General features: G+C 32.6%; 34 protein-coding genes and 1 pseudogene (1 of these 35 running past the window's edge). 18 read left to right on the top strand and 17 right to left on the bottom strand.

What is annotated here, in order from left to right:
• The first annotated feature begins 232 nt into the window (after positions 1-232).
• From BOW57_RS20615 to BOW57_RS10120, 5 genes are all read left to right on the top strand, one after another.
• Positions 233-370, top strand: a complete 138-nt coding sequence (locus BOW57_RS20615; RefSeq protein ID WP_164973688.1) for a hypothetical protein — start codon at positions 233-235, stop codon at positions 368-370.
• Positions 371-564: 194 nt separating this feature from the next.
• Positions 565-774: a hypothetical protein gene (locus BOW57_RS10135; protein ID WP_129054023.1), complete on the top strand. Its 210-nt coding sequence runs from the start codon at positions 565-567 to the stop codon at positions 772-774.
• A gap of 1 nt (position 775) precedes the next feature.
• Positions 776-1,243 carry a hypothetical protein gene (locus BOW57_RS10130; RefSeq protein ID WP_129054022.1) on the top strand — a complete coding sequence of 156 codons (468 nt, stop codon included), beginning with the start codon at positions 776-778 and terminating at the stop codon, positions 1,241-1,243.
• Between the two features lie 28 nt (positions 1,244-1,271).
• On the top strand, positions 1,272-1,877 hold the full coding sequence (locus BOW57_RS10125) for an Abi-alpha family protein (protein WP_129054021.1): 606 nt from the start codon (positions 1,272-1,274) through the stop codon (positions 1,875-1,877).
• A 4-nt stretch (positions 1,878-1,881) separates the two neighbouring features.
• Positions 1,882-2,298 carry a hypothetical protein gene (locus tag BOW57_RS10120; RefSeq protein ID WP_129054020.1) on the top strand — a complete coding sequence of 139 codons (417 nt, stop codon included), beginning with the start codon at positions 1,882-1,884 and terminating at the stop codon, positions 2,296-2,298.
• 72 nt (positions 2,299-2,370) lie between these two features.
• Here BOW57_RS10120 and BOW57_RS10115 read toward each other — a convergent pair whose 3' ends face one another.
• Positions 2,371-2,988 (bottom strand): recombinase family protein, encoded by a 618-nt coding sequence (locus BOW57_RS10115; protein ID WP_129054019.1) that lies wholly within the window; start codon positions 2,986-2,988, stop codon positions 2,371-2,373.
• Positions 2,989-3,788: 800 nt separating this feature from the next.
• On the opposite strand from BOW57_RS10115, the gene BOW57_RS10110 reads away from it, so the two are divergent.
• Positions 3,789-4,058, top strand: a complete 270-nt coding sequence (locus tag BOW57_RS10110; protein ID WP_129054018.1) for a hypothetical protein — start codon at positions 3,789-3,791, stop codon at positions 4,056-4,058.
• Between the two features lie 171 nt (positions 4,059-4,229).
• Complete coding sequence (locus tag BOW57_RS10105) at positions 4,230-6,854, top strand: hypothetical protein (RefSeq protein ID WP_129054017.1); 2,625 nt, start codon at positions 4,230-4,232, stop codon at positions 6,852-6,854.
• 44 nt (positions 6,855-6,898) lie between these two features.
• Here the strand turns inward: BOW57_RS10105 and BOW57_RS10100 are convergent, their stop codons facing one another.
• The 5 genes and pseudogenes from BOW57_RS10100 to BOW57_RS10080 form a co-directional block, all read right to left on the bottom strand.
• Positions 6,899-7,087 (bottom strand): hypothetical protein, encoded by a 189-nt coding sequence (locus BOW57_RS10100; protein ID WP_129054016.1) that lies wholly within the window; start codon positions 7,085-7,087, stop codon positions 6,899-6,901.
• A gap of 12 nt (positions 7,088-7,099) precedes the next feature.
• Complete coding sequence (locus tag BOW57_RS10095) at positions 7,100-7,897, bottom strand: hypothetical protein (protein ID WP_129054015.1); 798 nt, start codon at positions 7,895-7,897, stop codon at positions 7,100-7,102.
• A gap of 38 nt (positions 7,898-7,935) precedes the next feature.
• Positions 7,936-8,532: a hypothetical protein gene (locus tag BOW57_RS10090; protein ID WP_129054014.1), complete on the bottom strand. Its 597-nt coding sequence runs from the start codon at positions 8,530-8,532 to the stop codon at positions 7,936-7,938.
• A 6-nt stretch (positions 8,533-8,538) separates the two neighbouring features.
• Entirely contained in the window at positions 8,539-9,978 is a 1,440-nt protein-coding gene (locus BOW57_RS10085) for a HEPN domain-containing protein (RefSeq protein ID WP_129054013.1), read from the bottom strand.
• Between the two features lie 171 nt (positions 9,979-10,149).
• A pseudogene (locus BOW57_RS10080) lies at positions 10,150-10,803 on the bottom strand (magnesium chelatase domain-containing protein); the annotation flags it as partial.
• 202 nt (positions 10,804-11,005) lie between these two features.
• On the opposite strand from BOW57_RS10080, the gene BOW57_RS10075 reads away from it, so the two are divergent.
• The 3 genes from BOW57_RS10075 to BOW57_RS10065 all read left to right on the top strand — a co-directional run bounded on the left by BOW57_RS10075 (position 11,006) and on the right by BOW57_RS10065 (position 17,008).
• A complete protein-coding gene (locus BOW57_RS10075) occupies positions 11,006-14,005 on the top strand; it encodes an amidohydrolase family protein (protein ID WP_129054012.1) in 3,000 nt (999 codons plus the stop codon).
• Positions 14,006-14,042: 37 nt separating this feature from the next.
• Complete coding sequence (locus tag BOW57_RS10070; RefSeq protein ID WP_089054603.1) at positions 14,043-15,350, top strand: amidohydrolase family protein; 1,308 nt, start codon at positions 14,043-14,045, stop codon at positions 15,348-15,350.
• 341 nt (positions 15,351-15,691) lie between these two features.
• Positions 15,692-17,008: an ammonium transporter gene (locus BOW57_RS10065; protein ID WP_129024766.1), complete on the top strand. Its 1,317-nt coding sequence runs from the start codon at positions 15,692-15,694 to the stop codon at positions 17,006-17,008.
• A gap of 140 nt (positions 17,009-17,148) precedes the next feature.
• Here BOW57_RS10065 and BOW57_RS10060 read toward each other — a convergent pair whose 3' ends face one another.
• The 3 genes from BOW57_RS10060 to BOW57_RS10050 all read right to left on the bottom strand — a co-directional run bounded on the left by BOW57_RS10060 (position 17,149) and on the right by BOW57_RS10050 (position 22,080).
• A complete protein-coding gene (locus BOW57_RS10060; protein ID WP_129054011.1) occupies positions 17,149-19,251 on the bottom strand; it encodes a cytochrome c biogenesis protein CcdA in 2,103 nt (700 codons plus the stop codon).
• Positions 19,251-20,561 carry a tRNA lysidine(34) synthetase TilS gene (tilS, locus tag BOW57_RS10055; RefSeq protein ID WP_129054010.1) on the bottom strand — a complete coding sequence of 437 codons (1,311 nt, stop codon included), beginning with the start codon at positions 20,559-20,561 and terminating at the stop codon, positions 19,251-19,253. Before tilS ends, BOW57_RS10060 begins: the two co-directional genes overlap by 1 nt.
• 232 nt (positions 20,562-20,793) lie before the next feature.
• Positions 20,794-22,080 (bottom strand): anthranilate synthase component I family protein, encoded by a 1,287-nt coding sequence (locus tag BOW57_RS10050; RefSeq protein WP_129054009.1) that lies wholly within the window; start codon positions 22,078-22,080, stop codon positions 20,794-20,796.
• Positions 22,081-22,345: 265 nt separating this feature from the next.
• On the opposite strand from BOW57_RS10050, the gene BOW57_RS10045 reads away from it, so the two are divergent.
• From BOW57_RS10045 to BOW57_RS10035, 3 genes are all read left to right on the top strand, one after another.
• Positions 22,346-23,239, top strand: coding sequence for a DUF4349 domain-containing protein (locus tag BOW57_RS10045; RefSeq protein ID WP_129054008.1), 894 nt, complete (start codon positions 22,346-22,348; stop codon positions 23,237-23,239).
• Between the two features lie 210 nt (positions 23,240-23,449).
• A complete protein-coding gene (locus BOW57_RS10040; RefSeq protein ID WP_089054599.1) occupies positions 23,450-23,824 on the top strand; it encodes a DoxX family membrane protein in 375 nt (124 codons plus the stop codon).
• A 561-nt stretch (positions 23,825-24,385) separates the two neighbouring features.
• Positions 24,386-25,039: a hypothetical protein gene (locus BOW57_RS10035; protein WP_129054007.1), complete on the top strand. Its 654-nt coding sequence runs from the start codon at positions 24,386-24,388 to the stop codon at positions 25,037-25,039.
• 53 nt (positions 25,040-25,092) lie between these two features.
• On the opposite strand, the gene lpdA is transcribed toward BOW57_RS10035, so the two are convergent.
• Positions 25,093-26,496: a dihydrolipoyl dehydrogenase gene (gene lpdA / locus BOW57_RS10030; RefSeq protein ID WP_089054597.1), complete on the bottom strand. Its 1,404-nt coding sequence runs from the start codon at positions 26,494-26,496 to the stop codon at positions 25,093-25,095.
• A gap of 385 nt (positions 26,497-26,881) precedes the next feature.
• Positions 26,882-27,340, bottom strand: a complete 459-nt coding sequence (locus tag BOW57_RS10025) for an Lrp/AsnC family transcriptional regulator (protein WP_089054591.1) — start codon at positions 27,338-27,340, stop codon at positions 26,882-26,884.
• A gap of 269 nt (positions 27,341-27,609) precedes the next feature.
• Here BOW57_RS10025 and BOW57_RS10020 point away from each other — a divergent pair, with 269 nt between their 5' ends.
• Positions 27,610-28,812 (top strand): aminotransferase class I/II-fold pyridoxal phosphate-dependent enzyme, encoded by a 1,203-nt coding sequence (locus BOW57_RS10020; RefSeq protein ID WP_129054006.1) that lies wholly within the window; start codon positions 27,610-27,612, stop codon positions 28,810-28,812.
• A 168-nt stretch (positions 28,813-28,980) separates the two neighbouring features.
• On the opposite strand, the gene BOW57_RS10015 is transcribed toward BOW57_RS10020, so the two are convergent.
• Both BOW57_RS10015 and BOW57_RS10010 read right to left on the bottom strand, forming a co-directional pair.
• Complete coding sequence (locus tag BOW57_RS10015; RefSeq protein WP_129054005.1) at positions 28,981-30,075, bottom strand: DUF695 domain-containing protein; 1,095 nt, start codon at positions 30,073-30,075, stop codon at positions 28,981-28,983.
• A gap of 149 nt (positions 30,076-30,224) precedes the next feature.
• Positions 30,225-32,156 carry an amino acid permease gene (locus tag BOW57_RS10010; protein WP_129054004.1) on the bottom strand — a complete coding sequence of 644 codons (1,932 nt, stop codon included), beginning with the start codon at positions 32,154-32,156 and terminating at the stop codon, positions 30,225-30,227.
• A gap of 474 nt (positions 32,157-32,630) precedes the next feature.
• On the opposite strand from BOW57_RS10010, the gene BOW57_RS10005 reads away from it, so the two are divergent.
• Positions 32,631-34,790 (top strand): DPP IV N-terminal domain-containing protein, encoded by a 2,160-nt coding sequence (locus BOW57_RS10005; RefSeq protein WP_129054003.1) that lies wholly within the window; start codon positions 32,631-32,633, stop codon positions 34,788-34,790.
• Positions 34,791-35,130: 340 nt separating this feature from the next.
• Here BOW57_RS10005 and BOW57_RS10000 read toward each other — a convergent pair whose 3' ends face one another.
• From BOW57_RS10000 to BOW57_RS09985, 4 genes are all read right to left on the bottom strand, one after another.
• Complete coding sequence (locus tag BOW57_RS10000; protein ID WP_129054002.1) at positions 35,131-38,037, bottom strand: FAD-binding and (Fe-S)-binding domain-containing protein; 2,907 nt, start codon at positions 38,035-38,037, stop codon at positions 35,131-35,133.
• A 316-nt stretch (positions 38,038-38,353) separates the two neighbouring features.
• Complete coding sequence (locus BOW57_RS09995) at positions 38,354-39,190, bottom strand: DUF3137 domain-containing protein (protein WP_241687430.1); 837 nt, start codon at positions 39,188-39,190, stop codon at positions 38,354-38,356.
• Between the two features lie 119 nt (positions 39,191-39,309).
• Positions 39,310-39,867 (bottom strand): LemA family protein, encoded by a 558-nt coding sequence (locus tag BOW57_RS09990; protein WP_129054000.1) that lies wholly within the window; start codon positions 39,865-39,867, stop codon positions 39,310-39,312.
• 176 nt (positions 39,868-40,043) lie between these two features.
• Positions 40,044-40,793 (bottom strand): DeoR/GlpR family DNA-binding transcription regulator, encoded by a 750-nt coding sequence (locus BOW57_RS09985; RefSeq protein WP_129053999.1) that lies wholly within the window; start codon positions 40,791-40,793, stop codon positions 40,044-40,046.
• A gap of 220 nt (positions 40,794-41,013) precedes the next feature.
• Here BOW57_RS09985 and BOW57_RS09980 point away from each other — a divergent pair, with 220 nt between their 5' ends.
• The 3 genes from BOW57_RS09980 to BOW57_RS09970 all read left to right on the top strand — a co-directional run.
• Positions 41,014-44,076 (top strand): SusC/RagA family TonB-linked outer membrane protein, encoded by a 3,063-nt coding sequence (locus BOW57_RS09980; protein WP_129053998.1) that lies wholly within the window; start codon positions 41,014-41,016, stop codon positions 44,074-44,076.
• A 15-nt stretch (positions 44,077-44,091) separates the two neighbouring features.
• Complete coding sequence (locus BOW57_RS09975) at positions 44,092-45,369, top strand: RagB/SusD family nutrient uptake outer membrane protein (protein ID WP_129053997.1); 1,278 nt, start codon at positions 44,092-44,094, stop codon at positions 45,367-45,369.
• 248 nt (positions 45,370-45,617) lie between these two features.
• A protein-coding gene (locus tag BOW57_RS09970) for a glycoside hydrolase family 10 protein (RefSeq protein WP_129053996.1) crosses the window boundary here: on the top strand, positions 45,618-45,621 show its start. 1,568 nt of this gene lie beyond the right edge of the window; the window shows 4 of its 1,572 coding nt (coding positions 1-4); the start codon lies at positions 45,618-45,620; the stop codon falls past the right edge of the window.

Here is a 45,621-nt window from a genome sequence, read left to right as displayed (position 1 = left end):
GGTGTTTATTATGAAGAGACATATAATTGGGATGATAAATATCCAATACCTGAATTATCAATTGACGATGCTGTTCCAATGATTAAGAATGAATTAAAATCAGGTAAATATAAGATTGGTAAAGGATTACATTTTAAAAAGCTTAGTGTATAATTTGGATTACATATTTTAATTCATTAACCTTTGCAAATAACAACAACATAATACAAATAACAAATTAAATAATAAAATTATGGCAAATGTAGAACTAACAGACAAAGAAGTAATAGCACAAAAAATTGCTGAAAGAAAAGTTGAAACTAGAAAGCAAAAAGCAAAAAAAATAATGTTGAAGATGAACTTAAAAACTACGAAAAGAGTTTCTACATAACAACAAGAAGAAAAGAAATAAAGGCTACAATTGATGCAAGATTAAAAACAGTTGAAGATAATTATGCCAAAGCTAAGAAAGAAGCTGAAGTTGCTAATAAACTTGATATAACTAACTTCTATACTGAATTTAATGTACCTTATGACCCATCAGTACTAAAACCAAGAATAACAGCAACACCAATAGAGCATAAATTGAATTTCGTATCAGGCTTGACAAACATCGATGGAACACCAAAGTATAAATTAAACGATGATGCAACAGCGGTTATTGGAGCAAAGGGTGAAGAACTTAAATCAACTATTGTCTTTAAATTTAATGGTAGGAAACAAACTCTTAATGCAAAGAATTTATTAGCTTACTTGAAAGGTTTGAAAGATAATGGTGAAGAAAGAAATTCTTAGTATGATAAATCAAGTTTGGTTAGATAGAAATTCCGATATTATAATTGTTGCTTTAATAGGAACTGTACTTGGTGGTATAATATTGAGTTTATTGAAACTTGCCATTAATAAAGAATCATCAATAAATACAATAAAGAAAATACCATCCTTTATTAATAAGATTCTAAATATGAAGCTTGTTGAGATTTTACTTTTCATTGCAACTTATATTATGCCTATAGTATTATTTGCATACTTACTAATAAATTACTTCAATGCAATTCCAACTGTTCCAATTGTATTGTTACTAATTGTGGTTTGTTGCTTGATTACATTTGTTTTTGTTTTAAAACTTGTAATAATTTTTGGTCAAAATAGCAGTGCGAGTGTTTTTAGAAATTTTCAACTTACAATTGAGCACATTGAATTGTTGGAGAAGAAGATTGAAGTACTTGAAGCAAAATTAAAAAACATAGAAAAGCTATCGTAATTGATAGCTTTTTTTTAAATTAGATAATATGGAAAATAAGAAATTTGATATAACATCAACAGCAATTGAAAAAGGAATTGACTTGATTGGTGGATTCATTGAAAAGCTTGCAGGTTCAACACTTGAAGAAGCTGGTTTAATGTTTGGTGATAAAGTTCGTATAAGAAGATTAAAGAATCAAATTGAAATCTTTTCCAAAGCAAAACAAATTGCTGAAGAAAACGACATTAGCATCAAACAAATTAATCTTAAAATACTTGTTCCATTATTAGAATTTTCATCACTTGAAGAAGATGAAACGCTCCAGCAAAAATGGGCAAACCTTATAGTAAATTTTAGTGATGAATCTCAAAATTATGAATCATCAATCTTTCCATTTATACTTAGTCAACTTAATAAAGGTGATGTTGAATCATTTGGTGCATTTAAAGTATACAATAATGAATATAATTTTCATGTTGGCGTTATTAATTCTAGGATTGTAAAAGATAATTTATTAAGATTAGGTTTGATTGAAGAACACAGAAGTGCAGGTAGTGGGTACAATGAAATACCATTTGGTCATAAGCATCGAAGAACAGAATTAGGAATACAATTCTATGAATGCTGTTCAAATAAAAAAACTAAAAACTAGAAATATGTTAGATGAAGTCGTAAAATGGAGTTCTCAAACTCCCAATAACATTGATACGCTTGTAATTGGCGTTGTAGTTGGTTTAATCATACTTAAGTTAGCATCAATAAAACTAGGAGTACCTACTTATGTTAAGAAATTCTTTGAGATGAAAGTTGGTGAAGTAATTGCATTCTTTTTAAATTATATTATAACACCAATTGCTATAATAGACTTAACTATGGAAAATTATAACAAGCCAGTCACATATAGAACTTTGTTCACATTAACCTTATTAATCACCACTTACGTTTTTAACATTTTAATGAGCCATATATTAACATTATATAAAATTACCGAAATACATCAAAACATGTTTAAAGTGAGTTCTTCTGCATTAGAAAAGCAGATTGAAGAAGAAGCAAAATTAATGAGTAAGTAAATGAAATTTATATAACATTTAGAGCACCAAATTATGCAAATAAAAAAGCTATCAATGAGATAGCTTTTTTTATTATATAGTTATTAGCGATTGTTTAACTAGTATTGCTTTTACTTTCTGAACTGTTGCAAGGCTAACATTGGAAATACTGGCAATTTTTCTAAGTGATAAGTCAGAATGATTATTAAGTGTTTTAACAACAACTTTATATTTATCTAGTACTTCATTATCACTAGCACCTGAACCTTTAACACGTCCTTTAAATTTGCCTTGTGCAACTGCAATTGCAATTCCTTGTGCTTGTCGTTCTTTTGAGTTGGTACGTTCCATTTCACTAACATTAGCTAATACATCACTAATTAGCTTAAACGTTGGATTAACTTTATTATTAACAAGGCTTTCTATTCCAAGGTTATCAACCTTAAGAGTAACTAACTTTGTATTAAAGTATTCAATAGTATTTTGAATGTTGTAGGTCGACCGTCCAAGCCTGTCAATTGCTTCACAACTTACATAAGATATTAAACCGTTTTCAATTGCTTTGATTAACTCTAAAGCTTGGGGTCTTTCAGCAAATGGAACAGCACCACTAATAACATCTATAAACACTTGTTCATCTGTATTTGCATTTACTGTTTGCCTAATGGTGTTTTGAGTTGCCGAACTTACTCTTATGTATCTTGCTTTCATTTTAACTTGTTTTATTGAACAAGTCAAAGGTAAATAATTAATATATTGTATGCAAATAAAGTATAGTTATAATTAATACAAAAATATTAAATAAAACGATGTTTAAGCTCATTCTTACCTGTATTTTTAAGCACACCCTAAATGCATACAATAGTAGTTATTAATCTAAATTAAAACTACTCAGTTAACATGCGAACACATCGATGTTAAACAACTATTTTAATATCATTACCCGACTTTTTTGTGATTGACCAGGAGAACAAATACTGGAGCATGTAGGTACATAAAGGAACAATATTAAGTACATGTCACTTTTTTTTGACAGCAAAATTCCAAAAATAATTAACGAGCATATCCGACTGTTAATATAGCACACCCCCCTATGTACACTTATTGGTTAGCGGGTAACTGGAGCAACCGAAATCTTAAATTATTAACCTAGGGGGGCGGGGGGCTGACCAAAAGCAAACGATAGCTGAGTTTTGTTACTTGCTCTTTTCCGTTACTGATGCTGTCCTGATAGATTTTCTATATACATATCTCACTAGGACGCTATCACTGTTTATTCATAAATCTAACAAATACAGTACTTTACGAAGTTTAAAGTATATATACGCTGAGGTCAAGAAAATGTATCGACCTCAAAGCTCTTAAAAAAACGCTGATTAGACCTCGTAACAAAATGTTATTATTGTAACAAAATACGTGTATTTTGTTAAATAACGTGAATTTAGTTGACTTTTGCTCCTTGCGGAAGTATAATTGTAATATAACGAAGGGAATAATACTTAACAACCAACATGAATGAACAAAGAAAGAAATGGGTTCTATGCGTAGAACCTACAAAACTAACATTACAAGAGCGAAAAGATGCAATGCTATTTTTAGCATTCCTAAACATCTATGATGACTACAACAATGCATTAAAAATGTACAAGGATTATTGGCTAGATACCGTACATGTTTTGCCAAGTACAAACAGCGCAAAATACAATGGCGTAAAGCAAACTAGATGTTTAGCGATGCGCAGAATTAGAAAGGTTTATTGTGACTATATCACTTTAAACTAAAAACAAAAAAGAGCGTAACTAGTTGTTACACTCTTTAAAATTGGGTTTGAGCGACCTAATAAAATAATGTTCATTTACTGATTTATAATCTTGTTAGTAATAGCTAACAACAATGAGCAAAAGACTTAATTACCTATTAACAAATATACTTCATTTTTATAAAAAGTCAAATTGTTAGTTAAGTCATCAATACCAAATATAAAGGTGTTAGAGAATGTTAAAACAATTAAATTTAATTCAAAATATGTAAGCGGAAAAGCTAAAGAGTTAATTACAAATTTCGAACGAAATACATACATAATAAAAGGTAGTACTGGTGTAGGTGGTACTACTGCATTACTTAACTACACAGAATCCAACTGTTTAATCATATCACCAAACGTGGGAATGATTAAAGGTAAAGAGGGCAAGCAATATACTAGTGAGAGACAAGTTTTCATCTATGCAAGTTCAAAGGATAAATGGAAAGACGTTAGCGATTATCTAGGCAATGAAGACAATAACAACTTAATCATTAACACAACACCCGACCAGATTTGTATAATAAGAAACACCAATAAAGAACTATATGACAAGTTACGAACTTTTAATATCTTTGTAGATGAGTTTCATGTTTATACAACCGATGCAACGTTTAGAGATAGTGTAGGCCAGTTGATGGAAATTATATTCAATGAATGGATAGCAAAATTTAAGTTAAGTACTGCAACACCAAACTATAGCTTATTTGATATACCAACAAATATCGATATTGACATTTATAAGATTGAACGTGCCGACCAACCAAAGAAACGGTTGGCTTACTCATATGACATTAACGATTTGAAACCGTTTGTTTATGGTGAAGTTGCTAAGGGGCGTATGGTGGTGCTATTTACAAACAATAGCCGTTATCATAAGTCATTTAAAGATTTAAAAGTACATAACTTAACGGGTGAAACACTACAGGTAAAATTAGCACCATTTGAACGTGGTCAAGATGGTATTAAGTTTTCAAGTGATACACAAGTACTGATAGTGAGTAGTTCTTACTATGCAGGTTTTGATATTGATGTAGATTGCAGTATGATATTTGTCAGCGAGGAACTAATGCCACAAAATAAGATTAGCATTAACAACCTAATGCAAGCGTATGGACGTGGACGTGCCAACATTCATAATGCATTATATATTAACGCTAGAGCATTCAAAAATCAACCTAACGTTGTAACTACACTTAGTGATGTAGACAGAGCAATAGCAGTAGCTGAAACGAATATTAACAAAGCGAATGAAGACTTAAACAAAAACATGAATTACAGTTTGCATCCTTTATACGTTAACCGTTCCCACTATAGAGCCGAAGCAATTCAAGTAGCAAACGACTACGTACAATACACACCATGTGTAATGATTAAAACACTTGAAAGCAATAATTTTGAGGTTGTTGAATATGACAATAGCTATGTTAATGATATAGTTGCACAAAGTACTACAACACTATTTCAAGATAGGATTAAGAACCTATTGCAAATAGATGAAAAGAATTTATTCTATAGTTATCTCACCATCAAAAAGAACTTAACTTACAAAGACAATCCAACGTTTACCACTAGTCTGGCACTAGAATACTTAACAAGTATCTTAATAAAAAAAAGCGATACTCACTTAGTCAGCATGTTAGATAATAGACGCTTAAAGGCAAATGACCTGTACAGTTCTTTCAACTTGTTCTTAAGAGTTAACTATCCCACTACATACTTATATGAACAACTAACGGACGTACAGCAACGAAAAGCAGAAAGCCTACATAAACAGGAAAAATACAATGAAAAGCTAAATGGGAGTTGGTTGTTAATCAAAGACTGGTATCTATTGTATGCAGTGCATAAAGCTAAGAAAGGAATATTGCCGACCAACATCGAACGTCAGATATTAATCTACAAGCATTTTTACGATGAGCAAGTATATAACGATAATTCTAGTGATACACATAACCGCATACGTACAACAAAAAATCATATCGTCAAACAGATTTTTGATGAAAAGATAGCACTTGTTGACAGTGAGATAAATTGGCTAAATGAAGTGATTAAGAATAGGTATAAAAGCATTGATAATGGTGAAACACTTAGCAATAGCAACTCTAGGGTGAATCTAGTAAAAAAGATGGTTAACGCTTTGTTGTTCCTTTGGTCAGGTGGCAAAAATGAAATCATCAAAGAGGTTAAAAATAGAGAGTATCATTCGATAACACAGCTACCAAGTGCATTTAGATGTATCAATCCAATTAAATACTTAAGCATTGATTTAACTAGCGCTAACCCGCAAATTGTAGATAGTATTTTAAGTACAGGGGTCGCAATGGATGTGTATAAGAACTTAATGAACAACCGAAGTATAACAAGGAATGAAGCAAAGAAAATGTATAATTCTTGCTTAAACAATCATAAGCTCACACAAGCTAAAGCATTTCAAATTTACTTAGATTGTGGGTATGGTGAAGCGAAGTCGAAGGAATTAAGCAAGCTAACTGCACAAGTTCCAAAAGGTTCTTTCTATGAGATTATGACGTTAAATGAGAAACGATTAATGGAAAACTATGCAAGTGTTTTGCCGATACAAAGTTATCGCTTTCATGATGCAATAATAGTCCAGTATGAAGATGTAATAAACAACAATCTAACACTACCAAACTTTGTGAATGATTATGTGTACCATGTTGATTTCTTTAATGATTCACGTGAATATAGTAACGTCACCGATGAAAAATTTTACAGTAAGAATGGTTTCATAAACAACTATAAGGTAGCATAGAAATCAACACTATTATAAAAGCCATTTAGAAATAAGTGGCTTTTCTAGTATATGATATTTTCTTTAAAAGCTTCTATTGCTTTTTCAATTTCAATCAACTTAGAATCCAATTCAAGATAGGATTCACTAGTTAATCTTTCATATTCTTCTAAGTTATTGTATAGCTTCATTTCTCTTTTAATAAGCTTCGACAATGCAAGCAAATCCGATAATGATAGTTCCGATAGTTTCATATCTACAATTAATTAGTCAGTAAATAAACTTTCAAGCTTTTTTATATAAATTTTTTCATTTTTAATAATCTTTCCTTTTCTATCTTTTTTAATTTTACTTGTAATCTTAATAAACATATATTTATCATTAAAATATAATAACTCCTGTTTTGTATTTGGAAACTTATGTGCAACATCTTTTTTGATGTTTTCGATATTGACAATATTAGTCGGTGTAATAAATAGATTATGAATACCTTTTGATATACAAGCTATAACAACAATGTATAAAATTAACAACAGAACGTTTGCACCTTTATAAAACTTTTTATATTTTTCTTTAGCAAAATAATAGGCTTTATCTAAAGTTCTATTAATAAGAAGAAGATATATGTATGTAAATGGAATTGTCCATTCTAAGTAATCATAATCTATTATATTCATTTTATTATGTAGATAAGTCCAAAGCATAAAACCATACAAAAAAACAAACCAAATAACGTGTTTTTTCAATTCAGCTTTTCTATATTTTTCGTATTCTTCAGCACTTACTGCTTCAGCATCCTGTGGACTACTCTTTTCGAAAAACAAGATATCAGCGAACCATCCGATAGCACTAAAAGAAAAAGAAAGTATAATAAGCATTATAATCAATAAACCATCAGGTACAATTTGCGATATTGAAAAGAATCTAATATACGTTATAGATATTGACATTAATTCAAGTGCCTGCCATAATCCACCAATAAATGCTGGAACAACAATTATGATATTAAGATTGTCTTTAAGAAAACCTACAATTTCTTTTGATTTAATACCTGTTTGAATCATGTATAAGATGTTATGTTTTAATATTAAAAATGAATTACTTATTCACCTAGAAGTTCACGAAATTTAATTTCTATTTGTTTCTTAATTGGATATAGCTTACCATTTAGTTCTTTAATAGATGACATGTTATTATCTTTAATATCATCAACATTATAAGTTGCAAAAATGATTAACGATTGCGAGAAAAATTCATCTAATAAGTTCTGATTTGGTTCATCAAAAAAAATTTTATTTTTATTAAAAAAATTTTGAAATTCATCATGTAAATTAGCGTAATCATTTTTTAAAATCTCAACAATTTCTGCATCTCTACTACCTTTTAATACATAGTCAATTGGACTTATGTATTTTTTTAATGATTCAGAAGTTTCATTAATGTATGTATAAGTTCTTTCTAATACTTCAAACCTTTTTTCGTGTAACTTGGTGAACTTGAAATTGTCTTTTGACTTCAAATGATTAAGTTCAATCTGAAATTGACTAATCTCTTTTGAATGTTCAGCTTTAACTTCTTCAAGCTTTTTATCTAGAGAATTTTTAACACTACCTTTAATACGTTCAGTTATATATAAAACAACTAAAGTTGGTATAACCGAATAAACAAATAGATTAGCGATAAAACTATATTTTTCCATATCTTTTTAATTAAAAACTCTTGATGACTTATTAATAAATAACTGATTTAACGCTTCTTTGTCAAAGCCAACCTCAATAAGAATAGCGCCAATTAAAAATCGTTGTAGCTTTATATATAGCTCTACTAAGTTATCACCTTCTAATGCATTTTCTTTTCCATCAGGGTCGAAATGCGTAAGGTAATTTCTAGTGTTTTTTACCTGTTTTATAAAAATGTCAGTATCACCAATAAAATTTAAAACTGTTGGTATTGAATATTGACTAATAAGCTCCCGTAATCTCATTTCTAAATTAAGCTTGTTATTAAGTTGCATATTTACCCACTTGTATAAATCATCATCATTTAATGAATCTTCTATTTTCTTTTGCTTCTTTTTAAATTCAGCTCTAGGTAATATCCTTGAATGTTTATTTTTTATATTTAATAAAAGATGAAAGCTCTCTGCCGCTTGTGCTAAATTCAAAAAGAAAACATCAATTATTTTTTCATTCGTATAAAAATGATAAAATACCAAATTAAAAGCTGGATTCAATTTCTCATATTTAGTGAACCAGTTAGTAATTATTGAAGGAAAAACTTCTTTTATGTCATCATATGTGAATAACATTTCAAAATGAGTTTTCGCTATTTTATTTGCAATCCTTTTTCGTTGACTATAATATAATTTAACTCTCTTATTAATTTGAATGTATTCTGTTTCACCTGTTCTAACACTATCAAAAACTTTATCACATATTAATTCAATATTTGAAGGATTAATATCTGTATATAATGAAGTAACTAAAAAATTTTGAAACTTAAATAGACTATTAATACAGTCAGTAAGTGATAAAGAATCTTTTGATAACAATGTTAAATACGTAGTTTGCTTTACTGAATATTCTTTTTGAAACTGGGATGTAGATGATTTGGTTACATTGAATCTAAATGCTCCATTTAAAGTATCATTAATTTCAAATTCTATAGGAGCTGGTTCATAATAACTGAAGTTAAGATTTAAACTGTCATCATTTTCAAAATTAATATCAATATTTGAAAAACCATCTACGCCTAGCCACTCATCTAAATTGAAAATTTCAGATAAAATCTCGTTAAATGATAGGTCATTGTCATTTTTAATATGTGCTCCTTCAATTATAAATTGTAGATGATAACTACTTGATTGTTGTCCACTCAAATTACGCATTCTTAATTTTTGTTCATGATTTTTCGGGACACCTCTTAAATTCCGAATGTAACATTTATGCAAAGTAATTTCAGTTCCATCAAGTGTTGTTCCTAAAATAAAATCAATATTATCAGTATTTTCAAATTCGTAAAAACTCCCAAATAGTTCAAGTAAACTATACTTCTCATGAGGTTTAAACGTTAAAACACCTTTGATTCTGTTATCTAAATTATCAGGTAAAAACCATTCACCTTTAAATACTATGTCTTCATCCATTAAATTAGCTTTTTGTAAATATACACACTTCACTAATTAATTGTTCTTTGGGTGATTACTAATTTTTAAAAAACAAGAATAATATTACTTTAGAATAAAATTCGTTCAAATAAAATATATACATCGCTTATTTTTAATGTATTACGTAATGGTATTTCTTTACTATATTTATATAATATTATGCCCTCCTGCCGCTGCAATTTCCATACAGCGTTTTATACTTTCTTGTCCACGAACATCAGAAAAATCATGTTCAGGAAAATCTAGTGTTTTGTAAAATTCTTCTCGGGTATCAATTACTGTTGGTTCAAGAGTGCCTTTTCCACCAAAAAAATCAATTATTTCTTGTAAATTAGAAACACCGTAAACATCTAAACCAGCAACAATAGCCGCTTCTTTTACATTTTGAATAGGCAGAAAAAAGCCTTTATATCCTTCTTCTTTTGCTTTTATAGCAATAGGCAAAGCGCCGCGAATAGGTTGTAAACTTCCGTCAAGAGAAAGTTCACCCATAATAATATACTGTTCAATTTCTGGCGCTTTTATCTGATCTGAACCAACCAAAATCCCCATTGCCAATGGTAAATCGTATGCAGAACCTTCTTTACGAAGATCGGCGGGCGCCATATTTATTGTGATTCTTTTTCCAGGTAAGCTTAATCCATTGTTTTTAAGCGCTGCTGCAATTCTAAAACTGCTTTCTTTAATTGCATTATCAGGAAGACCAACTAAATGATAACCAATTCCTTTATCCATATGCACTTCGATCGTAATCGTTGTTGCTTCCACTCCAAAAACAGCACTTCCGTAAACTTTTACCAGCATAATATCTTTAATGAAAAGTAAAAGTATTTAATTTAATTGAAAACCTTTATTTTTTTGTAAATATTTTATTACATAAATTTTAAACTTTTATTTCAACCGAGCCAGTTATTAATTTCTACCTAACAAAAAAACACTTTTTAAATTTTACACTTGCTTAAATAGTAATAATTGTTATTTTTATGAAAAATTAGCCTTATTATCCATGAAAAAAACCTTACTCCTACTCTTTTTGAGCATATTTTTAACAAAAATACATGCCCAAGATTATTTCCCTGTTAACGAAAGTGTACATAACAAAATTAAAAACTACACGGTATTCACAAATGCAACGATTTATGTAACTCCAACGCAAAAAATCGAAAAAGGAATCTTACTTATTCAAGACGGTAAAGTTGTTGCTGTTGGAAATACAATTTCGATTCCTAAAAACAGTATTACAATAGATCTTACAGGAAAAACAATTTATCCTTCGTTTATTGATATTTATACTTCTTTTGGAGTAGAAAAACCAAAATCTAACTTGACGCGAGGACGTGATCGCAGCCCTTTGTATGACACCAAAAAAACAGGCTATTACTGGAACGAAAGCATACTTCCAGAAGTAAACTCGTATGAAACTTTTAAATACGACCAGCCTAAAGCCGAAGAATTATTAAAAGCAGGTTTTGGAGTTGTTGGAACCCATATTCCAGATGGAGTTGCTCAAGGAACTGGCGCTTTGGTTGCTTTAAACAATACTGACAACAGCAAACAAATTATTGCAAATAAATTGACCAACCATTTTGCCTTTACCAGAAGTGCACTGACCAATCAAGCTTACCCAAGCTCGCTTATGGGTATGATGGCATTGTTACGCCAAATGTATTTAGATTTGGATTGGTACAAAAAAGGAAATTCTGAAACCAAAGATTTATCATTAGAAGCATTGGCAAACAATGAAAAACTAGTTCAAATTTTTGCTTCAGAAGACAAATTAAACAGCTTAAGAGCGGCAAAAATTGCCAAAGAATTTGGTTTAAACTATATTCTAAAAGGAAGCGGTAATGAATTTGAAAGAATAGAAGAAATTAAAAACACAAATGCTAAATTTATTATCCCAATAAGTTTTCCAGAAGCTTACGATGTCACAAATCCTTATTTATCCAATCAGATTGAACTGGCTGATATGCGTTTTTGGAATCAAGCTCCAACGAACTTAAAAGTGCTTTCGGACAACGGAATTGTTTTTGCTTTGACTACGGACAAGCTAAAAAAAATAGAAGATTTTAAACCTAATCTTTTAAAAGCCATTAAATATGGTTTTGATAAAACAAAAGCATTAGAAGCACTAACTACAATTCCTGCAGCAATTTTAGGAAAAAGCAATGAAGTTGGAAGTTTAAAAACAGGCAGTTATGCCAATTTCATTATTACTTCGGGAGAAGTTTTTGACGAAAAAACAATCTTATTTGAAAACTGGGTTCAAGGAAATAAATTTATAGTAACCGATATTAATGCAAAAGATATTCGCGGCAATTATGATTTAACTATTGGAAAGGAAAGCTACAAATGGAAAATTAACGGAACTGCTGATAGTCCGAAATCTGAAATAACAACGGTTGATGCCAAAAAACTGAAAACAACTTTTGCCGTTTCTAAAAATTGGATTTCTCTAGTTATTAAACCAGCCGATTCTACTAAATCTACTTTTACACGTTTAACAGGATTTATTGAAAAACCTGAAAGTTTGTCTGGAAAAGCGGTTTTATCTAATGGAGATGAATTAGTTTGGAATGCAGTAAAAACAAGTCCGTTTGTTGCTGTAAAAGATTCAGCTAAAGTAGAAAAACCAAATAGTGTTATACCTGTAACGTATCCTAATATTGCTTTTGGAGATGCTAAAAAACAAACTGCGCAAACTTTATTGTTTAAAAATGCTACTGTTTGGACAAATGAAAAAGATGGGATCTTAACGGAAACTGATGTTTTAATAAAAAACGGAAAAATCGCTGCTGTTGGTAAAAATATCTCTGACGCTTCTGCAACTATTATTGATGCAAAAGGCAAGCATATTACAAGCGGTATTATCGACGAGCACTCTCATATTGCCATTTCAAAAGGTGTGAATGAGAGCGGACATAATTCTACTGCGGAAGTTACCATTCAAGATGTTGTAAACTCTGAAGACATTAATATTTATAGAGATCTTGCAGGAGGTGTAACCATTTCGCAATTATTACATGGATCAGCAAACCCTATTGGAGGTCGTTCTGCAATTGTAAAATGGAAATGGGGTTCTTCTCCAGACGAAATGTTGTATAAAAATCAGCCTAAGTTTATCAAATTTGCCTTGGGAGAAAATGTAAAACAAGCCAATTGGGGAATTGATAATCCTACTCGTTTTCCACAAACCAGGATGGGAGTTGAACAAGTTTTTACCGATTATTTTCAGCTTGCAAAAGAATACGATGAAAACTGGAAAAAATTCAATACCGGTTCTAAAAAAGGAAAAGCACCAAGAGTTGACTTAGAATTACAGACCATTGCAGAGATTTTAAATAAAGAACGTTTTATTACGTGTCACTCTTACGTAGAATCTGAAATTTTAATGTTAATGAATGTTACCGAAAAATTTAATTTCAAGGTAAATACATTTACCCATATTCTTGAAGGTTACAAAGTAGCTGACAAAATGAAGGAACACGGTGTTGGTGCTTCGACTTTCTCTGACTGGTGGGCTTATAAATTTGAAGTAAATGATGCTATTCCGTTTAACGGACCAATTATGCACAATGAAGGATTGGTAGTTGCTTACAACTCAGATGATGCCGAAATGTCGCGCAGATTGAATCAAGAAGCTGCAAAAGCAGTTAAATACGGGAATATTTCTGAAGAAGAAGCTTGGAAGTTTGTAACTCTAAATCCTGCTAAATTATTACACATCGATGATAAAGTAGGAAGTTTAAAAGTGGGTAAAGATGCAGATGTCGTATTGTGGAGCGAAAATCCATTATCTATTTATGCGAAAGCAGAAAAAACAATCATTGAAGGAGTTGTCTATTTTGATCTTGAAAAAGATGCACAAAAGCAATTGGCAATTACAAAAGAAAGAAATGAATTGATTGGACAAATGCTGCAAGAAAAAAACAAAGGAAACAGCACACAGCAGCCAACACGAAAAGAAAAAAAAGAATATCACTGTGACACTTTAGAACAGTTATAAAACTTTTAAAAATTTCAAAATAATAAAAAAAGACAACATGATACATCAATATATTTATAAACTGCTGCCTGTTTTTTTTGCTTCTGTTTCAATATATGCACAGCAAATTCCGGCATCAAAACAAACTAAATCTGTTTTGATTTTAAATGCCACTGCACATTTAGGCAATGGTAACGTAATTCAAAATAGTGCTATTGGATTTAAAGACGGGAAAATTACCTTGGTGGCAGATGCAACAACGATCAGATTAGCTGCCAACGCTTATGATACGACTATCGATGCCAGCGGGAAACACGTTTACCCAGGATTTATAGCTGCCAACACCACCTTAGGATTAGTCGAAATTGATGCTGTAAAATCATCAGACGATCAAGAAGAAATTGGAAGTTTTAATCCGAATGTAAGAAGTATTATTGCTTATAATTCAGAATCTAAGGTTGTTGAAACCGTTCGTCCAAATGGTATTTTAATCGCACAGGTTACGCCAAGAGGCGGCAGGATTTCAGGAACATCTTCTATTGTTCAATTAGATGCTTGGAGCTGGCAGGATGCTATTGTAAAAGAGAATGACGGAATCCATCTTAATTTTCCATCTAGTTTTAAAAGATCTGGTTCATGGTTTGAACCCGGACTAATTGAAGCAAATAAAGATTATCCTAAACAAGCCGAAGAAATAAATGCATTTTTAATAAATGCTAAAGTCTACAATCAAGGTTCGAGTAAAGAAAGAAATATTGTTCTTGAAGCTACAAAAGGGCTTTTTGATGGAACACAAACACTTTATATTCATGCAGATGAAGAAAAACAAATTGTAGATGCTATTCAATTAGCAGTTGACAATCAAATTAAAAAGATTGTTATTGTTGGAGGATTTGAAGCTTACAAAGCAGCTGATGCATTGCAAAAATACAACGTAGGTGTTTTATTAAGACGTGTACATGACATGCCTACAAGCGATGATCAAGATGTAAACCTGCCTTATAAAATGGCTAAAATCTTAACAGACAAAGGTATCGTAGTAGGATTAGAAAACAGTGGAGATCATGAACGTATGAGTGTTAGAAACCTTCCATTTTTAGCAGGAACTTGCGCCGCTTTTGGTTTAGATAAAGAAAAAGCTGTACAGCTCATAACTTTAAATACAGCAAAGCTACTTGGCATTGATACTAGCTGCGGAACATTAGAAACGGGTAAAGATGCAACTTTATTTATCTCCGAAGGTGATGCACTGGATATGAGAACAAATAAATTAACGAGCGCTTTTATTCAAGGAAGAACCATTATTTTAGAAACTTTCCAAACGAAATTAAACGATAAATTTAAGGCAAAGTTCAATCAGAAATAAACCTTAAGTTATTTCCCAAAAAGGCATCATTTGAATAATTCATCTGATGCCTTTTTTATTTACAAATAAAACTACTTTTTCAATATTTTTCAATTATTTACGCATAGTTACTCTTAAAAACAAAACTATTCCTACGTTTTTTTGTTAACAAAACCCACAAACAGTATAAATCACGTTCCAACGATTAACAAATTGTAAATTTTAAGTTTATTTTAAGAAATAGATTTAAAATTATAGGGGTCAAAATGAAAATTCAATAAAAATAAAACAGTTACCCCTATTTTTTTATGGGGTATTGAATGATTTTATACTTTTATCAAAAATTTTAAAACTAAATAACTATGCGAAAAATTATTTTAAGTGTGATTCTTATCACTATTTTAGTACTAACCTTTATATCAAATTTTATCATAGCAGATAACCCAATTCCTGCAGAAGCGGTAAAGTTTGATACGGGAGATACTGCCTGGATGATCGTTGCGACGGCTTTTGTATTGTTAATGACTCCTGGATTAGGTTTTTTCTATGGCGGAATGGTAGGTAAGAAAAACGTTATCAGCACAATGCTTCAAAGTTTTATGGCAATGGTAATAGTTACAATTCTATGGGTTGTGGTTGCCTTTGGATTAGCTTTTGGTCCTTCAATTGGAGGAATCATCGGAAATCCATCATACAACTTATTCTTTGAAGGTGTTGGAACCAGCACAGCATGGAGTCTTGCACCAACAATTCCGTTTATGTTATTCGCATTATTTCAGGCAAAATTTGCAATCATTACACCTGCCTTAATAACTGGTGCATTTGCAGAACGTGTACGTTTTTGGGCTTACTTGTTATTCATGGTTTTATTTATCATTTTCATATATTCTCCTTTAGCACATATGACATGGCATCCTGATGGAGTTTTCTTTAAAATGGGAGTTCTTGACTTTGCAGGAGGAACGGTTGTACATATGAGTGCAGGTTGGGCAGCTCTTGCTGGAGCAATCTTTTTAGGAAAAAGAAAAGTACAAAAAGTTAATCCTGCCAGAATTACTTATGTATTGTTAGGAACTGGTTTATTATGGTTTGGATGGTTTGGTTTTAACGCCGGATCAGCTTTAGGAGCAAATGGTTTAGCCGTACAAGCTTTAGGAACAACAACTGTTGCTGCTGCAGCTGCCGCTATGGCTTGGGTTTTCTTAGATAAAATTTTAGGTCACAAATTATCTGCACTTGGTGCTTGTATAGGAGCTGTTGTAGGTCTTGTTGCTATTACACCTGCAGCTGGTTTCGTAAGTATATCTCACGCTATCTTTATTGGTGCATTTGCTGCAATTGTAAGTAATCTTGTAGTAAGCAAATTCCCTAAAGGAAAAATTGACGACGCTCTTGATGTATTTGCTTGTCACGGTGTTGGTGGTATGGTAGGTATGCTGTTAACTGGAGTGTTTGCTTCAAAAGCTATCAACCCAGCTGTTGGAGATAACCAAGGTTTAGTTTTTGGAACGCCAACATTGTTTATCAACCAATTAACAGCATTAGTAGTGGTATCGATCTTTGCTTTTGTTGCTTCTTATGCTTTATTCTTTATCGTAAATAAAATTACTCCTCTAAGAGTTACTGAAGAAAAAGAAGAGTTAGGATTAGATATCTCTCAACACGGAGAGTTTTTATAAGATTCAATTTCCCCTTTTGCCTTTAAATAAAAAAGCACTCTAAGTTTAAACTTAGAGTGCTTTTTGTTTGAATTAAATTCTTCCTTATACAATAACTATAGCTTTCAACTTATAGCATTTAAGATATTTCTTTATTAAAACTATTTAAAGTTTGAAATTCCTTCTTTCAGCCAGTGCAAATATTCATCTGCGCTTACATAACTAATTGTTGGTTTAGAAGCATTCAAATTATTTCCTTCTAAATCAGTAATTATATACAAAGGCTGTGTATTCGTTTTATATTTTGAGATCATAAAATCCGTCCATTTATCACCAACTGTAATAATTTTATCACCAGAAGCAGTTACAAATTGTTCCTCCTTTGGCAATTCACGTTTATCATCAACATATAAAGAGATCAAAACAACATCATTTTTTAAAATTGGCAAAATCGTTGGTTCAGACCAAACATTATTCTCCATCTTTCTACAGTTTACGCAAGCATAACCGGTAAAATCTAACATAATTGGTTTGTTAATCGATTTTGCATACGCTAATCCATCTTCATAATCATGAAAAACCATAATTCCGTGCGGGCCTAATTCAGCACCTTCCGGCATTCCTTTTACAGCACCTGTGCTATTATTTCCAGCTGATGAGTTTCCTCCTACACCAAATGGACTTTCACTGTATTGGGGAGGCGGCGGAAATGCACTAATTAATTTTAAAGGTGCTCCCCAAAGTCCTGGAATTAAATATACTGTAAATACAAGCGTAAGCAATCCTAAATACAATCTTCCTACTGAAATATGATGTAACGGACTATCATGCGGTAAAGTAATTTTTCCGAATAAATACAAAGTCAAGGCCGCAAAAATAGCAATCCAAATCGCGATAAAAACTTCTCTTTCTAAAAAGTGTAATTGCAGAACCAAGTCCGCATTTGATAAAAATTTGAATGCCAAAGCCAATTCTAAGAATCCTAAAACAACTTTTACCGTATTTAACCATCCGCCAGATTTTGGCAATGAATTTAACCAACCTGGAAACATTGCAAACAACATAAATGGTAAAGCTAAAGCTGATGAGAAACCTAACATTCCAACGATTGGCGCAATTCCTCCGTTTGAAGCAGCCTCAACTAATAAAGTTCCAACAATTGGCCCCGTACAAGAGAATGATACAATTGCCAAAGCCAAAGCCATGAACAAAATTCCTATTATTCCTCCCCTATCAGCTTGCTGATCCGCTTTGTTTGCCCATGAATTTGGCAGCATAATTTCAAAAGCTCCCAAAAATGATGTAGCAAAAATGATCAGGATTACAAAGAAAATCAAGTTAAACCATACATCTGTTGATAACGCATTTAAAGCATCCGCACCAAATATCTTCGTTACTATTAACCCTAAAATTACATAAATAGCAATAATCGAAAGTCCGTATATTACAGCATTTCTAATTCCTTTTGCTCTACTTTTACTTTGCTTCGTGAAGAAACTTACCGTCATTGGGATCATTGGGAAAACACAAGGTGTTAATAAAGCCGCAAATCCTGAGATAAAAGCAATGAAAAAGATTGACCACAAACTTCTTGCAGGAGCTGGTTTCTGTACTTCATCAGCCGCTTCAGCAGCTGCATTATCAACTTTCGCTGGCTCTACTTTCTCAACTGCTGTTGTTTTACTTACCGTATCAACTGCTATTCCAGTTACTTTCGTTTCATCCATTTTGGATTCTGCAACAGCAGGAACCTCATCCATTTTGAATGTTGAAGGTACTGCAATTGAGAATTTCTTGCTTGAATTGATACAAACCTCTTTACAAACCTGAAAATCAAAATCTACATCAACTGTTTTTAAGTTTGGGTTTATGATTTTTATTTCTTGTTCAATATGTGCTTTTCCTTCAAAAAAAGTTTCATTTACACCAAAAACATCATTAAAAGCCGTTTTGGTTTTACCTTCTTTTGCTTTTCCAACTAATTCGTAATTTCCTTTTTGATTTTTAAACGTAATTTCCAACGCAAGCGGCCCGCCGTCTGGCGTAAACTGCGAATACATATGCCAGTCTTTTTCGATCGTTCCATCAAAAATTAATACTGCATTGTTTCCTGATTTTTTTTCAATTTTTGCGGTCCATTTAACCGGCTCTAAAATTTGAGCATTACTTTTTGTAAAAGCAAAAATGAAAAACAGTAAAAATAAAATCGATTTGCTCCTGAAACTTTGTAGCATTCCTGCTTGATTAGATTGAGTAAAATTCATTATTGTAGTTCTATTTTAAGTATTTTATTTGAGGTATTTTTTATTCTAAAACGTTCATCTTGTCTAATGCCAACCACCCAGACTATTTTATCATCTGAACATAAAATCCATGTTTGTTCCTTTTCAATTAGAGATAACTTTTCATCTTTAAAAAGCTTGCTCACTTTTTTTGATTTTCCGTGCATTCCAAACGGATGAAAAACGTCTCCTTCATTCCATTTACGTAAAACTAACGGGAATTGGATTTTATCGGCGTCCACAAATATAGTTCTATTTGAATCTATTGTTATGTGACCTACGTTACAAAGCTTTAACTTTAAGGGAAAATTAACTTCTTTTTCGTTTTCATTAATTTCAAACTGTTCCTTTTCTGACATTTCAGAAATGGGACTCAAAATCAAAATATCCCTATTTTTCAGCAGTCTAAACTCCGCCGAAAAAACTTGTTTACCCGACTGCCCATTTACCAAGTCATAAATATCATTCCACGCTAAAAAACCAAATTCATGAAGCCACTGGTATAAATAAGATTTATAATTGGGTAATTTTTTAAGTTTTTTTAAATCGAAATGAATATCGTCACCAGCCTCTTTTGCAACCTGTTGATAAATCATAATCGAAGCATCTTCAACCATAACCTGCGATTCCTGCAGATATGACTGTGTTTTCTGAAAAGCATTTAAAAAGTTTGGATTAAGTTCTTTTAAAATCGGAACTAAATCATGACGTATTTTATTTCTCAGGTATTTGTTAGATGCATTACTGCTGTCCTCACGCCATTCAATCTTATTTTCTTCGGCATATTTCAAGATTTCTTCTCTTGAAAAAGGCAAAAGCGGTCGTATTATTTTATCATTTTGCTCTGGAATTCCGCTCAATCCATCCAATCCCGTTCCTCGAGACAAATTGATTATGAATGTTTCCAAATTATCATCAGCATGATGTGCTGTTAGAATATAATCGAAGTTTTTTTCTTCCAAAAGCTCATAAAACCAACTGTAACGAAGTTCACGAGCGGCAACTTGTGTCGATAATTTATAGTCTTTTGCAAAAGCTTCAGTATCAAATTGAGTTGTAAATACGGATATATTGTTTTGATCACAATAATTTTCGACAAAAGTCTGATCTCCAAAACTTTCTAATCCGCGAAGCTGAAAATTACAATGAAGCACAGCAATTTCGTATGGCAACTGTTTTAACAAATGCAACAATACCATACTATCTAAACCGCCGCTCACAGCAAGAAAAAGTTTTTTTTCTGCCAAAAATGGAAATCTTGAAACGATATGATTTTGAAATTTTGAAAACATTTGATAAAAGTAAAAAATTAAATTCGATCTATTTTTAAATGAAATGTTAAGCGTTGTTTTTCGCCGCGAATTACACGAATTTGCACTAATTATTTTTTTTATTTCACCACAAATTAAAAAAGATTTACACAGATTTTTTTAATCATTTTAATCCTTTAATCTGTGGCTATATTTTTTCTAAAATTGAAGAAAAAATAATTAGTGCAAATTCGTGTAATTCGTGGCAATATCTCTATTGTAAAACTTCGTGCATTGCTTTAGCTTTCAGCAAACATTCTTCGTATTCTTTTTCAGGGATTGATTGTGATGTTATAGCGCTTCCAACAGAAAAAGAAACATATTTATTCTCTTGATTATAAAAAATACTTCTAATTACAACGTTGAAATCAAAATCGCCTTCTGGTGTAAAATAACCAACGGCACCGCTGTACAAACCACGTTTGGTTTCTTCTAAATTTTCAATAATTTTCATAACTGAAATCTTTGGCGCTCCCGTCATACTTCCCATTGGAAAAGTCGTTTTTAAAACATCGACTGGTGAATATTGGGCATCTAATTTTGAAGTTATTGTCGAAATCATTTGATGTACCTGCAAAAACGAATATATTTTGCACAACTCCGTCACTTTTACGGAGCCTTTTTGTGCGGTATGTGACAGATCGTTTCGAACCAAATCTGTAATCATAATGTTTTCAGCTCGTTCTTTTGCATCAGATTCCAAATATTCTTTTGATTTTTGATCTACGATTGGATCTGAAAAACGCTTTGAAGTTCCTTTTATCGGCTGAGAAATAATATCCTCTCCAACTTTTTTAAGATATCGTTCTGGTGAAGCCGAAAGTAGATATTGGTTGTGATTTTTAAAGAATACTGAAAATGGCGCCTGCGAAATTTCATTTAGTTTCTGAAATTTGTCTAACGGATTTATAACAGCATTTTCACTATAGAATTCCATACAAAAATTTGCTTCGTACATATCTCCAAGATGAATATGCTGCAGCATTTTATTAACTTTTTCAACATATGAATCTCGGGAAATACGCTGTTCAATTTTTAAAGATGCTGAACTCTCCATTTCTGATTTTCGGCTTTCCACTATCTCGTTAAAATCATCCTCAATTTCATCATCACAAAGGTGTAAATATTGAATTTCGAGCTGATTTTCTTTCAACAAGAATATTTTTTTTGGCTGAAAGAAAAATAAATCCGGAAAGTCTAACCCATCAAAATTATCTGATTTTAAATCTTCAATATCATTTTTCAAATCATAAGAAAGATAACCAAAAAGCCAATCTTTGGTAGTTTGCTGATATTGTTTTAAATCATCAAACGCATTTTGAAAATCAGTTTTTAAAGAAGTAAAGGCATCTACAGCCAAAATAAAATCAAAGCTTGAATATTCCTGCGGATACAAATTGCTGTCTAGAAAAATGATCTCACGAAACTGCTGTGACCAGCTCATCAGCTGTTGTTTAAATTGGGCTGGATTGGAAATATGTTTATGAATTGAAACTCTCAAAGAAGTATGAATTTTAGGTTTCAAAATTACGACAAAAAAAATCCTTCGATATAAAGAATCCTTAAAAAAAAATGGCACACTTTTTAGTATATCGAATTAATGCTAATTATTAAACCTTTTCCTGCTATTTGATTAAAAAATTACTCGCAAAAAAAACTTTAAAAGATTTATACAGATTTCTATAATTCTCTAAATCTTCTAATCTAAAGCTAAAAAAGTCTGAAGCACAGACTCCATATTTTATTAATCAAATTATATAACCTTTATGAAAACAATTGCAAAATTAGGATTGACTTCCTTGATTATTATTACGGTATTATTTTCTTGTAAAAAAGCAGATTATGCTTCTGGTGAATCTGCAGATTTAAAAATGGCAGCAGACAGCACTGCTGTTTCATCATCGGCAGCGATTGAAAAGAAAGACAGCAAACAAAAATTTATCCGAACGGCAGATATTAAATTCAAAGTCAAAAACGTCGTCAAATCTACTTATGCAATTGAAAATGCCACACAAAAATTTGGAGGCTTTGTTACTTATACGAATTTACAAAGTAATATTCACGATCAGATTAAAACCAAAATCAGTCAGGACAGTACGCTTGAAACTACAAAGTACTCAGTAGAAAACAATATTACAATTCGAGTTCCTAATACACAACTGGACACGGTAATTAAGACAATTGCAAAGCAAATCGATTTTTTGGACTTTAGAATAATCAAAGCAGATGATGTTTCATTAAAATTATTAGCCAATAAGCTTTCACAAAAAAGAAGCAGTGTAAGCGAAAAAAGGATAGAAAAAGCTATTGACACTAAGGGTAAAAAGATAAACGATATTATTGATGCCGAAAATACATTGGCCAATCAAAAGGAACAAAATGACAATAGTACAATTGAAAATTTATCGCTTGAAGATCAGGTTAATTTTAGCACAATTACATTACAGTTATACCAAAATGAAACGATAAAACAGGAAATCACTGCAGGCGAAAAAGATCCTTCTGACTATAAACCAAATCTAGGAATTCAGATTATTGATGCCTTAAAAAGCGGTTGGTTAATATTGCAGTCTATTTTAGTTTTCTTTGTCAATTTATGGCCATTTATTCTAATCGGCATAGCAGGATTCTTTATTTACAAAAAATACGGAAAGAAATAAGAAAAGTGTTAATAAAATAGCAATTTCGTAATGAAAAAATCGTTATATTTGATATAGCATTAAATTAATCTCAAAAACAGAATAATACTAATTATTAAATCCTCAATAAAGTCTTATTTTATTACGCATACAACTTTATTTGAGGAATATAGATTTTGCATTTTCAGCACATAAATTATATCATTTTAACCTTTTAAAATCTTAAGTATTATGAAAATTGCTACTATTATTGTCCGCGTTTTAATCGGCCTGTTATTGCTGTTTGCCTCCATTTCATTTTTCTTTAAGCTGGCTCCAGAGCCAGAAACGACTGGCAACTTTAAGGCGTTTAATATGGGGTTAGTTGCTTCAACGTACTTGCTTCCATTGGCTAAAACAGTTGAATTGCTTTGCGGAATTTCGTTTGTAAGCGGCCGCTTTGTAACTTTAGCAAATATTATGATCCTTCCCATTACCATCAACATCTTGTTTATTAATTATTTTTTAACTCCTGAAAGCCTGCCAATAGCTGGATTACTTTTCTTGGGGAATTTATTCTTAATTTACAGATACTGGGATAATTATAAAACTGTTTTTACTCCTTGATTCGTTTTTTATCTAAAAAAATAAACCCGGAAGATTTAAAAACCTTCCGGGTTTATTTTTTCAGCCCGTTTTTCTTCATGTTTCACTCGAAAGAATACTTATATCTTAAACTTTCGCCAGCTGCAAGTGCATCTTTTAATCTAAAAAATTTATCCTTAATAAAAAGGACCAAAATGAGACCCTGAGCATACCAACATCGTCCTTTTTGACAAACTTGGCTTTCCCGATGCTTTATTCCCATTTGTCTTTTTTGACACTATAGTCCTAATTACTGACTTTTATGGTACTTTAATCATTCTTAGTATTTACAGCAGTTTTATACAATTCTCCTTAATACTGCATTTTGCAGGAATAGAGCATAATGCACTTCTTGGCTTTTAGAAAAAAAATCACAACAAACACATTATCAGAATCATACCTCTAATTTACGAAAAATTCCTGACACTTAATATTTTTTCGACCATTAAAAAGCGTCTAAAATAAATTCAAAAAAAGTTTCTTTTATATTATTAGAATATCCTTACTAAAACCTACATTTGGTATACTAACTAACCTATTTAAATGAAAATCTACCTATTTTTTATTCTCTTATTTTACACTTCTATTTCCAAATCTCAATCTATACAATCTGTTGATTCATTAAACATTGAAATATGTAAATCATTGATTCAAAATAAAAACTTGAATAATGAGATTAGGGTCAATACTATAAATAATGCCCACATTACTCCTTACCTATCAAAATTTAAGGACAGCATTATTCAAAAAAAAGTATTTGAGCAAATATTTTTCAGACTGCATAAAAACTGTAACGAATTTGTAGCTCTTTTTCCAAATGAATCAACAAAAAGCAGTTGGTCAATGCAAACTGAGAAACCAATAGAAAACATTTCTAGAGAACAATGCAATAGTTTTGAAAAAGCCGCACAATACTATTATTATGAAAACGACGGCAATAAAGTAGAAGTAACTATAAATGATAATTTATGGATAGAAAAATTCAGCGACGATACTTTTTCAAAACTGCATTTTAAACAAAAAAGCAATTGTGAATTTGAATTAGAGTTTATAGAGAGTAATAATTTATCTCGAAAAAATTTAAGTCTTAAAGGTGACAAATACCTTTACAGAATCTACAATGAAGCTGAAGGCGTTTATAGCGTTTACATGAAAAACAAAGAAACCTATTATACTTTTAAAATAATGAGGCAATAAAAAACCGTCAAAATTATTTTTTTGACGGTTTAAATATATTTATACGTAAAAAATTATACGTGTAAAGCTCTATTATCTGTTGCTGCTAATGCTGCTTCTTTTATTGCCTCAGCAAAAGTTGGGTGTGCATGGCTCATTCTTGAAATATCTTCAGCAGAAGCTTTAAATTCCATTGCAGTAACCGCTTCAGCAATTAAATCAGCTGTACGAGCACCAATCATGTGAACTCCTAATACCTCATCTGTTTTTTCGTCAGCAAGGATTTTTACGAATCCGTCTAAATCAGCACTTGCTCTTGCACGTCCTAACGCTTTAAATGGGAAACTTCCTGATTTATAAGCTACTCCTGCAGCTTTCAATTGCTCTTCAGTTTGTCCAACTGCAGCAACTTCTGGCCAAGTGTAAACTACACCAGGAATTAAGTTATAATCGATATGCGGTTTTTGACCTGCTAATATTTCAGCAACCATTGTTCCTTCTTCCTCTGCTTTGTGTGCCAACATTGCTCCACGAACAACATCTCCAATCGCATAAATATTAGGAACGTTAGTTTGTAAATGATCATTTACTTCAACTTGTCCTCTGTCTGAAATTTTAACTCCAGCTTTGTCAGCGTTTAATCCGTCTGTGTAAGGACGACGACCAACAGAAACTAATGAATAATCTCCCTCAAGAGTGATTGTTTCTCCTTTTGCATTTTCAGCTTGAACTGTAACAGCATCGCCATTTCTTTCTACTGATTTTACTTTGTGAGAAACGTAGAATTTCATTCCTTGTTTTTTCAACACTTTAGTTAATTCTTTTGAAAGCGAACCATCCATTCCAGGAATAATTCTGTCCATGAATTCAACTACAGAAACCTGCGCTCCTAAACGAAGATAAACTTGTCCAAGTTCAATTCCGATAACACCGCCGCCAATAATTACTAAGTGTTTTGGAACTTCTTTTAAAGCCAAAGCTTCAGTAGATGTGATGATTCTTTCTTTATCAATTTTGATGAATGGTAAAGAAGATGGTTTTGATCCTGTAGCAATTACAGTATATTTTGCTTCAATAGTTTCAGATGTTCCGTCTGCTTTTGCAACTGAAATATGTGTTGCATCTACAAAAGAACCTAAACCATTAAAAACAGTAATTTTATTTTTATCCATTAAATAGTTCACACCACCTGAAGTTTGATCTACAACGGCTTGTTTGCGGGCGATCATTTTTTCTAAATTGATCTTTACATCGCCAGAAACTTCAATTCCGTGATCTGCGAAATGTTTAATTTCTGCATAATGGTGAGAAGAAGCTAATAATGCTTTTGAAGGAATACAACCTACGTTAAGGCAAGTTCCGCCTAATGAATTATATTTTTCTACAATTGCAGTTTTGAAACCTAATTGTGCGCAACGAATTGCTGATACATATCCTCCAGGACCTGAACCTATAATGACTACGTCAAATGAACTCATAGTATTTTGTTTTTATTTTAGCGGTTACAAAATTAAGGAATAAAGTTTTGTTTAAAGTTTAAATTTGAATGTTTTTTGTGTGAAATTTTGGGGTTAAGTTTTACCGCCAGTAACGCTAAGAATTACGCAATCCCGATAGCTATCGGGACACAAAGGTTTTTAAAGCAACTATCCAGCACGCCATTTGTCATTTCGACTGAAAAGAGAAGAAACTCTGCAAAGCATATTTCTAAACTTTGTCGATTCACTAGTGCGATTTCTCTTTTCAGTCGAAATGACAAAAACACATTTATATGAGAGAATGGAAAATCAAGAATCCCAAAACCTCAACATCTCACCACCCAAAAAAACCTTTGAACCTTTGCTTCTATGAGCCTTTGTTCCTTTAAAAAGAAATCACCGTCGAATTCTTGACCTCACTAATCATAAAAGTACTCTGCGTACTCCCAATATGTTGCAATGAAGTCAGTTTTGTAACCAAAAATTCTCGGTACGCTTCCATATCTTTTACTAATACCTTCAGGATATAATCATAATCGCCGCTTACGTGATGACATTCGAGAACTTCATTGAGTTTGATAACCTCGCTTTCAAATTTGGTTAGAAATTCTTTTGTATGCTGAATGAGTTTTAAATGACAGAAAACTACAAATCCTTTTTCGATTTTAGATTTATCGACTAGAGCGGCGTAGCTCTTAATTATTCCTTCGCGCTCCAGCTTTTTTATCCTTTCGTATACTGCTGTTACTGAAAGATTAAGTTTCAAGGATAACTCTTTATTGGTTTGCTTGCTGTCAGTTTGTAATAAAACTAAAAGCTTTTTATCTATGGCGTCTAAAGTCATGGTTTCAGTTTAGTGGTTAGTTGTTGAAATGAAAAAAAATCTATTGAATTACTTTTTTCACATCAAATTTAGATTAAAAATCACAATAAATACATTTTTATAGTTTTAAAAACCAAACACAAAGATAAGTATTGATTAATAATCTAAATAGATCTTATTTTGATCAGAATTTCTTTTGAAAACGAGTTTTCCAGTCCTAATCCAAGCGATAGCACTTCGATCAGGAATCAGCTCCTAAACCAATTTAATCAACAACAAACCATTAACTAATGAAAGACTTTAACCCAGCAGATAAAATACAGGATTTACAATACTTTGGTGAATTTGGAGGCGTGAATCCGTCGATTTCTGATTCTTCAACTTATACTTTTCTTTCGGCTAAAACGATGTTTGATACTTTTGAAGGAAACATGGAAGGCTGTTATTTGTATTCTCGTCATTCATCGCCAAGTAATTTGTATTTAGATCAGGCATTGGCAGCAATGGAAGGAACAGAAACTGCAAATGTTTCAGCTTCGGGAATGGGAGCCATTACACCTACTCTTTTGCAGCTTTGCGGTGCGGGTGATCATATTGTTTCAAGCAGAACGATTTATGGCGGAACTTACGCTTTCTTGAAAAACTTTACGCCAAGATTCGGAATTGAAACAAGCTTTGTTGACATTACGAAACTAGATGTTGTAGAGGCTGCAATTACGCCAAAAACGAAAGTTTTATATTGTGAAACAGTTAGTAACCCATTATTAGAAGTTGCTGATATTACAGGTTTGGCTAAGATTGCTAAAAAACATAATCTGAAATTGGTAGTTGATAATACGTTTTCACCATTATCTGTTTCGCCAGCAAAATTAGGGGCTGATATTGTCATTCATAGTTTAACGAAATATATTAACGGAAGCAGTGATACTGTTGGCGGCGTAACTTGCGCATCCAAAGAATTTATTAATGCTTTGAAAAATGTAAATTCTGGAGCAAGTATGCTTTTAGGTCCTACAATGGACAGTTTACGTTCTGCGAGTGTGATGAAAAACCTGCGTACACTTCATATCCGAATTAAACAGCACAGTCATAATGCACATTTTCTAGCCGATCAATTTGAAAAAGACGGTTTAAAAACGGTTTATCCCGGATTAAAAAGTCATCCAAGCCATGAATTATACAAAACAATGATTAACCCAGAATATGGTTTTGGAGGTATGCTGACAATTGATGTTGGTTCTTTGGAGAAAGCCAATGAGTTAATGGAATTAATGCAGGCTCGAAATTTAGGCTATTTGGCGGTAAGTTTAGGCTTTTACAAAACATTGTTTAGTGCGCCTGGAACTTCAACTTCAAGTGAAATTCCGCTGGAAGAACAACAAGAAATGGGATTGACAGATGGTTTAATCCGTTTTTCTATCGGATTAGACAACGACATTGAGCGTACTTACGAAATGATGAAGGCTTGTATGATTGAACTTGGGATTTTATAAATTTGAAACAATTCTTTATAAATAAATTTGCACGATTTTTTTTTTAGTTTGTTTGAATCCGCTGGAGATTTTTCTCTATGCGGATTTTTTTTACTGCTAAAAAACAAGTCCAGCAATCTCTGGTAAAAACAAAAAACCGTCCTGAAATTTTCAGAACGGTTTTCTATTTTAATCTTGTTCAAAATGTTTAAAAGACTGCCAGTATTTGTCTTTATACAGCTCGTAACTTATTTTAAAATCTCCGCTGTATTTTTTTATTAACTCGTCTGCCGTCTTTGAAGGATTTCTAAAATCTTTACACGCAAAAAAGAGTTCTCTTTTATTGTTTGCTGTTTCTCTTCCTATATTTAAATATCCCTCAAAATCTGGTAAATAATTTATTATTTCTTCTTCAATTTCTTCTAATCTATTATTGGTTTTTCCGTCTGGTAATCCTCCATTATCACAGTCCTCAAATTCAAGTGCAAGAATAAAAACCCATGGATGCGACGCTTTTTTATCCCATTTTAAAAGGGTTGTATTTATCAAAGCCAATACGATTCCGCCATCTTTACGTTTTCCTTCAAAATTGGTATAACCATCATTTTCCGTGTTATGTCTGATTCCTTCGTATTTCTCGACAAATTCTTTCTCTCTCCAAATCAAATAACCGCTTAATTTTTCAATAGGAATTAACTCTTCTGAAACTTCGCTGTTTCCTATAACTTTTAAATTATCGATTAGTGTAACTGAATGCATTTCGCCCAAATAGTTGTCTAAAAAAATATGAACGCCGTTGGTCACAGCGGCCTTTTTTTCTTCGCTGTAATCATCATACACAATCGTTAAATCTATTTCATCTGGATAGCTTTTATGTATGTTAGGATAAAATTTCAAATTGTCTTTATTGAATTCAAAATTCTCATACTTAATACCTACATCTTTAATATCACAAGCTGGTTTAAGTGCAGTAAATTTCCAACCGTTGATCTTGGGAGCAGTCTCAACCAACTCTTCAATAACATAGATATTTCTTAATGCTCCGTCAGGTGTTAGAATCAACTCAGCTGTTTGATCATCGCACATTCCTGTCAAAAAATAAATTCCAGAATGAATTTCTTCCAGTTTTGGTGCCAGTTTATCAAAGAAACCTTTATGAATATTTTCTCCGTTTTGAACGATTTTAAAAAACTCTTTTTCCTGTTTTAAAAACCAGTTCCAAAAATCACTAGAGGATTCTATTTTTACTTCTTTTCTACCTAATATATTTTTTAAAAAACTCATTTATAATAAAAACAATTTAAATTTTACAACAGAACAAACCTAAGAAAAAACTTTCGTAAACAGGAGGATATTTTTATAAAAAAGCCATAAAAAAACCGTTTTGATTTTTTTTTCAAAACGGTTTTTATTTATAATTTTCAGCTTTTAATTTATGCCTCTGCTACATTCAGTTTACTGTTTTTTCTACTATAAGTAAAGTAAATCAATAATCCTATCAGCAACCAAATCGTAAAATAAATCCAGTTCCAAACACTTAATTCTGCCATCATATAAAGACAACAGATTAATCCTAAAAGTGGAATTAAAGACAGGTTTTTTCTAAATGCCCAAACGGCTAATCCAACTAAAACGAAAAGAAAAATCCACATTGGAATTTTATGTTTGAATAAACTAATCCCAGATTCATATTTTAAAGAATCTGCAATAGGCATTCCTTTTACAACCTCAGCATATTTTGCATCATCATCTTGATATTGACTTAGTAAATGTTCTAAATCTGAGGTTTCAGCCGTTTTATTATCAACATCAATACTTTCTAAATAATTGAATACTTTTTCAGATTCGCCTTTATTTAAAGAGGTAATAATAGTTGTTGCATCGTTTATTTGTGTTTCATTTTTAATAAAGGCCATTGTTGCTTTATTATTAAAAGCAAAAGAATAATACAATCCTGCAATTATTGCCAATGGTAAAATAAACTTTGCATTGATATAAGGAGTTTTGAATTTTCCTCTCGGAATATCTGTTTTATCTTGTAATACTAAAACTCCTGCACAAACTAATACAAAGGCAAACAAAGTTCCAATACTGCACAAATCAGTCACCATTGTCAGATTCAAAAACAAAGCTGGAACTGCAACCACAAAACCGGTTACGACTGTGGCAAATGACGGAGTTTTGAATTTTGGATGAACTTTAGAGAATTTCTTTGGCAATAAACCATCACGGCTCATGCTCATCCAGATACGAGGCTGACCCATTTGAAAAACCAATAAAACACTCGCCATTGCCACTACTGCACTTACTGCAATAATTCCTGACATCCATTTTAAGTCTAATTTTTCGAAAACAAATGCTAATGGATCTCCAACATTTAATTCGTTATAACGAACCATTCCTGTTAAAACTAAAGCAATCGCTATATATAAAATGGTACAAATAATAATTGCCCACATCATACCTCGAGGTAAATCGCGCTGCGGATTTTTACATTCTTCTGCAGTTGTAGAAATAGCGTCAAACCCAATATAAGCAAAGAAAACTGCTGATACTCCTTTTAATACACCACTAACTCCATTTGGAGCAAATGGATCCCAATTTGCTGTATCTACATAAAATGCTCCTACTGCAATTACTAGAAGAACTACACACAGTTTTACAACTACCATTAAGTTACTGGCATTACGAGACTCTTTCATTCCTCTATAAACCAACGCCGTAATCAAAATAATGATAAATAAAGCCGGAATATCAGTTACAAAATGAAATGATCCTATTGTTGGTGCCGTAGTCCAAGCTGTGTGTGCAGCCTGCAATGCGGTACTTAAATTTTCGAATGATTTTCCGCCTCGCATTAAAGCTTCGGCATCATTAAAGCCGTTTGAAGCCGTTAAATAATCCATCTGAATCCATTGTGGTAAATGAATCCCGCCGCTCTGGAGAAGTCCCGTAAAATAATCACTCCACGATATGGCGACCGTTATGTTTCCTACGGCATATTCCATGATTAACGCCCAGCCGATTATCCAAGCAATGATTTCACCAAATGCAACATAAGAATACGTATAAGCGCTTCCAGAAACTGGAACCATTGAAGCAAATTCAGCGTAAGCAAAAGCCGCAAAACTACAAGCTAAAGCAGTAAATAAAAACAGAAAAATAACAGCTGGACCACCATCTGCACTAGCTTTTCCGATGGTACTAAAAATACCTGCTCCTACAATAGCTGCAATACCAAACGCGGTTAAATCTCTTGTGGTCAAATGCTTTCCTAATGCATCATGACCATCTGATTCGTTCTTTGCAACCTGCTTCAGAATATCTTGTACCGTTTTTTTTCGGAATAAACCTGATAATGCCATATATGGATTTACTTTTTAAATTAATTTATAGTAGTGATTATGCTTTTATTTTGCAAATAATGCAATTTTTATCGTGATTTCAAATATATAAAACGATTTTGTTTTCTTCAATAGATATTCAAACAAAATAAACAGGAATAAACTGAATCAAAATAATCATTTAAGTTTTTTTCTTAAAGCAATTAAACCAAACTCAAAACAATAATATATTAACCCAAAATAAGATAATATTCGACTATTAAATAGTAATATAATACAAATTTTGAAGGGAAGCCTATAGTATTTTTATCCCAACTTATTTCAGTGTAAAATTTAAAGTAATGCCGTTTCTATTTTTCTCTTCTTATATTAATACTCTTCAAATGATATCTAAATTTAAGTAGAGTTCATAAGTTAATTCCTAGTCAGACGAAATACTTATTATATTTACTTCTTCAAAACACAATACTATAACAAACTAAAAACACCTATATAATGAAGAAACATTTGTTACTCTTTTTATTAATCTGCTCCAGCATTTTTGCGCAAGAGGATATTGATATCAATCAACTAAACTGGCTGCCAAACTCACACTCTTTTTGGGTAAATTCTCAAGATAATGTCGTGGTTTATGATGTTGACAAACTAAATCAAAAAAAAACGATTTTAACTGATGATCAATTAAAAAATTCTGGTTTTACGGGAGAAATTGAAGATTTGGTTTGGAATGAAAACAAAACAAAAGTGTTAGTTTTTACCAATTCTAAAAAAGTCTGGAGAGCCAATACCAAAGGAGATTTTTGGTACTTTGATTTAACAACTGGAAAAGGTAGACAACTGGGAACGAGCTTAGAAAAGTCATCATTGATGTTTGCTAAGTTTTCGAACGATAACGAAAATGTCGCTTATGTTTCGCAGCATAATATTTATCTTGAAAATTTAAACTCTGGAAAAATAACGCCTTTGACGACAGATGGTACGCATAAAATCATAAACGGAACTTTTGATTGGGTTTATGAAGAAGAACTTGCTGCTCGTGACGGTTTTAGATGGAGTCCTGATGGAAAAAGCATTTCATTTTGGCGCGTAGATGCTTCAAAAACGAAGTTTCATTTAATGATCAATAATACTGATGCTCTTTATCCGTTTACGATTCCAGTAGAATATCCTAAAGCTGGAGAAAAACCTTCATCTGTAAAAATTGGTGTAATTGATATTGCTTCTTTACAAACAAACTGGCTGAATATTCCCGGCGAGCCTGATAATAATTATTTAGTTCGTATGGAATGGATCAGTAATCAAAATGTAATGGTTATTCAATTAAATAGAAATCAAAATCAAGCTTCTATTTATAAATGTGATACTAAATCTGGAACGGCGAATTTAATCTATCAGGAAAAATCAGATTCTTGGATTGATGTTTTTGATATTTCTTCTGGAGAATATGATGTTTTTCCGTGTCAGTTTGTAGATAACGGAAAATCGTTTCTTTGGAGTTCAGATGCTGACGGCTGGATGCATATTTACAAAATCAGCAGCGACGGCAAAAAGAAAGAACTTGTTACAACTGAAAATTTTGATGCTTATTACAAAGCTTACAATCAAGAAACGAAATCTGTTTATTTTATTGCCAGCCCAAAAGATGCTACACAACGTTATTTGTACGAAACTAATTTAAATACAAAGAAAACGAAACGCGTAACACCTCAAGAGTTTGAAGGTACAAATGAATACAGTTTTTCGACTGATGCTAAATATGCTAAGCACGTAAATTCGAATATCAATCGCGATTACAACAAACGTTTGGTTGCTTTATCTGGTCATAAAAAAATACTTCCTGCTGCTGCAGATTCATTTTCGGCACCAAGACGCAATTATTCATTAGAGAAATTTAAAGTCACAACTGTTGACGGAATCGAAATTGACGGTGTTATGGCAAAACCTTTGAATTTTGATGCTTCTAAAAAATATCCCGTGTTTTTTTATGTTTATGGCGAACCTATGGCGTCTGTTGCAAACGATGAACCGTATTTTTATCCCTTTATCGCCTCTTTAATTCCTGAAGGATATATTGGAATTGCAATGGATAACCGCGGAACTCCTGTATTGAAAGGTACAAAATGGAGAAAGTCGATTTACAAAAACATCGGAATTATCAATACGCACGATCAAGCTATGGCTGCGAAAGAAGTTTTGAAATGGAACTTTATTGATTCTGATAGAGTTGCTATTCATGGATGGAGCGGCGGCGGCGCTGTAACTTTGAATTTGATGTTTCAGTTTCCTGAAATTTACAAAACGGGAATTGCCATCGCAGCGGTTACAGACCAGCATTTTTACGACAATATTTATACAGAAAGATACATGGGCTTGCCAAGTGAAAACGAAGCGACTTACATAAAGGCTTCGCCTGTAACTCATGCTAAAAACCTGAAAGGAAATTTACTATACATTCATGGAACGGGCGATGATAATGTACATTATAAAAATGCCGAGGTTCTGATTAATGAATTGGTAAAATATGATAAAATGTTCGATTTGATGATTTATCCAAATCGTTCACACAGTATATACGAGGGAGAAGGAACAACAAAACATCTTGCTGATACTTTTAAAAAGTACATAAAAGAGCATTGTCCTCCTGGCGCCAAATAATCTACAAGAATGTAAACTTGTCATTTTTAAGCCCTGTTATTCTTCGGAATAATGGGGCTTAGTCGTTTTAATGGATTACGCTTTTTTTTGCCACTTATTAAGAATGATTTTTACAGAATGTCTTAAAATAAACTAATAACAAACACTCAAAGTTTGTCATTTCGACGAAGGAGAAATCACACTAGTACATCGACAAAGATTGGTGATTTCCGTGTGTGATCTCTCCTTCGTCGAAATGACATAAAATGAGAAAAAACAATCCTTTTAATCCCTTTAATCAGTGGCAAAACTTTTTTTCTTAGCTCTCCCTTACGTAATTCTTTACGGTCAACCTCTCTCGCTACTTCAAGCAATTTCTCAATATACTAACTGGGTGCTGTGCTTCGCGTTTTGTCCCGTCATAAATTTGATGACGACAGCTGGTTCCTGCAGCAGCAATTTTTACATTTTCGGCAGTGTTGCGAACTTTTGGAAACAAAGTATCTTCACCCATTTGCATACTCACTTTATAATGCTCTTTTTCATATCCAAAAGAACCCGCCATTCCGCAGCAGCCCGAATTGTAAATCGTAACCGTATTATTTTTAGGAAGATTCAGCATAGCAAAAGTGGCTTCAACAGAACTTAAAGACTTTTGATGACAATGTCCGTGAATCTTAATTTCTTTTGTTTCTTCAGAAAATGAATCAGGTCTGATTTTTCCGTCGATTATTTCTTTTTTGAAGAATTCTTCGATTGTAAAGGCATTTTGCGAAATTCGTTCGGCATTTTCTTTATCCGATGCCAATCGCAGATATTCATCTCTAAAAGTCAAAATCGCCGAAGGTTCAATTCCGATTAAAGGCGTATTACTCGAAATTAAATCCTTGAAAATATTGACATTTATATCGGTTATCTTTTTGGCTTCTTCTAAAAATCCTTTTGAAAGATACGTTCTTCCGCTTTCTTCGTGATCTGTAATTAAAACCTCGTACCCCAATTTTGTCAACAATTCAAAAGCATCAATCCCAATATTTACGTCGTAATAATTGGTAAATTCATCAACGAATAAATACAATTTTCCGTTTGGAAAATCGGTGCTTTTCGATTTGTTTTTTTCATACCATTTTCTGAAAGTCTTTTTTGCCAAAAGCGGCACTTGCCTTTCTGGCGCAATTCCCATTGATTTTTTAACCAGCGATTGATTCGAAATAAAATTCGTGATCGCCGGAAACAAACTTCCCATTTTGTTCAATTTTGCGTTGTTGGCAAAAATCTTACTTCGAGTCGAAAATCCGTTTGCTTTTTGATATTGGTATAAAAATTCTGCTTTAAGAGTTGCAACGTCAACATTACTTGGACATTCGCTCGCACAGGCTTTACAGCTTACACACAACTCAAAAACTTCGTATAATTCTTTCTGGTCAAATTTGTTTTCTTTTTCAGAATACGTCAAATATTCGCGCAAAGCATTTGCTCTCGCACGAGTTGTTTCTTTTTCATTTCGGGTCGCGCGATAACTCGGACACATTGCTCCTCCTGCCGACGGCATTTTTCGGCAATCGCCAGAACCGTTGCATTTTTCGGCAGCACGCAAAATTCCTAAACTGTCTGAAAAATCCTGAAACGTTTTAATATCTGGTTCTACTCTGCCCGAAACTACTCGATGATTTTCATCCATTTTCAAGGCATTGACAATCTTTCCGATATTAAAAACCGAATTCGGGTCAAACGCTAATTTGATTCTTTTCAGCAATTCGTAATTTTTATCGCCAATCATAAACGGAATAAATTCTCCACGTACAATTCCGTCACCGTGTTCTCCGCTTAATGAACCTCTGTATTTTTTCACCAAATGCGCCACATCGGTCGCAATGGTTCTGAATAATCTTAGATCAGATGTTTTCTTCAAATTCAAAACCGGACGTAAATGCAATTCTCCCGCACCAGCATGCGCATAATAAATCGCTTCCTGCCCGTGACTTAACATCATTGCCGAAAACTCTGCAATATAGGCTGGCAAATCGCTTAATTCTACAGCTGTATCTTCTATAGAATCGGCAGCTTTGTTGTCGCCAACAATACTTCCTAACAATCCTAATCCTGCTTTTCTAAGTTCGTTGGCTTTATCAATATCGGCACCATAAATTTTTACAAGTGCGTATCCAAAATTGTGTTTTTCTAAATCGGAAATTAAAGCGTTTGCTTGATTTTCAGCATCTTCAAGCGTGTGCGATGCCACTTCAAAAAGCATAATTGCTTTTGGTTCGCCAACTAAAAAGAATCTATTTTTAATATGTTCGCGATTCGTTTTCGTACAATCTAAAATCGTGTCGTCGATCATTTCGCAAGTGTACAAATGATGTTTCATGGCCACCACAACAGATTCCAGCGATTCCTGAATGGTATGATAATGCCCAACAACCATAATATTATGTGCAGGCGGTAAATCGTCAACTTTTAAAGTAATTTCGGTTGTAAAAGCCAGAGTTCCTTCGCTTCCGCAAAGTAGTTTTCCTAAGTTTATTGTCGGTTCAGTTCCTCCAAATATTTCAGATTTTAAAAGAATATCAACTGCGTAACCTGTATTTCGTCTGTGAATTTCAGGTTTTGGAAACTCTTTTATAATTTCTTCTTGATTTTCTTTTACCGAAAGTTCGTCGTAAACACTTTTGTAAATTTTATTTTCTAGAGAATCGCCTTTGGTTTTCTCCATAAATTCTGCCGAAGTCAATTCGCCAAAAGTCACTTCTGTTCCATCGCTCAAAATTGCTTTTACTTCAGCAATTTTATCACGTGTCACACCATAACGAATCGAAGTTGTTCCTGATGAATTATTTCCAACCATTCCGCCAATCATCGCTCGATTTGAAGTTGATGTAATTGGCGCAAAGAAAACGCCGTATGGTTTCAAAAATAAATTCAACTCATCACGAATCACTCCAGGCTGAACGGTAACCGTTTTTTTCTCAGCATTGTAACCTAAGATTTTGGTAAAATGTTTCGAAACATCAACCACAATTCCATCTCCTACTGCCTGTCCTGCCAAAGAAGTTCCCGCAGTTCTTGGTGTAACCGAAATATTATGCTGTGCCGCAAATTGAATTAACTTGCTTATATCTGCCGTAGTTTTAGGCAAAGCCACCGCATTAGGACGAATCCTATACACCGAAGCATCTGTAGAATATAGTGTTTTATAAAGATCATCGTATAAAAGTGTACCTTCTAATGATGCTGCTAGTTTTTGTAACTCTTTATTTGTTGACATTATTGCTTTCTTTTGAGTTACAAAAATAGGTATTTTTTTAAGGTTCAAAGAGGCATAGTGACAAAGGTTCTGAGGTTTTCTTTACTATTGTTTTTGAAATTGAAATTTGGGGTTTTAACTGGATTGTCATCCTGAGCGTATATGGCAAAACTACCCAACCTTGTTATTTCGACGAAGGAGAAATGACAAACTGCTTGAAAATCTATCTGATTTTATCTTTTCTCAAAATAACGTTTAATATTTATCACGCAGAGATGATTTACACAACCTCACCAAGAAAAACTTCGGAAAGTGTTATATTTTTAATCCTTTTGATTTACCCCTTCCCCCAAATTCTAGTATTCAAATCTAGTTCCTGAACAATATCCTGCATGAACTGCACGATCGAAAGATCATCTGTAAGTAAATCGGGAGCTAAAAGCGACGAATGAATAGGCGCTTCAAAATAATTGTGCGACAACGGAAAAGCAATATACATTTTTGAACTTATAAAGGAAATCGAAATTGTTTCGTCACATTTGTTATTTAAATTCAGAATTCTTTCCATCATAGCAGGCGTTAAAATATACCTTGCTTCGATTTGGTTTCTGGAATAGGTTACAAATTTATTGTCGAAATCGGTATTTTCTAATTGCACTACATCGGTATTTCCGAAACTAAAAATATTTTTAGAAAACCATGCCCCAACAGCGTTTCCAAAATCTTTAGGACGAACAACAGTCGAAACCTCAAAATTTTTATTAAAATCGGCTACAAAAACAATTCCTTTAAAAATGGTGTGCCATTCGGTGCGAGTTCCGTTTTTAGTACTTGTTTCTGTTTTGTATTCGGCATGAGCTTCGGCGAACCAAAAAGAAGTTTTATCTGCTGTTCCGCTTATTAAATCCTGTGTATGGTAACGATCTGGTTCTGTTGTAAAAAGTTCAGAACTTATAAATTCATATTCTGGAAGTCCGCTTTGCGGTGTAATAGATAAAGTTTCATTGATTGTTTTTAATGCTGGATCTACTATGTTTGTTTTGTAAACTGCTTTATAGGCACGAACATCTACATCTATTCTAAAATGCATTATAATTGCAATAAGAGCAGAAATTGCAAATCCTATAAAACCTACAGCAGGAAAACTAATTAAAAAACCAATTACCAAAAGCACTATTGCAAGACCAAATAAGATATAGCAGGTTGTATAGATTTCAGCTATTTTTTTTCGATCGGTTTCTAAAGTATTTAAAGCTTGCTGCAGAACTGAATTACTGTTTATTTCTGAATCGATTAACGATTAAAAAGTTCTTTTGCACTTATATTTTTACGCTCTTCTTCTGCCGCAGCCAAAACTTCAATAGGTGTATAACTCAGCATTCCTGCAAACAAATTACCAGGAAACATCATTATAGCATTATTAAAATCTGTTACCACAGCATTATAAGTTCTTCTGGCAGCTGCAATTTGTTCTTCGCTTTCTGTCCAAGTGGTTTGCAGATTTAAAAAATTAGTATTGGCTTTTAGGTCTGGGTAATTTTCAACATTTACCATTAAACCTTTTATGGTACTGCTTAATTCAGCATCAAGACTGGCTTTTTCTGTATCACTGATCGAACCAGAAGTTGCTTTTGCGCGAAGTTCTACAATTTTGGTTAAGGTACTTTGCTCGTAATCGGTATATTGTTTTACGATTTCAACAAGATTCGGAATTAAATCAAAACGTTTTTTCAACATTACATCGATTGCCGAAAAAGCATTGGTAACCTGATTTCTTTTTCCGATAAGGGAATTATAGTAAAATATCCATAAAAGTATAAAGATGACAATAATGGGCAGTACGATAAACATGATTTTAGTTTTTATTGGTTTGGTCAAATATAAATAAAAAATAAAATAATACCGCAATAAACTCATAAGCTAAATCTTACGTTTCATTCTAGCAATTAGGTAAAGAAATTCAAGACTGCATTCTCTAATTTTATAGATTCTTACAGCAATTAGATTTTTAAAAAGCGTATAACTCTTTAAAACAAACGGGCGCCGGCATCGGCAAAATTTTTAATTTTAGAACTACTGGGACTTAATTCAGTAACAATAGCATCAATTTGATTTAGATCGCAGACTTTATGCGGCATTTTGCCGTTGATCTTGTCTGAAGTTGCCAAGACAATAACTTTGGCAGAAGCTTTAATCATTTCTTTTTTAATGATCGAAACTTCATACCCCATTTCGGTAAGTCCTTGATTAACATCTAGACTGCTTACGCCCAAAAAACAAACGTCGGCCTTAATTTTTGACAGTACTTGTACTACGTCTATTCCTACGGTTACCATTGCATTTTTTTGCAATTTCCCTCCAATAAAAATTAGTTCTATATTAGGATGCTGAGATAACTGCATGGCTATGGGCAAACTATATGTGTATATTGTAGCTGATAAATCTTTTGGAATAAGTTTACAAAAAGCTAAGTTAGTAGTTCCTCCAGTCATTATAATTACCTGTCCGTCAACTAAAAACGACAGGGCTTTTTGACCTACTATGTTTTTTTTATCTTCATTAACAATAGCAATATCAAACACACTGCTTGGCTTGTCTTTTACCAGAAAAGCGCCTCCGTAAACTTTATTAATCAAGCCTTTATTATGCAATTCATTAAAATCTCTGCGTATTGTATCTTCAGAGATATTTAATTCTAAAGCGAGATCAATAGTATTGATTTTTTCGACATTCTTAAATTTATCCATGATAAATTGATGTCTTTCTCTTTTAAGCATCTGATTTTTTTTACAAATATAAAATATATTGCATTATTATGCACGTTTTAAGAGTGATAATTTACCAAACACGCTTACAAATCAGAAATAACGATTAAACAAAAAAATAAAATGCATTATTATGCATTTTGTATATAATAAATTAAATAAGATGCAAAAAATCGCATTTATTAAAAAAAATTTCTAATTTTAGATTCTATAACTAATCAAATACTGTAATATGAAAAAACTATTATTTATTTTATTTGGAACCATTTTGTTTGCGCAGCCCATTTTTGCTCAGACAAAAACCGTAAGTGGTACAATTAAAAGTGAATCTGATGGACTTTCGCTGCCAGGGGTTTCTGTCTTAATAGAAGGAACTTCCAAAAGCACCGTAACCGATTTAGACGGAAAATTCAGCATTTCTGCAAATGAAAACGAAACATTAATTTTTAGTTTTGTTGGCTTTGGTACTAAAAAGGTCAGAATTTCCAGCGGCACTAGTGTAATTAATCTAAGACTGGCGGAAGAAACCAACACTCTTTCTGAAGTTGTGGTACTTGGATCTACTGTACGCGCTACTCGTAAAGAGTTAGGAAACGCCGTTACAAGTTTAAAAGGCGAAGACTTGATAAAAGCACAGCCAGGAGGACTTTCGACTGCGTTACAAGGTAAAATTGCAGGGGCTCAGGTTTCTCAAAACTCAGGTGATCCTGCTGGAGGTTTTAGTATTAAACTTAGAGGAACATCGTCTATTTTAGGTTCTTCGGATCCGTTGTATGTTATTGATGGAGTTGTTTTAAACAATGCAACAACAAACGTAACGAACTTAAATGTAACAACTGGAAACTCTAATATGCAGATTGGTCAAAACAGATCGTCTGATATTAATCCTAACGACATTCAAAGCATCGAAGTATTGAACGGTGGCGCTGCCGCTGCAATTTACGGATCGAGAGCTGCTAATGGTGTGGTTTTAATTACAACTAAAAAAGGTGTTGCAGGCGAAACAAGATACACTTTTTCTACTAGTGTAACTTCTAATCAGATCCGAAAAAAACTAGATTTGAATACTTCAAACAAACAGTTTGTAAATGCTTCACCTGCGTTATTCCCTATTCAAGGAAATCCTAAAAGTCCAACTACTGTAAATGTATTAGGAAGAGATCTTGAAACTAGAACAATAGATGTACAACGTTACGATTATCAAGATGACATTTTTACAACTGGTGTTGGAACAGATACTTATTTCTCATTACAAGGCGGAGATGACAAAACAAAATACTTTGCATCGCTTGGTTATTTAGTAAACGAAGGAATTATAAAAAACACCGATTTTAAAAGAGCAGGCGCAAAAGTAAGATTAAAGCACGACTTTAATTCAAAATTATCTGCGACTGTTGGTTTAAATTATATTAATTCTGCTTCAAACGAAAAACCAGATGGAAACGTTTTCTGGAGTCCAATTAATGCTATAAATATTACCAATAATACTTATGACATTAATAAAAGAGATGTTAATGGAAACTTATTAGCAGTTGACCCTAATAGAGTTAATCCGCTTTCTATTATAGAAACGTTCAAAATCAAACAAAATACAGATCGTATTATTTCGGACTTACAATTAAATTATGTTCCTTTTAAAAATTTCAATGCCGATATGATTTTTGGTATTGACAATTATAACCAAAGAGGAAACGTATTTATTCCGAGATATCCATATGTGGTTAATCCTGCTTATTATAATGACGGTTATGTTTCTGAAGCAACGAACAGAGTGGTTCAATTTAATAATGACTTGAACTTAAGATACCTTTGGAATATAAACGACAAATGGAAAGCTACAACTTACGGAGGTTACAACGTACAAACGTATCGCGATAATTTTGCCGCTGTTGAAGGACGTAACTTAAAACCATTTATTGAAACTATAAATGCGTTCAATACATTGATTCCTGGTTCACCAAGTTCAAGTCAGTCAAAATACAATTTATGGGGTTTTTATCTTCAGGAAACTATTGGTTATAAAGACAAATTATACATTACTTTGGCAGGAAGACAAGATGCTTCGACTATTTTTTCTAAAGACAATAGATCTCAGTTTTACCCAAAAGCAAGTTTAAGTTATGTCCTTTCTGACGAAAAATTCATGGAAGGTATTCATGATGTTGTAAGTTCAGCGAGACTTAGAGGTTCATGGGGAAAATCAGGAAGTTTAACAGCTATTAAACCATATGCTCGTTTTACAAATTACTCTACAGGAACACTTTTAGGAAATAGTACTTTTACTATCGAAGGATTCAAACAAGGAAACCTTGATTTAAAACCAGAACAAAGTGTTACTTACGAAATAGGTGGTGATTTTGGTTTTATAAAAGATCGTTTGAATTTATCGTTCAGTTATTACAATGCTGATATTGATGATTTGTTACTGCCTGTTCAATTAGCAGCTTCTGAAGGTGCTACAAATACAATTAAGAACATTGGTCAAATGAATAATAAAGGTTTTGAAGTAAACCTTAAATATGATCTTATCAAAAAAGAAAACCTGCATCTTGATGTTTTTGTAAACTACAGCAGCAACCGAAATAAAGTAACCGGCTTACCGCAGCAGCGTTTTAAATTAGACAGCAATTTAGCTGGAGCACCTGTTTTTGTTGAAATGAACCAGCCAATTGGTATTTTCTATGGTACGTACTTTGCTAGAAATGCTGACGGTAGCTTATTACTTACACCAACTGGTTATCCTCAAACTGAAAAAGGAGACGTAAATACTGGAGCTCCACAAAGAGATGCTTCTGGACAGCCTACAGGAACAATTTTGAACAAACAAATTGGAAACCCAAATCCTGATTATATTATTTCTTTCGGAACAAATCTGAATTACAAAAAATTTGGTTTATCTGTATTATTTGATGGCGTACAAGGCGTAGATGTTTTTGATGCAGATTATAGAACAAGACAAGGTGTAGGTTCTGGAACATTAGTTGCTAAAGAACTTAACGGAGAATTACCTCGTGGATACATTTGGTCTGTTTACAACATCGAAGAATTTAGAGTTGTAGACGGAAGCTACTTAAAATTAAGAGAGGTATCTTTAAACTATTCTTTTGGAAAATTAAACAGTTTCTTTGATGATTTAGTGATTACTGCAAGCGGAAGAAACCTAATTTCATGGGATAATTTTACGAGTTTCGATCCAGAAACAAATTCTGGCGGACAATCTTCGGTGGCGAAATACAATTTTGGAACAGTGCCAATTCCTAGTTCATACTCATTGGCAGTAAAAGTTCAATTTTAATCAAATAAAAATATTATGAAAAAAATATTCATCCCTATAGTAGCCTTTGCAACACTTTTAATAAGCTGCAATGAAGAGTATTTGGATCCAACCAAACCCTCTCAGGATTTAGTTTTTGGTTCTAGAGAAGGAATTATTGGTGCTGCAAACGGATTGCAGCAACTTTGGACTATTGACAGAACCAGTCCTGTTTACAATACTATTACCGGAAACGGATTTACAACAAAAGAACTCCGATTACTAAATGCAGGAAATGTTGACGAAGGTGAACTTTCTGTGGGCGGCGAAGTACTTTCTACTAAAAATAACGTAGTAAATAATCTATGGTCGCAATGTCTAGTTATTAAATCAGAATCGCAAAAAGTTATTGATCATATTGATGTTCTAACTGCCGAAACTGAAAAAGCAAGCGTTCTCGTTCATGCTACTATTTTTAAAGCAATGGCAATAACTACAATGGTTCAGTACTTTCAAAGTGTTCCTCTAAAAACAGGAAAAAATGCCACTTTTGATACGAGAGCCGATGTTTTAGCCGAAGCTATAAAAATTCTAAAAGCTACAGAACCTATTTTAGATAAAGCAACTGGAGTTACTGGTTTAGTAAGCACTGTTAATTACAAAAACACAGTCTATGCACTTTTAGCCCGAACTTATTTAATGGCAGGAGATTATGACAATGCCATTGCATATGCTGCCAAAGTTGATCTTGCAGTAAAATCAGTATTTGCTTTTGATCAAATTAGTCCAAATCCAATTGCTTATATCTCTATAACTACAAACAATGTATTTCAGCCTGTTGATTTAACCTTAGGTCTGCCTGCTGCTTTAGCTCCTTCAAGTTCTGACGGAAGGTTAAACTTCTACATTAAACCAGGTTCAAATCCTACAGTTGCAACTGGTTTTTTTGATACTAACCTTAAACCGATTCCAGTTTATTTACCAGGCGAAATGACACTGATTACAGCAGAAGCGTATGCTAGAAAAGACAATCTGCCACAAGCCGTTATAGAATTAAACAAAGTTTTGACTAAAACCACTGCCGCAGATACTTACGGAATTGGAGCAAATCTGCCGCCATACGCGGGAGCATTAACAAAACCAGCTATTCTAACTGAAATTTATAGAAATCGCTGTATCGAAATGTATATGTCAAGTTTAAAACTAGAAGACAGCAGAAGATTCGAGCGTCCAGGTGCAGGAACTCCTGGTGCAGAAAGAAACCGTAATTGGTATCCATATCCAGATTCTGAAAGAAACAACAATACTAATACACCTCCAGATCCTGCAATATAAGATCTATTAAAATCGAGGCGTTTAGTTACGCCTCGATTTTTATCTTCTAAATACATTTAATTTATTATCACAAAAACTAGTAATATCAAACAGTAATTGCCAAAAATTGAAAATCGGTAAAAACTGTCGTAAAAAACAAAAACCAATTGTAAGAAATCCGCATAAATAACGTTGAAATTATAATTTCTGAATTATTTATTATAATCCATTAAAAAAACTATTTTTGGTTTCTGTTAAAAAAGATTGAAATGC

Source organism: Flavobacterium sp. YO64 (assembly GCF_004119505.1).
Classification (GTDB): Bacteria; Bacteroidota; Bacteroidia; order Flavobacteriales; family Flavobacteriaceae; genus Flavobacterium; species Flavobacterium oncorhynchi.
This window is presented reverse-complemented; position numbering and strand designations above follow the sequence as displayed.

Bases quoted from the DNA above. Each gene is read 5' to 3' on its own strand.
- BOW57_RS20615 (WP_164973688.1), top strand. From the start codon at position 233: ATGGCAAATGTAGAACTAACAGACAAAGAAGTAATAGCACAAAAAATT.
- BOW57_RS10130 (WP_129054022.1), top strand. From the start codon at position 776: ATGATAAATCAAGTTTGGTTAGATAGAAATTCCGATATTATAATTGTT.
- BOW57_RS10125 (WP_129054021.1), top strand. From the start codon at position 1,272: ATGGAAAATAAGAAATTTGATATAACATCAACAGCAATTGAAAAAGGA.
- BOW57_RS10120 (WP_129054020.1), top strand. From the start codon at position 1,882: ATGTTAGATGAAGTCGTAAAATGGAGTTCTCAAACTCCCAATAACATT.
- BOW57_RS10115 (WP_129054019.1), bottom strand. From the start codon at position 2,988: ATGAAAGCAAGATACATAAGAGTAAGTTCGGCAACTCAAAACACCATT.
- BOW57_RS10110 (WP_129054018.1), top strand. From the start codon at position 3,789: ATGAATGAACAAAGAAAGAAATGGGTTCTATGCGTAGAACCTACAAAA.
- BOW57_RS10100 (WP_129054016.1), bottom strand. From the start codon at position 7,087: ATGAAACTATCGGAACTATCATTATCGGATTTGCTTGCATTGTCGAAG.
- BOW57_RS10095 (WP_129054015.1), bottom strand. From the start codon at position 7,897: ATGATTCAAACAGGTATTAAATCAAAAGAAATTGTAGGTTTTCTTAAA.
- BOW57_RS10090 (WP_129054014.1), bottom strand. From the start codon at position 8,532: ATGGAAAAATATAGTTTTATCGCTAATCTATTTGTTTATTCGGTTATA.
- BOW57_RS10085 (WP_129054013.1), bottom strand. From the start codon at position 9,978: ATGGATGAAGACATAGTATTTAAAGGTGAATGGTTTTTACCTGATAAT.
- BOW57_RS10075 (WP_129054012.1), top strand. From the start codon at position 11,006: ATGAAAAAAACCTTACTCCTACTCTTTTTGAGCATATTTTTAACAAAA.
- BOW57_RS10070 (WP_089054603.1), top strand. From the start codon at position 14,043: ATGATACATCAATATATTTATAAACTGCTGCCTGTTTTTTTTGCTTCT.
- BOW57_RS10065 (WP_129024766.1), top strand. From the start codon at position 15,692: ATGCGAAAAATTATTTTAAGTGTGATTCTTATCACTATTTTAGTACTA.
- BOW57_RS10060 (WP_129054011.1), bottom strand. From the start codon at position 19,251: ATGAATTTTACTCAATCTAATCAAGCAGGAATGCTACAAAGTTTCAGG.
- tilS (WP_129054010.1), bottom strand. From the start codon at position 20,561: ATGTTTTCAAAATTTCAAAATCATATCGTTTCAAGATTTCCATTTTTG.
- BOW57_RS10045 (WP_129054008.1), top strand. From the start codon at position 22,346: ATGAAAACAATTGCAAAATTAGGATTGACTTCCTTGATTATTATTACG.
- BOW57_RS10040 (WP_089054599.1), top strand. From the start codon at position 23,450: ATGAAAATTGCTACTATTATTGTCCGCGTTTTAATCGGCCTGTTATTG.
- BOW57_RS10035 (WP_129054007.1), top strand. From the start codon at position 24,386: ATGAAAATCTACCTATTTTTTATTCTCTTATTTTACACTTCTATTTCC.
- lpdA (WP_089054597.1), bottom strand. From the start codon at position 26,496: ATGAGTTCATTTGACGTAGTCATTATAGGTTCAGGTCCTGGAGGATAT.
- BOW57_RS10025 (WP_089054591.1), bottom strand. From the start codon at position 27,340: ATGACTTTAGACGCCATAGATAAAAAGCTTTTAGTTTTATTACAAACT.
- BOW57_RS10020 (WP_129054006.1), top strand. From the start codon at position 27,610: ATGAAAGACTTTAACCCAGCAGATAAAATACAGGATTTACAATACTTT.
- BOW57_RS10015 (WP_129054005.1), bottom strand. From the start codon at position 30,075: ATGAGTTTTTTAAAAAATATATTAGGTAGAAAAGAAGTAAAAATAGAA.
- BOW57_RS10010 (WP_129054004.1), bottom strand. From the start codon at position 32,156: ATGGCATTATCAGGTTTATTCCGAAAAAAAACGGTACAAGATATTCTG.
- BOW57_RS10005 (WP_129054003.1), top strand. From the start codon at position 32,631: ATGAAGAAACATTTGTTACTCTTTTTATTAATCTGCTCCAGCATTTTT.
- BOW57_RS10000 (WP_129054002.1), bottom strand. From the start codon at position 38,037: ATGTCAACAAATAAAGAGTTACAAAAACTAGCAGCATCATTAGAAGGT.
- BOW57_RS09990 (WP_129054000.1), bottom strand. From the start codon at position 39,867: ATGTTTATCGTACTGCCCATTATTGTCATCTTTATACTTTTATGGATA.
- BOW57_RS09985 (WP_129053999.1), bottom strand. From the start codon at position 40,793: ATGCTTAAAAGAGAAAGACATCAATTTATCATGGATAAATTTAAGAAT.
- BOW57_RS09980 (WP_129053998.1), top strand. From the start codon at position 41,014: ATGAAAAAACTATTATTTATTTTATTTGGAACCATTTTGTTTGCGCAG.
- BOW57_RS09975 (WP_129053997.1), top strand. From the start codon at position 44,092: ATGAAAAAAATATTCATCCCTATAGTAGCCTTTGCAACACTTTTAATA.